General features: G+C 35.1%; 65 protein-coding genes and 1 other RNA gene (1 of these 66 running past the window's edge). 9 read left to right on the top strand and 57 right to left on the bottom strand.

Annotation, left to right across the window (positions count from 1 at the left end):
* The 13 genes from dnaB to rnpB form a co-directional block, all read right to left on the bottom strand.
* Positions 1-1,513 carry the 5' portion of a replicative DNA helicase gene (gene dnaB / locus NLM59_RS07945; protein WP_304417236.1) on the bottom strand. 59 nt of this gene lie to the left of the window's left edge, so the window shows 1,513 of its 1,572 coding nt (coding positions 1-1,513); the start codon lies at positions 1,511-1,513; the stop codon falls past the left edge of the window.
* Between the two features lie 231 nt (positions 1,514-1,744).
* Positions 1,745-2,698, bottom strand: a complete 954-nt coding sequence (locus NLM59_RS07940; RefSeq protein ID WP_304417235.1) for an acetyl-CoA carboxylase carboxyltransferase subunit alpha — start codon at positions 2,696-2,698, stop codon at positions 1,745-1,747.
* An 88-nt stretch (positions 2,699-2,786) separates the two neighbouring features.
* Positions 2,787-3,254 (bottom strand): nuclear transport factor 2 family protein, encoded by a 468-nt coding sequence (locus NLM59_RS07935; protein ID WP_304417234.1) that lies wholly within the window; start codon positions 3,252-3,254, stop codon positions 2,787-2,789.
* A 96-nt stretch (positions 3,255-3,350) separates the two neighbouring features.
* Positions 3,351-4,352, bottom strand: coding sequence for a M28 family peptidase (locus NLM59_RS07930; protein ID WP_304417233.1), 1,002 nt, complete (start codon positions 4,350-4,352; stop codon positions 3,351-3,353).
* 78 nt (positions 4,353-4,430) lie between these two features.
* Entirely contained in the window at positions 4,431-6,560 is a 2,130-nt protein-coding gene (locus tag NLM59_RS07925; protein WP_304417232.1) for a S46 family peptidase, read from the bottom strand.
* 165 nt (positions 6,561-6,725) lie between these two features.
* Positions 6,726-7,616, bottom strand: a complete 891-nt coding sequence (locus tag NLM59_RS07920; protein ID WP_304417231.1) for a 3-hydroxyacyl-CoA dehydrogenase family protein — start codon at positions 7,614-7,616, stop codon at positions 6,726-6,728.
* A 30-nt stretch (positions 7,617-7,646) separates the two neighbouring features.
* Positions 7,647-9,773, bottom strand: a complete 2,127-nt coding sequence (gene scpA / locus NLM59_RS07915; RefSeq protein ID WP_304417230.1) for a methylmalonyl-CoA mutase — start codon at positions 9,771-9,773, stop codon at positions 7,647-7,649.
* Positions 9,774-10,178: 405 nt separating this feature from the next.
* Positions 10,179-11,414 carry a 2-oxoglutarate dehydrogenase complex dihydrolipoyllysine-residue succinyltransferase gene (odhB, locus tag NLM59_RS07910; protein WP_304417229.1) on the bottom strand — a complete coding sequence of 412 codons (1,236 nt, stop codon included), beginning with the start codon at positions 11,412-11,414 and terminating at the stop codon, positions 10,179-10,181.
* Positions 11,415-11,430: 16 nt separating this feature from the next.
* Positions 11,431-14,187 (bottom strand): 2-oxoglutarate dehydrogenase E1 component, encoded by a 2,757-nt coding sequence (locus NLM59_RS07905; protein ID WP_304417228.1) that lies wholly within the window; start codon positions 14,185-14,187, stop codon positions 11,431-11,433.
* A gap of 175 nt (positions 14,188-14,362) precedes the next feature.
* A complete protein-coding gene (locus tag NLM59_RS07900; RefSeq protein ID WP_304417227.1) occupies positions 14,363-15,007 on the bottom strand; it encodes a porin family protein in 645 nt (214 codons plus the stop codon).
* 268 nt (positions 15,008-15,275) lie between these two features.
* Positions 15,276-15,785: an outer membrane beta-barrel protein gene (locus tag NLM59_RS07895; protein WP_304417226.1), complete on the bottom strand. Its 510-nt coding sequence runs from the start codon at positions 15,783-15,785 to the stop codon at positions 15,276-15,278.
* Between the two features lie 299 nt (positions 15,786-16,084).
* Positions 16,085-17,554 (bottom strand): IMP dehydrogenase, encoded by a 1,470-nt coding sequence (gene guaB / locus NLM59_RS07890; RefSeq protein ID WP_304417225.1) that lies wholly within the window; start codon positions 17,552-17,554, stop codon positions 16,085-16,087.
* 232 nt (positions 17,555-17,786) lie between these two features.
* An RNA gene (gene rnpB, locus NLM59_RS07885) (RNase P RNA component class A) lies at positions 17,787-18,108 on the bottom strand.
* 50 nt (positions 18,109-18,158) lie between these two features.
* Here rnpB and NLM59_RS07880 point away from each other — a divergent pair.
* Genes NLM59_RS07880 through NLM59_RS07870 form a run of 3 tightly spaced genes read left to right on the top strand, consistent with a single transcriptional unit; the run spans position 18,159 to position 19,772 of the window.
* Positions 18,159-18,584: a SufE family protein gene (locus tag NLM59_RS07880; protein ID WP_304417224.1), complete on the top strand. Its 426-nt coding sequence runs from the start codon at positions 18,159-18,161 to the stop codon at positions 18,582-18,584.
* A 4-nt stretch (positions 18,585-18,588) separates the two neighbouring features.
* A complete protein-coding gene (locus NLM59_RS07875; protein WP_304417223.1) occupies positions 18,589-19,578 on the top strand; it encodes a glycosyltransferase family 9 protein in 990 nt (329 codons plus the stop codon).
* 5 nt (positions 19,579-19,583) lie between these two features.
* The gene (locus NLM59_RS07870; RefSeq protein WP_304417222.1) at positions 19,584-19,772 is read left to right on the top strand and encodes a hypothetical protein; all 189 of its coding nucleotides are present in this window, start codon (positions 19,584-19,586) and stop codon (positions 19,770-19,772) included.
* 204 nt (positions 19,773-19,976) lie between these two features.
* On the opposite strand, the gene NLM59_RS07865 is transcribed toward NLM59_RS07870, so the two are convergent.
* Genes NLM59_RS07865 through NLM59_RS07855 form a run of 3 tightly spaced genes read right to left on the bottom strand, consistent with a single transcriptional unit; the run spans position 19,977 to position 21,912 of the window.
* The gene (locus NLM59_RS07865; RefSeq protein WP_304417221.1) at positions 19,977-20,210 is read right to left on the bottom strand and encodes a hypothetical protein; all 234 of its coding nucleotides are present in this window, start codon (positions 20,208-20,210) and stop codon (positions 19,977-19,979) included.
* Positions 20,207-20,884: a LysE family translocator gene (locus NLM59_RS07860; protein ID WP_304417220.1), complete on the bottom strand. Its 678-nt coding sequence runs from the start codon at positions 20,882-20,884 to the stop codon at positions 20,207-20,209. Before NLM59_RS07860 ends, NLM59_RS07865 begins: the two co-directional genes overlap by 4 nt.
* A 38-nt stretch (positions 20,885-20,922) precedes the next feature.
* Positions 20,923-21,912 (bottom strand): Gfo/Idh/MocA family protein, encoded by a 990-nt coding sequence (locus tag NLM59_RS07855; protein ID WP_304417219.1) that lies wholly within the window; start codon positions 21,910-21,912, stop codon positions 20,923-20,925.
* Between the two features lie 141 nt (positions 21,913-22,053).
* Here NLM59_RS07855 and NLM59_RS07850 point away from each other — a divergent pair, with 141 nt between their 5' ends.
* Both NLM59_RS07850 and NLM59_RS07845 read left to right on the top strand, forming a co-directional pair.
* Entirely contained in the window at positions 22,054-22,698 is a 645-nt protein-coding gene (locus tag NLM59_RS07850; RefSeq protein ID WP_304417218.1) for a protein-L-isoaspartate(D-aspartate) O-methyltransferase, read from the top strand.
* 116 nt (positions 22,699-22,814) lie between these two features.
* On the top strand, positions 22,815-23,660 hold the full coding sequence (locus NLM59_RS07845) for a M48 family metallopeptidase (RefSeq protein WP_304417217.1): 846 nt from the start codon (positions 22,815-22,817) through the stop codon (positions 23,658-23,660).
* Positions 23,661-23,742: 82 nt separating this feature from the next.
* Here the strand turns inward: NLM59_RS07845 and NLM59_RS07840 are convergent, their stop codons facing one another.
* The 7 genes from NLM59_RS07840 to NLM59_RS07810 form a co-directional block, all read right to left on the bottom strand.
* Positions 23,743-24,243, bottom strand: coding sequence for a hypothetical protein (locus tag NLM59_RS07840; protein WP_304417216.1), 501 nt, complete (start codon positions 24,241-24,243; stop codon positions 23,743-23,745).
* Positions 24,240-25,196 (bottom strand): SPFH domain-containing protein, encoded by a 957-nt coding sequence (locus tag NLM59_RS07835; protein ID WP_304417215.1) that lies wholly within the window; start codon positions 25,194-25,196, stop codon positions 24,240-24,242. The genes NLM59_RS07840 and NLM59_RS07835 overlap by 4 nt, the downstream gene beginning before the upstream one ends.
* A 76-nt stretch (positions 25,197-25,272) precedes the next feature.
* Positions 25,273-25,599 (bottom strand): iron-sulfur cluster assembly protein, encoded by a 327-nt coding sequence (locus NLM59_RS07830; protein ID WP_304417214.1) that lies wholly within the window; start codon positions 25,597-25,599, stop codon positions 25,273-25,275.
* Between the two features lie 149 nt (positions 25,600-25,748).
* On the bottom strand, positions 25,749-29,168 hold the full coding sequence (locus tag NLM59_RS07825) for a M16 family metallopeptidase (RefSeq protein ID WP_304417213.1): 3,420 nt from the start codon (positions 29,166-29,168) through the stop codon (positions 25,749-25,751).
* A 166-nt stretch (positions 29,169-29,334) separates the two neighbouring features.
* The gene (locus NLM59_RS07820) at positions 29,335-31,443 is read right to left on the bottom strand and encodes an insulinase family protein (protein WP_304417212.1); all 2,109 of its coding nucleotides are present in this window, start codon (positions 31,441-31,443) and stop codon (positions 29,335-29,337) included.
* 27 nt (positions 31,444-31,470) lie between these two features.
* Positions 31,471-32,778, bottom strand: a complete 1,308-nt coding sequence (locus NLM59_RS07815) for a M16 family metallopeptidase (protein WP_304417211.1) — start codon at positions 32,776-32,778, stop codon at positions 31,471-31,473.
* 230 nt (positions 32,779-33,008) lie between these two features.
* Positions 33,009-33,248 (bottom strand): hypothetical protein, encoded by a 240-nt coding sequence (locus tag NLM59_RS07810; protein ID WP_304417210.1) that lies wholly within the window; start codon positions 33,246-33,248, stop codon positions 33,009-33,011.
* A gap of 244 nt (positions 33,249-33,492) precedes the next feature.
* Here NLM59_RS07810 and rpsO point away from each other — a divergent pair, with 244 nt between their 5' ends.
* Together rpsO and NLM59_RS07800 are read left to right on the top strand one after the other, a co-directional pair.
* Positions 33,493-33,762 carry a 30S ribosomal protein S15 gene (rpsO, locus tag NLM59_RS07805; protein ID WP_304417209.1) on the top strand — a complete coding sequence of 90 codons (270 nt, stop codon included), beginning with the start codon at positions 33,493-33,495 and terminating at the stop codon, positions 33,760-33,762.
* 89 nt (positions 33,763-33,851) lie between these two features.
* Positions 33,852-35,999 (top strand): polyribonucleotide nucleotidyltransferase, encoded by a 2,148-nt coding sequence (locus tag NLM59_RS07800; RefSeq protein ID WP_304417208.1) that lies wholly within the window; start codon positions 33,852-33,854, stop codon positions 35,997-35,999.
* A gap of 76 nt (positions 36,000-36,075) precedes the next feature.
* Here NLM59_RS07800 and NLM59_RS07795 read toward each other — a convergent pair whose 3' ends face one another.
* Complete coding sequence (locus tag NLM59_RS07795) at positions 36,076-36,612, bottom strand: biotin transporter BioY (protein ID WP_304417207.1); 537 nt, start codon at positions 36,610-36,612, stop codon at positions 36,076-36,078.
* A gap of 68 nt (positions 36,613-36,680) precedes the next feature.
* Positions 36,681-37,277 (bottom strand): superoxide dismutase family protein, encoded by a 597-nt coding sequence (locus NLM59_RS07790; RefSeq protein ID WP_304417206.1) that lies wholly within the window; start codon positions 37,275-37,277, stop codon positions 36,681-36,683.
* Between the two features lie 97 nt (positions 37,278-37,374).
* Here NLM59_RS07790 and NLM59_RS07785 point away from each other — a divergent pair, with 97 nt between their 5' ends.
* Complete coding sequence (locus NLM59_RS07785) at positions 37,375-38,259, top strand: hypothetical protein (protein WP_304417205.1); 885 nt, start codon at positions 37,375-37,377, stop codon at positions 38,257-38,259.
* A gap of 136 nt (positions 38,260-38,395) precedes the next feature.
* Here NLM59_RS07785 and rplQ read toward each other — a convergent pair whose 3' ends face one another.
* From rplQ to rpsL, 32 genes are all read right to left on the bottom strand, one after another.
* Positions 38,396-38,857, bottom strand: coding sequence for a 50S ribosomal protein L17 (gene rplQ, locus NLM59_RS07780; protein ID WP_304417204.1), 462 nt, complete (start codon positions 38,855-38,857; stop codon positions 38,396-38,398).
* Between the two features lie 6 nt (positions 38,858-38,863).
* On the bottom strand, positions 38,864-39,856 hold the full coding sequence (locus NLM59_RS07775; protein WP_304417203.1) for a DNA-directed RNA polymerase subunit alpha: 993 nt from the start codon (positions 39,854-39,856) through the stop codon (positions 38,864-38,866).
* A 25-nt stretch (positions 39,857-39,881) separates the two neighbouring features.
* Complete coding sequence (gene rpsD / locus NLM59_RS07770) at positions 39,882-40,484, bottom strand: 30S ribosomal protein S4 (RefSeq protein ID WP_304417202.1); 603 nt, start codon at positions 40,482-40,484, stop codon at positions 39,882-39,884.
* Between the two features lie 42 nt (positions 40,485-40,526).
* Positions 40,527-40,931, bottom strand: a complete 405-nt coding sequence (rpsK, locus tag NLM59_RS07765; RefSeq protein WP_304417201.1) for a 30S ribosomal protein S11 — start codon at positions 40,929-40,931, stop codon at positions 40,527-40,529.
* Between the two features lie 11 nt (positions 40,932-40,942).
* Positions 40,943-41,320, bottom strand: a complete 378-nt coding sequence (gene rpsM / locus NLM59_RS07760; RefSeq protein ID WP_304417200.1) for a 30S ribosomal protein S13 — start codon at positions 41,318-41,320, stop codon at positions 40,943-40,945.
* A 12-nt stretch (positions 41,321-41,332) separates the two neighbouring features.
* Positions 41,333-41,449 (bottom strand): type B 50S ribosomal protein L36, encoded by a 117-nt coding sequence (gene ykgO / locus NLM59_RS07755; protein ID WP_304417199.1) that lies wholly within the window; start codon positions 41,447-41,449, stop codon positions 41,333-41,335.
* Between the two features lie 50 nt (positions 41,450-41,499).
* On the bottom strand, positions 41,500-41,715 hold the full coding sequence (gene infA, locus NLM59_RS07750; protein WP_304417198.1) for a translation initiation factor IF-1: 216 nt from the start codon (positions 41,713-41,715) through the stop codon (positions 41,500-41,502).
* A gap of 20 nt (positions 41,716-41,735) precedes the next feature.
* On the bottom strand, positions 41,736-43,106 hold the full coding sequence (gene secY, locus NLM59_RS07745) for a preprotein translocase subunit SecY (RefSeq protein WP_304417197.1): 1,371 nt from the start codon (positions 43,104-43,106) through the stop codon (positions 41,736-41,738).
* Positions 43,107-43,118: 12 nt separating this feature from the next.
* Positions 43,119-43,568, bottom strand: coding sequence for a 50S ribosomal protein L15 (gene rplO, locus NLM59_RS07740; protein WP_304417196.1), 450 nt, complete (start codon positions 43,566-43,568; stop codon positions 43,119-43,121).
* 18 nt (positions 43,569-43,586) lie between these two features.
* Positions 43,587-43,766 (bottom strand): 50S ribosomal protein L30, encoded by a 180-nt coding sequence (rpmD, locus tag NLM59_RS07735; protein ID WP_304417195.1) that lies wholly within the window; start codon positions 43,764-43,766, stop codon positions 43,587-43,589.
* Positions 43,767-43,776: 10 nt separating this feature from the next.
* Complete coding sequence (gene rpsE, locus NLM59_RS07730; RefSeq protein ID WP_304417194.1) at positions 43,777-44,298, bottom strand: 30S ribosomal protein S5; 522 nt, start codon at positions 44,296-44,298, stop codon at positions 43,777-43,779.
* A gap of 9 nt (positions 44,299-44,307) precedes the next feature.
* Complete coding sequence (rplR, locus tag NLM59_RS07725; protein WP_304417193.1) at positions 44,308-44,664, bottom strand: 50S ribosomal protein L18; 357 nt, start codon at positions 44,662-44,664, stop codon at positions 44,308-44,310.
* A gap of 14 nt (positions 44,665-44,678) precedes the next feature.
* The gene (gene rplF, locus NLM59_RS07720; RefSeq protein ID WP_304417192.1) at positions 44,679-45,224 is read right to left on the bottom strand and encodes a 50S ribosomal protein L6; all 546 of its coding nucleotides are present in this window, start codon (positions 45,222-45,224) and stop codon (positions 44,679-44,681) included.
* A 19-nt stretch (positions 45,225-45,243) separates the two neighbouring features.
* A complete protein-coding gene (gene rpsH / locus NLM59_RS07715) occupies positions 45,244-45,642 on the bottom strand; it encodes a 30S ribosomal protein S8 (protein WP_304417191.1) in 399 nt (132 codons plus the stop codon).
* Positions 45,643-45,666: 24 nt separating this feature from the next.
* On the bottom strand, positions 45,667-45,936 hold the full coding sequence (gene rpsN, locus NLM59_RS07710) for a 30S ribosomal protein S14 (protein ID WP_304417190.1): 270 nt from the start codon (positions 45,934-45,936) through the stop codon (positions 45,667-45,669).
* A gap of 2 nt (positions 45,937-45,938) precedes the next feature.
* Positions 45,939-46,502, bottom strand: a complete 564-nt coding sequence (rplE, locus tag NLM59_RS07705) for a 50S ribosomal protein L5 (protein ID WP_304417189.1) — start codon at positions 46,500-46,502, stop codon at positions 45,939-45,941.
* A 4-nt stretch (positions 46,503-46,506) separates the two neighbouring features.
* Positions 46,507-46,821, bottom strand: coding sequence for a 50S ribosomal protein L24 (rplX, locus tag NLM59_RS07700; protein WP_304417188.1), 315 nt, complete (start codon positions 46,819-46,821; stop codon positions 46,507-46,509).
* Positions 46,822-46,834: 13 nt separating this feature from the next.
* Positions 46,835-47,203, bottom strand: a complete 369-nt coding sequence (rplN, locus tag NLM59_RS07695; protein WP_304417187.1) for a 50S ribosomal protein L14 — start codon at positions 47,201-47,203, stop codon at positions 46,835-46,837.
* A gap of 7 nt (positions 47,204-47,210) precedes the next feature.
* Positions 47,211-47,465, bottom strand: coding sequence for a 30S ribosomal protein S17 (rpsQ, locus tag NLM59_RS07690; protein WP_304417186.1), 255 nt, complete (start codon positions 47,463-47,465; stop codon positions 47,211-47,213).
* A gap of 7 nt (positions 47,466-47,472) precedes the next feature.
* On the bottom strand, positions 47,473-47,670 hold the full coding sequence (gene rpmC / locus NLM59_RS07685; protein ID WP_304417185.1) for a 50S ribosomal protein L29: 198 nt from the start codon (positions 47,668-47,670) through the stop codon (positions 47,473-47,475).
* Between the two features lie 10 nt (positions 47,671-47,680).
* Complete coding sequence (rplP, locus tag NLM59_RS07680) at positions 47,681-48,103, bottom strand: 50S ribosomal protein L16 (RefSeq protein ID WP_304417184.1); 423 nt, start codon at positions 48,101-48,103, stop codon at positions 47,681-47,683.
* Between the two features lie 20 nt (positions 48,104-48,123).
* Positions 48,124-48,843, bottom strand: a complete 720-nt coding sequence (gene rpsC / locus NLM59_RS07675) for a 30S ribosomal protein S3 (protein WP_304417183.1) — start codon at positions 48,841-48,843, stop codon at positions 48,124-48,126.
* Positions 48,844-48,845: 2 nt separating this feature from the next.
* The gene (gene rplV, locus NLM59_RS07670) at positions 48,846-49,253 is read right to left on the bottom strand and encodes a 50S ribosomal protein L22 (RefSeq protein ID WP_304417182.1); all 408 of its coding nucleotides are present in this window, start codon (positions 49,251-49,253) and stop codon (positions 48,846-48,848) included.
* Between the two features lie 8 nt (positions 49,254-49,261).
* Positions 49,262-49,540, bottom strand: coding sequence for a 30S ribosomal protein S19 (gene rpsS / locus NLM59_RS07665; protein ID WP_304417181.1), 279 nt, complete (start codon positions 49,538-49,540; stop codon positions 49,262-49,264).
* Between the two features lie 3 nt (positions 49,541-49,543).
* Positions 49,544-50,365, bottom strand: a complete 822-nt coding sequence (rplB, locus tag NLM59_RS07660) for a 50S ribosomal protein L2 (protein ID WP_304417180.1) — start codon at positions 50,363-50,365, stop codon at positions 49,544-49,546.
* Positions 50,366-50,376: 11 nt separating this feature from the next.
* The gene (gene rplW, locus NLM59_RS07655) at positions 50,377-50,667 is read right to left on the bottom strand and encodes a 50S ribosomal protein L23 (protein ID WP_304417179.1); all 291 of its coding nucleotides are present in this window, start codon (positions 50,665-50,667) and stop codon (positions 50,377-50,379) included.
* 7 nt (positions 50,668-50,674) lie between these two features.
* Positions 50,675-51,304, bottom strand: coding sequence for a 50S ribosomal protein L4 (rplD, locus tag NLM59_RS07650; RefSeq protein WP_304417178.1), 630 nt, complete (start codon positions 51,302-51,304; stop codon positions 50,675-50,677).
* Positions 51,295-51,921, bottom strand: coding sequence for a 50S ribosomal protein L3 (gene rplC / locus NLM59_RS07645; RefSeq protein ID WP_304417177.1), 627 nt, complete (start codon positions 51,919-51,921; stop codon positions 51,295-51,297). Before rplC ends, rplD begins: the two co-directional genes overlap by 10 nt.
* Positions 51,922-51,996: 75 nt before the next feature.
* On the bottom strand, positions 51,997-52,302 hold the full coding sequence (gene rpsJ / locus NLM59_RS07640; protein WP_304417176.1) for a 30S ribosomal protein S10: 306 nt from the start codon (positions 52,300-52,302) through the stop codon (positions 51,997-51,999).
* A gap of 11 nt (positions 52,303-52,313) precedes the next feature.
* Positions 52,314-54,446 (bottom strand): elongation factor G, encoded by a 2,133-nt coding sequence (gene fusA, locus NLM59_RS07635; RefSeq protein WP_304417175.1) that lies wholly within the window; start codon positions 54,444-54,446, stop codon positions 52,314-52,316.
* Between the two features lie 8 nt (positions 54,447-54,454).
* Positions 54,455-54,931 carry a 30S ribosomal protein S7 gene (rpsG, locus tag NLM59_RS07630; RefSeq protein WP_304417174.1) on the bottom strand — a complete coding sequence of 159 codons (477 nt, stop codon included), beginning with the start codon at positions 54,929-54,931 and terminating at the stop codon, positions 54,455-54,457.
* A 19-nt stretch (positions 54,932-54,950) separates the two neighbouring features.
* Positions 54,951-55,325: a 30S ribosomal protein S12 gene (gene rpsL, locus NLM59_RS07625; protein ID WP_304417173.1), complete on the bottom strand. Its 375-nt coding sequence runs from the start codon at positions 55,323-55,325 to the stop codon at positions 54,951-54,953.
* 154 nt (positions 55,326-55,479) lie between these two features.
* Here rpsL and NLM59_RS07620 point away from each other — a divergent pair, with 154 nt between their 5' ends.
* Entirely contained in the window at positions 55,480-57,090 is a 1,611-nt protein-coding gene (locus NLM59_RS07620; RefSeq protein WP_304417172.1) for a BamA/TamA family outer membrane protein, read from the top strand.
* The last annotated feature ends 185 nt before the right edge of the window (positions 57,091-57,275 follow it).

Genomic DNA, 57,275 nt, shown 5'->3' with positions numbered 1-57,275 from the left:
CTGGTCCAAATCCACTACCAAATGCTTCTTCAGAAGATGCTGTAAATCCTAAATCATCACCATCATTCATACTACTTTGAAGCATTACAGGTTCACCAAAATCAAAAGATTCAGTTTCTAAATCGGTAAACTTAGCCTGATCACCGATAAATCGTAATCGAATATTTTCTAAGGCACCGTTTCTGTGCTTTGCAATAATAAACTCAGCCTGTCCAGCACAAGGTGTTGCCTCCTCGTCATCCCAATGGTCTAATTTATAATACTCTGGACGATAAATAAAGGTTACGATATCCGCATCCTGCTCAATCGCTCCAGACTCCCTAAGGTCGGATAATAATGGACGTTTATTTCCTCCACGCGTTTCAACCGCTCTCGATAGCTGAGAAAGTGCGATAACGGGTACATTTAACTCCTTTGCAATAGCTTTCAAACTTCGAGAAATCGTAGAAATTTCTTGCTCACGGTTACCAGAAGCACCCTTGTCTCGAGTGGTCATTAACTGCAAGTAGTCAATAATAATTAACTTAACTCCGTGCTGAGAAACTAGCCTTCTACATTTAGCTCTTAAGTCAAAAACGTTTAAGGCTGGCGTATCGTCAATATAAAGTGGTGCATTCTCTAAACCTTTAACTTTGGTATAAAGCTGCTTCCACTCGGCATCCGTTAAGGTACCTTTTTTAATTTTATCTGATTTAATCCCGGTTTCACCTACAATCAAACGGGTAATCAACTGCACACTACTCATCTCCAGAGAGAATACAGCAACCGGCATTTTACTATCTACAGCAATATTCTTTGCCATAGACAATACGAAAGCGGTTTTACCCATACCAGGACGAGCTGCTAAGATGACTAAATCCGAAGCCTGCCAACCTGAAGTAATTTTATCGATTTCTGTAAATCCAGAAGGAACTCCACTTAGACCTTCTTTCTCAGACATCGCTTTAATTTGTTCAATAGCTTGGAAAACTAATGATTTAGAATCCATATAACTCGATTTCAAACTACCATCGGTAATTTTGAAAATCTCGCTCTCGGCCTCATCTAATAACTCAAAAATATCAGATGTATCGTCGTAAGACTTGTCAATAATATTAGAAGAAATTTCAATCAACTTTCTTAAAACATATTTCTCTTGAATTACTCTTGCGTGGAATTCAATATGTGCAGAGGTTGATACTTTTTGGGTGAGTCCGATTAAATAAAAGTCACCACCCACACTCTCTAATTTACCATCTTTTCTCAACTGATTAGAAACCGTCAATAAATCGATTGGTTGTGATTCATTGAACAAAGTTGTGATGGCAGCAAAAATGTATTGATGCTCCGGACGATAGAAAAATTCTTCTTGAAGGATCTCGATCGTTTCGTTCAATCCTTTTTTGTCGATCATCATGGCTCCCAACACAGCTTCCTCTAAATCGACCGCTTGAGGAGGTAATTTACCTCGATTTACCGTGTTGATTTTCTGTGGTTTAAAGTTCGTTTTAATATTTGCGCTAGGGTTCTCCATGGACTGGTAAAAGTATAAAAAATGCTTATAGGTTTTAAAAAATTCACTTTGTTTTATTAACAAAGACGACAATCTCTTCGCAAGCTTACACTATAAAAGCGATTGCAAAGATGTTAAAATTTCAATGGGATAAATCCATCAAAATTTAAGGCAAATGTAGTCCGAAGAAACTCTAGTTTCTTCAGACTAATTTTAATTTGTAAACTTGAATTCTATATAATATACGAAAAATTAACCTTTAAACACACCCATTTTTAGGAATTTTTCCTGACGTGTTTTTGTTAATTCTTTTTCAGATAATTTACTTAATTCTTTGATGGACTTCGTAAGATGTTCACGAAGAATTTCAAACATTTGTTCCTCATCTGAATGTGCACCACCTAAAGGTTCTGGAATGATTCCGTCGATGATTTTTTGTTTTAACATATCATCTGGCGTCAATTTCAAGGCATCGGCTGCGGTTTCTTTATAATCCCAACTTCTCCATAAAATAGAAGAACAAGATTCAGGAGAAATCACAGAATACCAAGTGTTTTCTAACATATAAACTTTGTTTCCAACACCAATTCCTAAAGCTCCACCACTCGCTCCTTCACCAATCACTACACTGATCACAGGAACTTTCAATTGAAGCATTTCTGAGATATTTAAAGCAATTGCTTGACCTTGTCCTCTCTCTTCTGCCTCCAAACCTGGATAAGCACCTGGCGTATCTACAAACGTAACAATAGGTTTGTTGAATTTCTCAGCCAACTTCATTAAGCGAAGTGCTTTTCTATATCCATCTGGATTTGACATACCAAAACGACGATATTGTCTTTCTTTGGTGTTTTTTCCTTTTTGTTGACCGATAAACATAACGGTTTCACCATTTAATTTACCAAATCCACCAATCATAGCTTTATCATCTGCATAAGCTCTATCTCCATGCAACTCGATAAAATTGTTATTGGTCAAACCTTTAATGTAATCTAAAGTATAAGGTCTATTCGGGTGTCTCGAAACTTGGACTCTTTGCCAAGGTGTCAAGTTACTATATATTTCTTTTTTGACTTCTAATAGCTTAGCATCGATCTGCTTACAGCTTTCATTTACGTCAATACCGCTTTCTTCTCCTATCGAAATGCACTTATCATACTGCTCCATCAATTCCTTGATTGGCATTTCAAAATCTAAATAATCCATGGGTTGAATTTTAATGTAAAAACAAATATAAGAAATCGTAAACAACCAAAGTGTGAAAATTAATCTAAAACCTAAGATAGCTGTTTTCTTAGTCCTCTTTTAGTAAGTCTAAATAGTCATTAATTTTCTGATTGGGAACAGCCACCGCCAAGTGATAATGGGCTATTTTCCAATCACCATCAACTTTCTCTAAAACACCTGAACCTCTACAAGTCCCCATCCAAGTGTTTAACAATTCATCAAACCAAGCAGTTTTGCCATCTTTAGAAAAGAATATATGCCGATTATAAGATTCAAATGCCCAGGCTGATTCTTTAGCAAATGCTTTTACGGACCATTCTTGTAATTCTTTAGCTGTCCAATGTTCTGTTGCGTCTGTGCCGATATAAATTCCATCTTCAGCAAAAGCTCCAAAAAATGCATCTTCGTCTGCCACAGCGGCTGCATGATGCCATTCGTTTAGTACTTTATCGATTTGTTCTTTTTCTTGAGCTTGTGGAATACTGGCACATGAAGTTATTAAAACGCTTATTAATAGGATGTAAATCTTTTGCATGAAATATTATTTAAATTAAATGTACAAAAAAATGCTTCTTTTAATATCGTCAATAAAAGAAGCATTTTAAGTTTTAAATCTAACTCAACTAAAATTTTAATCTAAAGCTGGTTTGTTTTCTCTATTGGCTAAAGTCCAAGCTGTAGCAAAAATTAATTTTGTGCGTTTAGTCAACAATGGATAGTTAATTTTATCGGCAGTATCAGAATCCTTGTGATAGTCATCGTGTGTTCCATTAAAATAGAAAATTACAGGAATACCATTTTTAGCAAAATTATAATGATCTGATCTGTAGTAGAATCTATTAGGATCGTTTGGAGCATCGAATCTATAATCAAAATTCATTTGGAAGTGTTTGTTGTTCACCTCATCAGAAACTTGTTTTAATTCTTTGCTCAACATTTCTGAACCGATTAAATAAAGATAATCTTCATCATTTTTGTGCTCATCATCCACTCTACCAATCATATCTATGTTTAAATTCGTAATGGTATTTTCTAAAGGCAATAATGGGTTTTCGGCATAATAATGAGATCCGTATAAGCCTTTTTCCTCTCCTGTTACGTGTAAGAATACAATTGTTCTACGAGGCTTAATTCCTTTATCAGAAGCTTTCTTCATTGCCTTTGCAATATTCATTATAGCAATAGTTCCACTACCATCATCATCAGCACCGTTATAGGTTTTACCATTATGAACACCTAAGTGATCTAAATGAGCAGATAAAACTATTACTTCATCAGCTTTATCCGTTCCAGGTAAATATGCTACCACATTGTTAGCGTCACCTGACAATCTAGAATAAGTTCCTTGTGGAATTAATTGATAATAGTCTTGCGTTCCAGGGGCTGCAGCAATTCCTAAATCTTTATAAAAATCACGGATATATTCTGTTGCGATATACTCGAACTCTGAACCTGCCTCACGACCTTTGAATTCATCACTGGCGTAAGTGTACAGCATTTCCTTGATCTCGTTTTCCTCAATGTACTGACTCAATTCATAAGCCTGAACGCTGGTATCTTTTACCGCTACATTTTGTTGAGACTTGCAAGCAAATCCAAAAGCTAAAGCAGCTAAAATTATTAATTTATTCATATTGAAAGATTTTTGGCCTAAAACATAAATGAATTTCACCGGAATGAAATTCATTTATGTAAATAGTTGTTGTTATTATTACTTAACTAATGTCATCTCGTCGATTAAACGCTGAGCATTAGCATATTTATCGATGATGAACAAGATATAACGAGCATCAACCATGATGTTTCTACAGATTTCTGGATCATAGTTATAGTCACTCATAGTTCCTTCCCAAACTCTATCGAAGTTCAAACCGATTAAGTTACCATCAGCATCTAAAGCAGGACTTCCAGAGTTTCCTCCTGTCGTGTGGTTAGTTGCTAAGAAGTTAACTGGAATTTCACCATCTTGAGCATAATCTCCATAATCTTTGTTATTGTATAACTCAATTAATTTAGCTGGAGCGTCGAACTCGTAATCACCAGGAACATATTTCTCCATTACCCCTTTTAAAGTAGAAGTTGGCGCATAGTAAACTGCATCTGAAGGCTCATAACCATTTACTTTACCGTAAGTTACACGTAAAGTAGAGTTAGCATCTGGGAAGAATTTAGTGTCATCCATAAATTCTAACTGAGCTTTCATGTAAGTTCTCATTTTATTATTAATCTGAGCTTGAAGCTGTGATTGATTCTTAGTAACATTGTTTTCGTAAGCATCTTTCACTTTTCCAATCTTAGCAACTAAAGCATCAGATTTTAAAGCTTTTAAAAAGCTAGCCTTATTAGAGAAAGTTTTCTTAGTATCTTTTGCTAATGATTTTACAATTACAGAATTCTTAATGTCATCAGCAGTGATATTTACATCTTTAGGTTGAAATTCTTTAGGCATATTTTCTTTGTACATATCCCATAATGCTAAAGAAACTTCTTTGTCTACCATTGCATTATAGTCTTTAAATAAACCATCTAAATAACCTTCAATTCTATTGTAATACGCATCAAAACCTTCTTTTTTCTCTAATGCCAATACGTTATTTAATAAAAGGGCAACTCTAAAGGTTTCAGAATTTCTATAAATTGTCTCGTCGAAATAATCACTTGCAAAGTTATAAGGCTCGATCATTCCATTTAGCTTGTCTAAATCTGAAACTAAGCTTGGATACTCAACACATCTTTTGCTCTTTTCTGTCATACATGCCTTGCGTACTCTTTCATTAAAGTCAGCTTCATAAGCTTTCTTTTTAGCAATAGCATTAGATTTTGCTAAACCTTGATTCTCACCAATCCACTTTTTGTAGTAGTTAGCAACTCTTGCATATTTAGATGCATATTGGATTTTAATTTGAGGATCACTCTTCATGTAACCATCAATAATTTTCAATGCATTTTCTCTGATTTCAATTTTAGCTGGGTTTAATTTCGTAGTAATTTGCTCGATAGAAGAAGCTGGTAAATACTCATCTGTCATACCTGGGAAACCAAATACAAAAGTAAAGTCACCTTCGTTAATTCCACCTACATTAACTGGTAAGTAGTGTTTTGGAGTGTAAGGAACGTTATCTTTTGAATATTCAGCTGGCTTATTGTTCTTATCTGCATAAATTCTAAATACAGCAAAATCCCCAGTGTGTCTTGGCCACATCCAGTTATCTGTATCGCTTCCGAATTTCCCGATGCTACTTGGTGGGGCACCTACTAATCTCACATCTTTGTAAGTTTCAGTAATGAATAAATAGTATTTATTTCCTTTATAGAAAGGCTTAATCATTACATCTTGATATGATTCTTTTACTGTATTCGCTGTAATGATGTCGATATTATCTTTAATTCTACCGTTTCTAACAACTTCAGAATCCGTTGAACTAACACCTTGTAATACTTTATCAGTAACCTCGCGGATGTCTACAATAAAAGTAGCATCTAAACCTGGGTTTGGTAATTCTTTCTCAAAAGACTCAGCCCAAAAACCATCTTCTAAATAGTTATTTTCTACGGTTGAGTGTGATTGAATTTGACCAAAACCACAATGATGATTAGTTAATAATAAACCTTTTGGAGAAATCACCTCTGAGGTACAACCTCCACCAAAGTGAGCGATCGCATCTTTAATACTAGGTTGGGATGGGTCGAAAATATCTTTTGCAGAAATATTCATTCCCATTTCTTTCATTTCTTGTTCGTTTAATTCTGTTGGAATCCACATTCCACCACCTTGCTGGGCGAATGTAAATACACTCAAGAATAACGCAACAATGCTCAACTTCGAATACGTTGTCATCATAATTAATTCAATTTTGGTAAATATAATAAAGATTTTGTGATTGATTTTGGTGTAAAATGCTTCAAAATCAATTTTAACTTGCTTTAAAGATTTATTTTAAATAAAAAACCCACAAAGCTTAAATCCGAGGATTCAAAATTTGTGGGCTATTGGAATTATAAGCTTTTATTTAGCGAATTGTGCCGCTATTTTTTCTGCTTTTTTACTTTCAGAATAGTCGTAGAATCCTTCTCCAGACTTCACTCCTTTCTTACCTGCCATTACCATATTTACTAATAACGGACATGGAGCATATTTAGGATTTTTGAATCCGTCGTACAATACGTTTAAGATAGATAGACAAACATCTAATCCTATAAAGTCAGCCAACTGAAGTGGTCCCATTGGATGTGCCATACCTAATTTCATCACAGTGTCGATTTCCTCTACACCCGCTACATCTTCGTATAAGCAATAAATTGCTTCGTTAATCATTGGCATTAAAATTCTATTAGCAACGAAACCTGGATAATCGTTAACCTCAACTGGAACTTTTCCTAGGTTTTTAGACATTTCCATAATGCGGTTTGTCACCTCATCAGATGTATTATAACCTCTAATTACCTCAACCAATTTCATAATTGGAACTGGGTTCATAAAGTGCATTCCGATTACTTTATCAGCTCTTTTAGTTTGAGCAGCGATTTGTGTAATAGAAATTGAAGAAGTATTGGTTGCTAAAATTGCTTTCTCAGGAGCTTTTTCATCTAGCTCTCTAAAGATTTTCATTTTTAAATCAACATTTTCAGTAGCTGCTTCTACAATTAAATCAGCTTCTGTGATGGCATCATCAATAGAAGTGAAAGTAGTAATATTAGCTAAAGTCGACTTTTTATCATCTTCAGTGATTCTTTCTTTTGCAACCATTCTATCAAGGTTTTTCCCGATGGTTGCAACCGCTTTATCTAAAGCATCTTGTGAAATATCTACTAAATGTACGTTGAAATCTTTTTGAGCAAATACGTGAGCAATTCCATTACCCATGGTACCTGCACCAATAACTGTGATGTTCTTCATTTATATTTATTTTTTATTCTTTCGTTTAAATTATTTTGTCTTAGCTGATTGTAATTCCTCTAGAATTTTAATCGCACTATGTGTTAAATTAGTTCCTGGACCAAATATGGCATCCGCTCCATTTTTGTATAAGAAATCATAATCTTGCTGAGGAATTACTCCACCTACTACGATGTAAATATCCTTGTTTCCTAGTTTTTCTAATTCCTTAACAACTTCAGGAACTAAGGTTAAGTGTCCAGCTGCTAAAGATGAAATTCCTAGCACATGAACGTCGTTTTCTATGGCTTGTTTAGCCACTTCTTTTGGTGTTTGGAACAACGGTGCAATATCCACATCAAATCCCATATCTGCGAAACTAGTCGAAACCACTTTTGCTCCACGATCATGACCATCTTGTCCCATTTTAGCCACCATAATTCTTGGTCTACGCCCTTCATTCTGCTCAAATTCATCCGCCATTTTTCGAGCTTTTTTAAAGCTATCTACATCCGCTGCTGCCGATGCATAAACGCCTTGAATCGATTGAATTTTGGCTTTATGTCTTCCGAATGATTCTTCCATAGCATCTGAAATTTCTCCTAATGTTGCACGCTCTCTTGCTGCTGTAACGCTTAAAGCTAAAAGGTTTCCTTCGCCAGATTTAGCTGCTTTTTTAATAGCTTCTAAAGCTGCATCCACTTTTTCTTGATTACGAGTACTCTTGATTTGCTCTAATCTTTCGATTTGCTTTCTACGAACCTCCGTATTGTCAATAGATAGAATCTCGAATTGCTCTTGTTCTAAATTTGATTTAAATCCGTTGATTCCAACAATAATATCTTCTCCAGAATCGATGTTGGCTTGTTTTCTTGCAGCGGCTTCTTCAATTCTCATTTTTGGAATTCCAGCTTCGATAGCTTTGGTCATTCCACCTAATTCATTTACCTCTTGAATAAATTCCCAAGCTTTTTCTGCGATTTCTTGAGTTAAGTTTTCAATGATATGAGATCCACCCATTGGGTCTACGGTTCTCGTAATTTGGGTCTCATTTTGAATAATTAACTGTGTATTTCTTGCAATACGTGCCGAGAAATCTGTTGGTAATGCAATTGCCTCGTCTAGTGCGTTAGTATGCAGAGATTGAGTTCCACCTAAAGTCGCTGCTAATGCTTCAATGGCCGTTCTAGCTATATTATTGTAAGGTTCTTGCTCTGTTAAACTCCAACCACTCGTTTGGCAATGAGTTCTCAGCATTAATGATTTTTTATTCTTAGGCTTAAACTCAGAAATTAATTTAGCCCAAAGCATTCTTGCGGCTCTTAGTTTAGCCACTTCCTGGAAGAAGTTCATTCCGATAGCCCAGAAGAAAGATAATCTTGGCGCAAAATCATCAATATCTAATCCTGCTTCTAATCCTGTTTTCACGTACTCATATCCGTTGGCTAAGGTATACGCCATTTCTAACGCTGGCGTCGCGCCTGCTTCTTGCATATGGTAACCTGAGATGGAAATCGAGTTGAATCTTGGAATATGTTGGGTTGTATATTCAAAAATGTCTGAAATAATTTTCATGGAAGGCTTTGGCGGATAGATATACGTATTTCTAACCATAAATTCCTTCAAAATATCATTTTGAATGGTTCCACTAAGTTGGTCTTGTGAAACACCTTGCTCTTCACCAGCTACGATGTAAAATGCCAAAATTGGCAAAACTGCACCATTCATGGTCATAGAAACAGAAATTTTATCTAATGGAATTTGATCGAAAAGAATTTTCATATCCTCTACCGAGTCGATAGCAACTCCTGCTTTTCCTACGTCTCCACGCACACGCTCGTTATCTGAATCATATCCGCGGTGTGTTGCTAAGTCGAAAGCAACCGACAAACCTTTTTGTCCGGCAGCTAAGTTTCTTCTATAAAAAGCATTAGATTCTTCGGCGGTAGAAAAACCTGCATATTGACGAATAGTCCAAGGTCTTTTTACATACATTGTTGTATACGGACCTCTCAAGTAAGGTGAAAATCCAGAAACAAATCTTTCACTTAGATCTGGGATGTTTTCATAAGCATTCTGCACTTTTAAACCATCAAATTCCTGTGTTTGGACTTTGGGTTGTTCTTTAAGTATATTAAGATCAAGTGAAATGCCTGAAAAATCTTTACGTTCTGACATAATGTAGAATTTATAATGTAAAAATAAGGTTTTTATTAAACTTAGGCTATTTTTAGGTAGAGAAAGTCGGGAGAATAGCCATCAGTGAAGTTCGATTCTTTAAAAAATATAATAAGCTTTTGCTTGGTAGATATGTTAGACTCAGAGCGCGAAAGCGATTGTACAGAAATCCTTTGGTTTGTGTGCTTCTACAAAAAACGAAGTGGAAAAGTGGCGTGCTTGCACAAACTCTTTCCACGAGATTTTTTGTAAGCACACAGGCCAAATATTGGCGGGAAAGCGCGGTTTTCTGCCGTTTTTTTTCATCCATTGAAAAAAACCTGCTGAAAATTCGCCCAAAAAAAAACTTTCAAGATAAATACATACCTTGAAAGTTTAATTAATTTTATATTAAAAATATACTGTTTATAGCTCTAATGCACGTCTGATGCTAGCATCGTCTGTACCACCCATCAATAATTCTGCTGGGTTTTCTAATGCTTCTTTAACCGTTACTAAGAATCCAACAGACTCTCTACCGTCGATAATTCTGTGGTCATAAGAAAGTGCTACGAACATGATTGGCGCAATAGAGATTCCTCCGTTTTTAACCACTGGACGCTCAACAATGTTGTGCATTCCTAAGATTGCAGATTGAGGTGGGTTGATGATCGGTGTTGATAACATAGATCCGAAAACTCCTCCGTTGGTAATTGTAAAGGTTCCTCCAGTCATTTCATCGATAGAAATTTTCCCATCGCGTACTTTGATTGCTAAATCTTTAATGTTTTGCTCAACTCCTCTGAAAGTTAACATTTCAGCATTTCTAACAACTGGTACCATCAATCCTTTTGGACCTGATACGGCGATAGAAATATCCATGAAATCGTAAGAAACTTTGTAGTCTCCGTCGATCATAGCGTTAACTTCTGGGAAAGCTTGCAACGCACGTACAACAGCTTTTGTAAAGAAAGACATAAAGCCTAATCCTACACCATGCTTAGCTTTGAACTCTTCTTTGTATTTATTTCTCAATTCGAAGATAGCAGACATATCAACCTCGTTGAAGGTAGTTAACATCGCTGTTTCGTTCTTAACAGAAACTAATCTTTCTGATAAAGATCTTCTTAAACGAGATAATTTCTTGCGCTCCACTCCTCTATTAGCGTAGGCTGGTGCAGTTCCCATAGAAGGAACAAAGCTCTCAGCGTCTGCTTTAGTGATACGACCATCTTTGCCCGTACCTTTGATTTGAGAAGCGTCGATTTCTTTCTCTGCAATAATTTTCTTAGCCGCAGGAGATGCTGAACCCGTTGCATAAGATTTTGGCTCTTCTTTAGGCGCTGCAGGTTTTGCAGGCTCTTCCTTAGGAGCTTCTTCTTTAGCTTTAGGTGCTTCTTTGTCGGCATCAGCAGGTTTTTCTGCGCTCATGTCGATAAGACAAACCACGCCTCCTACTTTTACCACATCACCTTCCTCTGCTTTAAGGGTAATAATACCACTTTCTTCTGCAGGTAATTCTAGGGTAGCTTTATCTGAATCTACCTCAGCAATTGGTTGGTCTTTAGTTACATAATCTCCGTCTTCGACTAACCAAGTTGCAATTTCAACTTCTGTAATGGACTCTCCCGGTGAAGGGACTTTCATTTCTAGTACACTCATATTTTGATGTGGTTTTTTATTCGTTTAAGTTAAATACGTTATTGATCACTCTTTCTTGGTTTACGCTCCATCTTTTATATGAACCTGAAGCCGGAGCAGCACTCGCTTTTGGCGAAATAAGCTTCCAAGGTAGTTCTCTTAGGTGCATTAAAATAAATGACCACGCACCCATATTTTCTGGCTCTTCTTGTGCCCAAACTAAATCTGCGTTTGGATAAGAAGAAATAATTTCTTGCATTTTGTCTTTATGTAAAGGATATAGTTGTTCTAATCTAACTAAAGCAACTTTTTCATCTTTAATTTCCTCTTTCTTCTCTAGTAAATCATAATATAATTTACCAGTACAGAATACAACTCTTTCTACTTTCTTTTTGCTCTTAACCTCATCTTGAATAATCGGTTGGAATGCTCCTTCTGATAATTCTTCGATAGTTGCGTTCACTCTTGGATGACGCAATAAACTCTTAGGTGTAAATATCACCAATGGCTTACGGTAATCAGCTTTCATTTGTCTTCTCAACAAGTGGAAGAAGTTAGCTGGTGTAGTACAGTTAGCAATAATCATATTACCTTGTGCACACATTTGCAGGTATCTTTCTACACGAGCCGAAGAGTGCTCAGCACCTTGACCTTCGTAACCGTGAGGCAAGAATTGAACTAATCCATTTTGGATTTTCCATTTATCTTCTGCTGCAGAGATGTATTGGTCTGTAACAATTTGTGCTCCATTGGAGAAATCCCCAAACTGTGCTTCCCAAATCGTTAAAGTTTTTGGAGCTGCCATAGCGTACCCATAGTCAAATCCTAATACAGCGTACTCAGATAATAGTGAGTTATAAATCTGCATTCTTCCTTGATCGCCTTTCAGATTATTTAATAAAATAAACTCTTCTTCTGCGTCTTCGGTTTTAATAACTGCGTGGCGATGCGAGAATGTACCTCTTTCTACGTCTTCTCCAGATACTCTTACATCAAATCCTTCTGACAATAGCGAACCATAAGCCAATAGTTCTGCCATTCCCCAGTCGATTTGGTTGTCTTCGAACACCATTTTGTGGCGTTGATCATGTAAGCGAACTTCTTTTCTAATGAAGTTTTTACCTTCTGGAAGTGTCGTAATGCTCTTAGAGATTTCCTTGATCTTTTCTGCCGGGAAAGTAGTATCGATTTCAGCTAACATTTCCTCTTCGCGACGAATGGTATAATCTTCCCATAAGTCTGGCATAAATGGATCTAAAGCATTTTTCTCAATCTTTTTCGAAGCTTCAAAATGATTTTCTAGAATATTCTTGAAGTCCTCTTCCATCTCAGCAATGAAATCATCTCCAACAATACCTTCTTTCTCTAACTTCTCTTTATAGATTTCTCTTGTATTGCTATGTTTAGCAATAGCTTTATATAATTTTGGCTGGGTAAAACGAGGCTCATCACCTTCGTTGTGACCATATTTTCTATATCCTAATAAATCGATGAATACGTCTGATTGGAATTCATTTCTGAAATCAACCGCAAAACGTACAGCGTGAATTACAGCTTCTACGTCGTCTGCATTCACATGTAAAACTGGATTTAAGTTTACTTTTGCTAAATCTGTACAATATGTACTTGATCTACCATCTAAGTAATTGGTTGTAAATCCAATTTGGTTATTCAATACGATATGAACAGTACCTCCGGTTTTATATCCGTCTAGGTCTTCCATTTGAATCACCTCATATACAATACCTTGACCAGCAATCGCAGCGTCTCCATGAATTAGGATTGGCATTGCCTTTTTGTAGTCATTATTATATTTAAGGTCAATTTTAGCTCTTGTGATACCTTCAACAACCGCGTTCACAGTTTCTAAGTGAGAAGGGTTTGGAGCTAAGTTTATCTTAACTTCTTTCCCACTTGGGGTTTTAGTTAAGGTAGATGAACCTAAGTGATATTTAACGTCACCATCAAAGAACTCATCTTCAAAATCTTTCTTTTCGAACTCAGAGAAAATCTGAGAGTAAGATTTTCTAAACACATTGGCAAGAACGTTTAAGCGTCCACGGTGTGCCATACCTACTACAAACTCCTCTACTCCTTGTTCAGCTCCTCGGTGAATAATTTCATCTAAAGCTGGGATAATAGATTCGTTCCCTTCTACTGAGAATCTTTTTTGACCAACGAATTTGGTATGTAAAAAGCGTTCAAAAGCCACGGCTTCATTTAACTTATGAAGCGCCTGTCTTTTTTCTTCCTTAGAAAGAATAGGTTGCTTTAAGTTTTTATTCAACCAATTCTGAATCCAAGAAATAATTTCTGGGTCACGAATGTACATATATTCGATCCCGATAGAATCGCAGTACATATCTTCTAGGTGTTGAACAATCTCGCTCAAAGTAGCTTTTTCACCTATTCCTAGAATGTTTCCAGCTTCGAATTTTTTATCTAAATCGTCTTGACTTAGTCCAAAATTCTCTAGATCTAGGGTTGGTGTATAAGTTCTTCTGGTACGAACAGGGTTTGTTTTTGTAAACAAGTGACCTCTCTTTCGGTATCCGTTGATCAAGTCAATGACCTTGAATTCCTTTTGAATTTCTTCGGGAACTCCGGTTACACCAGATTGGTTGTCTACAAGTTCCTGGACCGAAAAACCATTATAGCTTTGTGAGCCAAAGTCGTATCCTTGAAAGAAGGTACGCCATGAAGCATCAACCGAATCAGGGAATTGTTTGTATTTTTCATAGAGGCTATCTATGTATTCTGCATGCACAGCATTTAGAAAAGAAAATCGATCCATATTTTAATTTAATCGAATTATAATATAAGTACAAAGTTACTATTTTAATTGAAAATAAAGAATAGAAAAACTTGAAAGGTTAAAGCTATTTTCTATTGCGTTATTTATAAAAAGTATAAAAATAAAAAAAACCCACCGAAGTGGGTTCATTTATTCTATTTTTCTCTAAATAATATTAGAATTGGTATCCAATACCTACTTGGAATACACCGTTTTTGAAATCGTTGTCAGTTCCTACGTTTTCGAACATTTCAGAATCTTCGTCATAAACGTTAGATAAACCTAAGTTATATCTAGCATCGATTGTAAGACCCATTGGTGATTTATAACCAGCACCTAACAATAGACCAAAGTCTGTTCCTTTCATACCATCTGTTGCATCATCAACTGTAGTACTAATTGATCCAACTTTACTTTCGTACTCAGCTCCTGTTAAGAATCCAATCTGAGGACCTGCCTGAATGTTAAATCCGTCTGCGATATAGAATTTCGCTAATACCGGAACGTTAAGGTATTGAGTTTTTAATTCAGTACTTCCATTAACTCCTAAAAATTCTCCTTCAGTTTTTGCACCTTGTGTAGAGTACATAACTTCTGGTTGAATAGAGAATCTCTCTGAAACTGGAACCTCCACAAATAAACCAGCGTGGAATCCACTTAAAGATTTAGTATCTAATCCTTCTGGTGTATCACCTCTTAGGTTCGACATATTGTAACCAGCTCTTGCTCCAATCTGTAATGCTTCCGTATTTACATTCTGTGCATTCATTCCAATCATTCCCATTACTGCAACTGCAGCTGATAAAACTAACTTTTTCATTGTATTTAATTTTTTAAGTTATGCTGTGGTATTATTCAACTGCTGTGCCAAAGCCAATTTATCACTTGTGTTAAATTTTACGATCGCCATCTTAAAAACAACCTTTACTATGCATAAATAATTAATTTACAACTGATTAAATGGAGAATATTTTTATTAAAAAAGTTTTCAAAACTTCAATAAAATGTAACTCATGTTACATGGTTGAATAATAAAAAAGCCGTTTTGACTAAATCAAAACGGCTTTTCAAAACTCAAAACAGTAAGTTTAGAACTTATATCCTACTCCAACGTTTAGAGTATTAATCTTATAAGAGAAATCGCTAGCGCTACCAGTATAATAATTGTTTAATTGTAGTCCATAGCGTAACTCAGCCAGCAAATTAGGTGTAATATCATAACCTGCACCCACTGCTAAAGCAAAATTAAAATTAGTAAAGTCGTCTCCTGCGTCCTCGAAGAACATCATTAGTTGTGGTCCTGCTTGAATATTAAAACCTTGAGCAACATAATACTTTGCTATAATAGGTAATTGTAATCCAAACTCACCATCTAAAACTGTGGCGTTCAATGCAGGTTGAAGTTCAAATCCTTCTCCCATAGGGAATTGCTTGAATACTCCCGCATAGAAACCGACTTCTGAATTAGACGAACTAAATCCGTCAAATTCTGCTTTTGCCATTCCAACTAGAAGTCCTCCGTTGACTCCTAATCCTGTTTGTGCATTCATGGCATTCATCATAAAAAATGCTGCAACTAATAGAAATAATTTTTTCATAATACATTAAGTTTTTGTTTATCAACCACTAACATATAAATAATTTTATTTAATTATGATAAATTACGACTACCTTAACATATTATTAACACTTTTAAGTACTTCTCTAATTTAACCTCAAGCCAAAATTCTAGAGACACTTTTAATTAACTAAGTGCTTTCTAAATATAATATTAAATAAAGGATTTGCAATTTATGGTAGCTTGTAGTTCTTAAGAATCACGCTAAAATTTTAATCAAAAAAAATCGGCCTATTTCTAAGCCGATTTAAATTCAATTATATTTATTACACCTATATATTATATAGAATAGTTTGGTGCTTCTTTGGTAATAGTGATGTCATGCGGATGACTTTCTTGTAAACCTGCATTTGTAATTCTCACCATTTTAGAATTCTCGATCAGATCTTGAATCGTTTCTGTTCCGCAGTAACCCATTCCCGAACGAAGCCCACCGCATAATTGGTAAACAACATCTTTAACAGGTCCTTTATAAGGAACTCTACCTTCAATTCCTTCTGGAACTAATTTTTTAGCTTCAACTCCTTTATTTTGGAAATATCTATCGCTACTTCCACGTTTCATTGCAGCCAAAGATCCCATACCTTGGTAAATCTTGAACTTTCTTCCTTGGAAAATAACCTCTTCACCTGGCGCTTCCTCTGTTCCAGCGAATAAACCACCTAACATAACACAGTTGGCACCTGAAGCAATAGCTTTTACGATATCTCCCGACAATTTAATTCCTCCATCTGCAATTACTGAAACATTGTGCTGTTTAGCATATTCATACACATCATAAATTGCTGAAAGTTGTGGAACTCCAACACCTGCTACAACGCGTGTAGTACAAATTGACCCTGGTCCAACTCCAACTTTTAAAGCGTTTGCCCCTGCATCAATCAACATTTTAGCAGCTTCAGCAGTTACAATATTTCCACCTACCAAATCTAAATCTGGAAAAGCATTTCTTACTTCTTTTAATTTGTTGATTACTCCTTGTGAGTGTCCGTGAGCCGAGTCAATAGCAATAATATCTACCCCTTTATCAACTAAAGCTTGTACACGCTCTAGCGTATCTGCACCTACTCCAACACCTGCTCCAACACGCAATCTACCTTGGCTGTCTTTACAAGAATTAGGGAATTCAGCTAAATTATCGATATCCTTAATGGTAATTAAACCTATAAGTTTATTGTTTTTATCTACAATAGGTAACTTCTCGATTCTATTTTTTAATAAAATTTCTTTAGCATCTTCCAGACTAGTATTGAAATCAGAAGTAACCAAATTTTCTTTGGTCATAACATCTACAACTCTTTGTTGCATGTCTGTTTGGTATCTGATATCGCGATTGGTTAAGATTCCAATCAAGCTGTTATCTTCTGTAATAACAGGTAAACCTGAAATTTTATATTTACGCATTAAGTCCTCTGCATCTTGTAGTACTTGATCAGGACGAAGTGTGATAGGATCTGATATCATTCCATTCTCCGAGCGTTTTACCAAGTCAATTTCTTGTGCTTGACGCTTAATAGACATGTTTTTATGAATGAAAGACAAACCACCTTCTCTTGCCAAAGCAATTGCTAGCTTTGATTCAGATACAGTATCCATAGCAGCACTCACAATTGGAATTTGCAGTTGGATTCTCTCGGTTAATTTCGTTTCTATATTTACTTCGGATGGAAGTGTTTGGGAGTAAGCTGGGACAAGTAAAAGATCATCGAATGTGTATCCTTCTTGTACAATTTTATCGGCTAAAGACATAGTGCATTTTTGCCGAACAAAATTAAGGATTTATTTTGATTTAATTTATATAGACTTCAAAAAATAAGAATAATTATGTGTTAAATTTTATATTAAATTCAATCAAAGCCTGAAGTAATCATTAAAAACATAACTTTTATCATATTTTTAAAGATTTTAGCTGAAAGGATTAGTTTCAATTAAATAAAAAAAACACCCATAGCTATGGAAAGTTATGAGTGTTAGATTTTAAAAAAAAATTCAGTCTATAAGCCGGATTCTGTTCTCGTCGAAACGATTGCTTGTCATTTATCTGGGCATTACATTACTGCAATGCTCTAGCTGCTTACCCCTCAGCATCGAGCGTGCAACTCTTAACAGCTGATATACATAGCATTGCACCACACAGAGTTTACCTGGTTTCACTACAGCCGAACTGTACATACTTTCTGTTGCACTGGTCCTCCCCAAAATCAGAGATTTAGAGTGATGGGTGTTACCCATTGCGTCGCACTATGGTGTCCGGACTTTCCTCTTAATTCTAAATCGAAATAAGCGACAAGCCGACTGAAATGCAAAGATAGTTGTTTATTCAATATCTTGACATATTTATTACCTTTGTGCCATGACAATTCAAGAAAGACAAGCAGAGATTGTAGACGAGTTTTCATTTTTTGATGACTGGCAACAACGATATGAATATTTGATCGATTTAGGTAGATCTTTAAAACCTATGTCTGAAGAGGCTAAATCTGCAGGAAAATTGGTAAAAGGATGCCAATCAAATGTGTGGTTAGACGCTAAAATAGAAGGTGATAACATTGTTTTCGAAGCAGATAGTGATGCTATTTTGCCAAAAGGAATTGCTGCGCTTTTAGTTCGTTTATATAGCGGACAAAAACCAGAGGATATTCTACAAAGCAATGAAGCATTTATTAGTGATATTGGTTTACAAGAATTCTTATCACCTACACGTGCCAATGGTTTATTGGCCATGGTTAAACAAATTAAGTTCTACGCCATTGCTTTTAAAGCAAAAATGAATTCTTAAATCCTTGAAAGAACAACAGCGCATACTTGTTTTTAGGCTTTCATCTTTGGGTGATGTAGCCTTGTGTGTTCCTGTTATAATGAATGTATTGGAACAAAATCCAGAGCTCAGCATTGATTTCGTTACGCCGAAATTTATGCATGATTTATTTCCTGTACATAATCGTCTAAAATTTATCGACTTTGATAAAAAAGGTAAGCATCAAGGAATTTTAGGTCTTTTAAGCCTTTTGAAAAGTATAGATTTAAAACAATACAATGCTATTGCCGACTTACATGAAGTACTAAGGACAAAGGTTTTAGCTACAGCTTCATTTTTAAAAGGAAAGAAAGTTGTTAGCATTAAAAAAGACCGAAAAGCAAGGAAAGCTTTGATTAATGGTGAAACTTCTCAACCATTAAAGCCAACTACCGAAAAATACGCTGATGTTTTTAGAAGATTAGGCTTTAAACTTGAATTAGATCATCATTTAAAGAATTATTTGTTTGATTCAATTCCTAGAACTAATAAAATCGGAATTGCTCCTTTTGCTCGTCATCAAGGCAAAATGTATCCTATTGATAAGCTAAAGGAAGTAGTTGTCGCGCTTTCCAAAACCAACCCAATTGAAATTTATGGGAATAAGTCTGAATTAGATGACTTGAAAGATTGGAAGAGCATTGGAAATATTGAGTTCTGTAAAGGTAACGGGCTAAAAGATGAGCTAAAACAAATGTCAGGGCTTCAGTTGATGATCAGCATGGACAGTGCTAATATGCATTTGGCAAGTTTAGTAGGAGTTCCAGTGGTTTCGATTTGGGGAGTAACCCATCCCAATGCAGGTTTTTTGGGTTATGGTCAATCTTGGGAAGGAATCATTCAAGATGAAAATTGCCAATGGCGACCTACATCTGTCTATGGAAATAAATTAGGACCAAGTGATAACCCTACTGGTTTTGGGGGAATTACACCTGAAATGATTATTAATAAAACTTATGAAATGCTGAATAAATAAATTGTATGAAAAAGCTACTTATTATATCAGGCATTCTGTTGACCGCATCATGTGAAAAACCAGCACCTCAACAACCCAAAGTTATTTGGAGTGATGTATATATGGATAGTATTCCTTCTGATACTATTAAGCCAACAACTCCAATAGTAGAGCAAGATTCAATTAAAATCGATTCAACCCAAGTAAGTCTTTAAGCAAGAAAATATTTTTCTTAGAAATTTTACATATCATAAAAGACTTATATACAACCCCCTAAGTGTAAACTTAAATTTAATTTTTACTAGAAACACCAAGGAATTTTTAAAAATCATTCTTTTGGCATATCCTTTGAATTATAACTATCAACTAACAAACTAAACCTATAGTCACTAACCTAAGACTATGAAAGCAACCGAAGATTATTCTTCGGTTTTTTTATTTTCTGGAGAATTTGGATTCTTCCAAAGAAACTTTTCCCTGGTCATTTTATTTCTTCTCCAATATAAAAACAATGGAAAGGTAACTAGAAACATAAAAATAGTTCCAAAGCCATACAATTTGTGTTTTATTGGGTCATCTTGATAATCAAAATAAATTCCGGCTACAATGAGTCCAAAGGAAATTACTGCACTAAGTATAACAACGTATTTCATTTTGATATAAGATTAAATGGAGTTGATGGCAAAACCTCTTCTATTTCGAGTCCATCAAATGAGAAAAAACCTTTTAGAATGATGATAAAACCAAAAATAAGTAAAGCAATACCAATGTACTTTCTAATTTTATAAACGAGTTTATCACTCATCCTTTCTTGGAACTTTTTAGCCAAAAAAATCTTGCTTAAATCAATGGAAAAGAAAGTGGCCAGTGCAATTCCCATAAACAGTAAAAACTCATAATCTTCTGGATACGTTATTGTTACCCAACCAACAATCACAAACCAAAACACGACAATTCCTATATTCAACATATTCATTAGGAATCCGTTAAAAAAGGTTTTGAAGTAATTATGACTCACTACGGCGGCATTATTTATGTGTAAAGCTGGTTTAGATTTAAACATAAAAGCTCCATAAATCATAATAATAAAACCTCCAATTTTGAATAAGGATGGATGCGTTTCGATATAGGTTGCTAAATCTTTAGCTCCATAATAAGCCACCGCAATGCATACAATATCAGAAGCAATCACACCTGCATCTAATGCAATAGCTGCCTTCCAACCTTTGGTAAGACTTGTTTCGATCAACAAAAAGAATGCTGGTCCAATCAACACCAAACTCAACATGAATCCTAGTGCAAATGCAGATAGTACAAATTCAATCATAGTTTAATGTTTGTTTGTTGTGCATCATGCTGTTGCGATTAACTAATACTTGACAATTTCGTCGCTTCGAAGTTGTCAATGATATCTAATGCAAGTTTTAAAGCTTGGATTCCGTCGTTGATAGTAACTCGAATCGGAGCATTATTTTCAATGCTATCTGCAAAAGATTCAAGCTCTTCTAAAATGGCATTATTATTTAAAACATCAGGGTATTCGAAATAGATTTTCTTTTTCTTTTTCTCTGCATTTTCTAAAATCATAGAAAAATCATCGACGTTATCCTCTGTCGCGTCTTCCATTCGAATAATTTCTGATTTCTTTTCTAAGAAATCCACCGAAATGTAGGCGTCTTTCTGGAAAAATCTGGTTTTACGCATATTTTTCATTGAAATTCTACTGGTCGTAATATTAGCCACACAACCACTTTCAAAAACTATTCTTGCATTGGCAATGTCTGGTGTTTCGCTAATAACACAGACTCCACTACTTCTAATTTCTTTTACAGGAGACTTAACCACCGATAAAATAACATCCAAATCGTGGATCATTAAGTCTAACACCACCGGAACATCTGTTCCTCTAGGATTAAATTCGGCTAACCTATGTGTTTCGATGAACAATGGTTCTTTAACCAAGTCTGCTACCGCTTTGAAAGCTGGATTAAATCTTTCTACGTGCCCAACCTGACCTTTTACGTTGTTTTCCTCTAAAAGTCTTTCTAATTCTTGAGCTTCCTCTAAGGTATTTGTAATAGGCTTCTCAATAAAAATATGCTTTTTATTCTCAATGGCCTTTTTAGCTAAATCAAAGTGAGACAATGTAGGTGTCACAATATCAAGCATTTCAACTTCTGCTAAAAGATCATCTAAATTCTCAAAAAATTTATATCCAAACTCAGCTTCCAGCCTCTTAGCATTCTCTACATCAAGGTCATAGAAACCTACAAGTTCGTATTTATCTGACTGTTGAAGTAACTTTAAGTGAATTTTTCCTAAATGTCCGGCTCCGGCAACTCCCGCTTTTATCATGCGATGATTTTTAATGGTATGAATTTCAAATTTACAACATAAATTATAAAGGCTCAATTTTAGAAAATATTTAAGCCGAGTATTAGACTCTTTTTAATTGAAAATTTCAAATATATGTTCCACTTTTGCAAAATGGATAAGATGGATAGCTTCAAGCATCGTGGTAATAGACGAAAGTTGATAGATTTATTGAGATCTAAAGGAATCTCTGATGAAAATGTTTTAACGGCCATGAATAAAGTGCCAAGACATTTATTTTTAACCTCAGCCTTTGAGGATCATGCTTATGAGGACAAAGCATTTCCGATTGCGGCAGATCAAACTATTTCTCATCCCTACACTGTTGCATTTCAGTCTTCATTATTAGATATAAGTCCAGGGGACAAAGTTTTGGAAGTAGGAACTGGGAGTGGTTACCAAACTGCGGTATTAGTAGCCATGCAAGCAGATGTTTATACCATTGAAAGACAAAAATCCTTGGTTGATTTTAGTCGAAGAATGCTTAGGAAAATAAATTTAGAACCAAGATATCAAACTTATGGTGATGGCTATAAAGGATTGCCATCCTTTGCTCCTTTTGATAAAATAATTGTAACAGCTGGTTCTCCTATTCTACCTTCTATTTTGTTGCAACAACTGAAAATTGGAGGAATTGGCGTGGTACCGATTGGAGAAACAAATCAAAAGATGTTTACTTTTCTACGTGTAGACGAAAGGCGATATGAGCAAATGGAATTTGGAGATTATCAATTCGTGCCTATGTTAGAGGACAAAGACATCTTATAATGAATAATTGGAATTATTATTGTAATGTATTTTATTAGAATTCATAAGCGCATTTAATTAAAAATCAATTATATGCTAATAATTCTTTACATTTATAATTAATAAATTCAAAAATTATGAGAAGTAGTAGTGGTTTTAAATTAAGGCTGATTATCGGCTTACTCATTGCAGCCTTTGCTTTATTCAATTTTTTTTCATCTACTTCAGTCAATGAAATCACTGGAAAGAAACAGCATATTAACATTTCACTAGAGCAAGAGATTAAGCTTGGATTAGATGGAAGAGATTATATGATACAAGAGTCTGGCGGACTATATCAAGATGCCGAAGTTCAACAATATATTGACCTTCTAGGACGAAAAATCGTAGAAAACAGTGAAGCCAGCAAAACATCTTATCAATATGAATTTCATGTATTAGCTGACCCTAATCAAGTGAATGCATTTGCTATGCCAGGTGGACAGATTTTTATTACATATGGCCTATATAAAAGATTAGAATCAGAGGATCAAGTGGCTGGTGTATTAGGTCATGAAATTGGTCACGTAGCTGGACGACACTCTGCAGAACAAATGGCCAAACAAGATTTAACTCAAGGATTGGCTGGTGCAGCAGGAGTTGTTGGTGGTGATATGAGTTCGGCTCAATATGCACAAATGATTGGTAACATGGTAAACATGAAATACGGTCGAGAAGATGAGTTAGAAGCGGATGAGCTTGGTGTTCATTTTATGGTACAGTCGGGTTATGATCCACATGCCTTGATTCGTGTGATGGAAATTTTGGATGAAGCAAGTGGCGGACAAGCTCCACCTGAGTTTCAATCTACACACCCAAGCCCAGAGAATAGAGTTCAAAGGATAAAAGAGGCGATAGAGAAATATGGAGGTTCAGCAACCCCAAATACCAACTCGAATAAATTACCGAGTAAAGTTCCATCTAATACTTCCGGTGATTATTAAAATTTAATAGAAAACCTTAGAACATAAAAAAAGCAGCTTATCAATTGATAAGCTGCTTTTTAATTTATATTAACGCTATATATTATTGCTTTTGTGCTCTTTTAAAAGCCTTCAGGTAACGAACGCCATAGAGCGTATTTACATCTCTATCATGAACTCTTCCAGGTGATACAAAAATCTTCTCATCGTTGATTTTCTTTCTAAATTTCTCAAAAGCATCGCGCGTAAATTCATCTAAATCTTGCTCACTTACTTTTACTCTTTCTGCGGCAGAGATACTTCCATCTTGATTGATAACAAATTCAATATACACTCTAACTCCATTTCCTTTAGACACCTTTTCTGCGCCCTCCATAAAAGGTGCAAAAATGAAGTTAATTTGGTCTTTCATGCATTTGGCTAGGTATCCTTTGTGTCCAGCTAAACTTTCGCAGCCTTTTACCATAGGTAATTCCTCTAAAACATTCAGTGGATAACCTTTGGCGCGCAACTCTTTAACTGTCTCTGTAACTTCAAACTTTTTCTCTTGAGCAAAGCTTGAAATACCTAAACTAAATAATATGATTAAAATTAAATTTCTCATTGATCTTTATTCCCCATTCTAGGGTTCTTTTCATTTGATTTTTTCATCTCCTCACCAATGATGTTTGCCGCAGAGAATGAAGTAACCATGTTGTTCAACATATCTCCAGCTGCCTGTGGTGAGTTAGGTAATAAAATTAAATTCGAATTATTTAAACTTCCAATCGCTTGTAGCGTATCATAATGCTGGGTAACTACAATTAGAGCCGAAGCTTCTTGTGAGTTAATTCCAACCTTATTCAAAACATTTACTGACTCTTCTAAACCTCTAGCAATCTCACGTCTTTGATCTGCGATACCTTGACCTTGTAATCTTTTACTTTCTGCCTCAGCTTTTGCTTTTTCTACGATAAGAATACGTTGTGCATCACCTTCATACTGAGCTGCAACTTTTTCACGTTCTGAAGCATTAATACGGTTCATGGCATGTTTCACTTGCTCGTCTGGATCGATATCAGTAACTAATGTTTTAATGATATCAAAACCATATTCGTTCATGGCGTCTTGAAGTTCTGATTTCACTGCAATGGCGATATCATCTTTTTTCTCAAAAACGTCATCTAATCTTAGCTTTGGAACCTCAGCACGAACCACATCAAATACATAAGATGTAATCTGAGCATATGGATTATCTAATTTATAGAATGCATCGTAAACCTTTTCTCTAATAACAACATATTGAACTGAGACTTTTAATTTAACGAATACATCGTCTTTAGTTTTAGTTTCAACGACAACGTCTAATTGCTGAATTTTTAATGAAATTTTACCTGCAATTTGGTCGACAAAAGGGATTTTAAGGTGAAAACCTGAGTTTCGGATCGAGTGAAATCGTCCTAATCTCTCTACAATTACTGCAGTTTGTTGTTTAACCGTAAACCATAATCCAAAAAAACTAAGGACTACCACACCTACAATTAATATAAGTGGTAATGAATTAAATAATATTTCCATAATAAGGGGTTTTAAATATAAGTCGCATTGAATTCTGTATAGTTACAGTAAAAGCGATTTTAAATGTACGGAAAAATTATAACATTCCTAGCTCAAACTTTGCTTCCTCACTCATCAACTCTTGTGACCAAGGTGGATCGAAAGTAATTTGAACTCTTGCTTTTTTAATTAACTCTAATTGCGCTACCTTCTCCTCTACTTCCATTGGCAAACTTTCTGCTACCGGACAATTAGGAGACGTAAGCGTCATCAGAATTTTTGCTTCTCCTTCGGTACTCACATGAGCATCGTAGATAAGACCTAATTCGTAAATATCAACAGGAATTTCTGGATCGTAAATGGATTTAAAAACCTTTACCATTTCTTCTCCTAATTCGTGTATTTGTTCGTTTGTTAATGACATATTTTTATTTTGTACAAAGGTATGAATATTTAATTTTCTAAATTAAAAGATAATTTAGTCTTATTTCTAATATTTAATTATACTTTAAATAAAAAACACCTCTACGACTTAACGTAAAGGTGTTGATTATAGTATTAAGTTTCATGTAATTATTGAAACTCAGTGGACGGAATATTTTTATTAAACTTTAATATTTTCACATTTTGAATTAAAGTTTGACCAGCTGTTATAATTTTGGTTTTGCTAGGATATAAAATTCCATCATAAGATTTCCAATCGGCATAATTTGATGATGTATTTGCCAAGCTGTCTACTCGTTCTGTTAGTAAACCAGTCGTAGCACCAAAGGTTAGCTTCTCCGTTGCACTTTCTAATACATAGTATAGTTTATCCCCCTTTTGATAAGCCTCTACTTTATTTTCAAGTTCTGGTAGCATCAACATTTTAGCAGGGAATTTCTTCTGATTTTGTTCTACTTCTGCAGGAGCCATATCCATCTTTTGTCCACCTTGAATTTTATAGGCATCATCACCATTGACCACAGCAATAATTTCCTGACCCATTACGCTCACTACAGATTTTAACTTGTCCTCTCCTGATTGCAACATTTTCACGTCCATGTTGAGACCATTGATTAATAAATCTAATTCCATTTGGGTTGATTTAATGTTTTGAAGAGTTTTTAAGCCACCAATTTTTTGATAATAGTTTTTAACCACTTCATCTTTAGTGATTTTAGCTTTCACCTTGGTTTTCTCTTCTACTTTAGGCATTTCTGCCATTTCTTCTGGATATAAAACCGCCTGAATATAATCTCTTGTTAAATATTTTTTCGCCACATTTTGAACATCTTTGGCGGTTAGCTTATCCAAGCGATCTAAAAAGCTCAAATATCTTTGTTTAGCTCCCGGATTCAAGTTTTCAGATGACAGAACGTTCATCCAAGTTCTATTTATTTTTTCTTTCTCTTTGTAATCATTGATTTCTGCTTCCTTGAACTTCTTCAAATCATTAGCGTCTGGTCCATTTTCAATAACGCGTGCGATTTCCTCTTTTGAAACTTGAATCAATCGTTCTACATTTTCTGGTCCACATGGGAAGAAAATTCTAAAACTATAACTTCCATATGGGATACTGCTCAAGCCACCGCTAACAGAAGAAGTATAAGTTCCGCTTTCGTCTTCTCTTAACTTTTCTACTAATTTAATTCCGATAACCTCTGCCAGCGCATCCATAGCTAAATCTTCATCTTCTGAGTATTCAGTTTCTCCTTCATAAGTGATTTCAACGAAACTCTTTGGGTCGGTTCCTTTTTTATACTCTTTTTTATGAGTTCCAGAAACTGAACGATAACCTAAGTCTTTGTACATTTCTTTTTTACCCTTTGCAGGCAATACAGCTAAATATTTCTCACTCAACTCCTTCAGCTTTGCTTCATCTACATTCCCAATGAAATAGAAATTAAAATCACCAGCGTTTTTTAGTTTGTCTGTAAACACTTGATATGCCAATTCATAATTGGTTTTTGCCCAATCTTCTTCAAGAGGAATAATATTACCCGAACGTGGATTGTTTTGCATTCTAAATTTAGCATGCTCAAGCATAAAATAAAATTGAGGCTGAGAACTTAGATTATTATAAAAACTACTTTGCTTACTTACATAGCCTTCATAAGCTTCTTTATCTTTGTTCAAGCCTGTGAAATTAGCGTAGATAAGTTCGAAAAGTGTTTCGATATCTTTAGGTGTAGATTGTCCGTTAAAACCTACTTGCGTAGACCCAAAGAATGGACTTATATATACTTGCTTTCCTGCCATATATTTATCTAAATCAGTCTTTGAGTATCCATTAAGTCCGGCTTCGGCTAAGGCGCTATAGGCCCATTGTGTTTCTAGAAAAACCTCATCAGAAATAGTTGAACTTCCGCCTAAGCGCATGGCTTTAAATAGTATTTCATCATTTTTAAAATCAGTTTTCTTGAAAGTAACTTTAGCACCATTACTCAAAACCCAAGTAGTCGTACCTAGTTTCTCATCTGAACTGGTTTGTACAATTTTTCCTTTAGCTGGAATATTTTCAACTAATTGAGTGATTTTTATTTTGTCATCATAAGGCTCTAGAGTTGCTAAATCCACAGAGTTTAAAGTAGCCAACACCTCTGCTTCTGTTGGTTGTTTAATAGTTTCCTTTTCAGGACCTGTAATTATCACTACTCTATTTTCATCTCTAATGAAATTTTGGATTAAACTATTTACTTCTTCTAAGCTAATCCCAGGTAGCATTTCTTGATACTTTGAAAACTCCCATTCTACACCAGGAGCTGGCGTGTGTTCTAAGAAATGATTGACATAAGCATTAATTTTTCTTCTGCTTTCTGTTTTGTCTCGGTTTTCATAAGCTTTTTCAATCCATGAAAGAACTTCTGTTTTGGATCTTTCTAATTCACTTTCATTGAATCCAAATTTCTTAACTCTCTCATTTTCTTCAATTAAAATCTTTAAAGCTTTTAATTGACTACCTTCTGGCGTCATGGCGTAAGACTGATAGGCTTCTTTAGATCTTGCCCAAGTTCCGCCATGATAAGATCCCGCCATGGTGAATGGAGGATTAGAGGAATTACTCAACTCTTTCAAGCGATTATTGAGCATATTAGCAAACAATGATTTTACCAACATTCTTCTGTAATCCGACTCCGTTTTAACCGCAGTTGGCTCACCTAAATCTTTGTAGTATAATTGAACTCTACTAAAAGAAGCTTCCGGATCTGACTCCACCGAAATCAGAGTTTCCTTATGATTTGGAACATCATAAAAGATTCGTTCTCTTGGTTGGGCTGGGTTTTTATATTTAGAAAATTGTGATTTAATTCGTTGCTCCATTTCTTTTGCATCGATATCACCTACCACAATAATCGCCATTAAATCAGGTCGATGCCAATCTCTGTGGTATCTTCTAATAACTTCGGGGTCGAAGTTTTCTAGAATTTCTTTTTTACCAATAGGTAGACGCTGAGCATAACGAGATTGGTATAAAACTTTAGGTAAGTATTCATCTAGCATTCTTTTGTCAGCGCCAAGGCCAAGCCTTAATTCTTCTAAGATAATTCCTCGCTCTTTGTTGATTTCCTCATCCGAAAGAATTGCATTAAAAGCCCAATCTTCCATGATTTTCATTCCAATGTCTAGATTTCCTGGCTTTTCTAGAGGAATGGGTAGAATATAAACTGTTTCATCAAAACTGGTATAAGCATTCAAGTGTTGACCAAATCTAACGCCAATCGACTGCAAACTATCTACAAGCTGATTGCCCGGGAATTTCTTTGTGCCATTGAAATTCATATGCTCCATAAAATGAGCAAGACCTAATTGATCATCATCTTCTACAATAGAACCAACATTTAGAGCTAGCCTTAGCTCAACTCTATTCTCTGGTTTCGTATTTTCTTCAATGTAATAAGTAAATCCATTGTCTAATTTACCATAAACTACATTAGGATTTAATGGGATATTTTGTGCTTGTAGCAAGAATATCCCCATCATACAACATAGAAGTAAAATGTGCTTTCTCATATCATATATTTAATTCCCCTAAATTAGTAAATCAAGTTAGATTATTGATTATTATTAGGTTTAAGTTTTTAAAGCATTCTATAAAATTCAAGTTTTATTTTAAATTTAATGCATAAAAAAAGCACCCGAATTGGGTGCTTTATATTGAATATGAAATTTAATCAAATTAGAAATCTGATTGACTAACGCCTTTGTTTAATTCGTAAGTTTTAATTTCCATAACTACTGTTTGTGGTCCTACTTCTTGAAACATTTTGAAAGGAACTTTAATCCCATCAACTGCTTTATAGTCTTCAAATCTGGTTACCATTTGCATATCTCCTTGAGGAGTTTCTTGTGTTGCAACACTTTGAACTAAAAGTCCAGAAGCTTTGTCATAAAATTCTTCGTGAGTTGTTTTACCAACTTTAACTTTTACCTTATAAGCATCTTTTCCATTCACTTTAGACATTCCAGCTAATTCTAACTGATCTGCTGTATAGAAAGCTTGGTCGATGATTCCTTTCTTAGCTACTTTATCAGCAACTTCATCTCCAGATAATTCTTGAGATCCTCCCATTCCAGCAACTTTTAAAGTTGTTCCATCAAATGATTGACTCATTACCGTCATACCATTCATTTTCATTTCTGTTTTTTCTCTGTTTGGAGCTAACTGCAATAATGTACCTTCAAGTGGTTGAGGCGCGCCTGCTTCCATAGAGAAAGTTGCTTTTACTGATTTTAAAGCTTTCACTTTATCTTTACCACCGATTTTATCTAAATAAGTATTAATAACACTCATTGGAGTAACATCCGCTGCAACTTTTTCAAATTTAGGAGCTTCTATTTCTTCTGCGTATCTATTGTAATACTTAATAGGTAAATTCATTTTTTGTAATGAAGGTAAAACATCCTCTGCTTTTCCAACAACTACAATTCTAGCATTGTCTTTACCGAAGTATTTTTTAGCAGCTGCCATAACATCTTCTCTAGTAACTGCATTAATATTTCTAATATAGTTTTCGTAGAAATCTGCTGGCAAATTTTGAGTTTCAATTTGTAGAGCTTGTCTAGCAATAACCTCTGGTTTCTCAACTTGCATTACGAAGTTACCAACGAATTTTGCTTTTGCATTTTTCAACTCTTCTTCAGAAACTAATTCAGTTCTAATTCTTCCTAATTCACCTAACATTTCAACGATAGCACTATCAGTAACTGCGTTTCTAACAGAAGCAGTTGTCATAAAACGATTTACATCCTTGTCTCCTCTAATTCTAGAATAAGAACCATAAGTCCAACCGTTTGCTTCTCTTAAGTTTAAGAACAAACGACCTTCTCCACCTCCTCCTAAGATTTGGTTAGCCATAAGTGCCGCGAAATAATCTGGGTCACTCATTTTTAAGTTCGTTACATTTAATGTAGAAACTTCTGACTGAACTGCATTTGGCATATCAACAAAGTTGATAGTTGCTGCAGCTAAGTTCTTAGGCTCTGGATAGTTTTGTGCTTTTACAGTTGCTTTTTTCCATGGGTTAAATTTCTTAGAAACTAAGTTTTTAACTTCATCAAAGCTAACATCACCAACAACTACCATATATGCATTACCTGGAACGAAGTTTTTAGCATAGTAATCTTTTACATCTTTAAATGTAATGTTTGGAGCTGTTTTATCATTTAAGAATTCTCCAAAAGGGTGTGATTTACCAAAAACTAAAGCGTCTTGAACATTAGATGCTACAGAAGTAACACTTTTTTCATCTGCTTTTAATCCTTCAATCATTTTAGCTTTTTCGCTCTCAAACTCTTCTTTAGTTAATAAAGGATCTAAAACTCCTTGAGAAACTAAATCTAAGATTTGTGGGAAATACTTAGATAATGTTGAAGCATAAGCTCCGCCTGCGTGGAAACTAACATTTGCACCATAGAAATCAACTTCTTCGTTGAATTTTTCTTTTGGTGTTTTAGAAGTTCCATTACCCATCATGCTACTTAGCATGCTTCTTACTCCTTTTTTGTCGCCTTCTGCAACTGGAGGATTATCCATTACTAAGTTAAAACTAACTCTTGGTAACTTATTGTTTTCAACTACCATCACTTTCAATCCATTATCTAATGTGAAAGTTTGTGGTTTACCAATATTAACTTTAGGTGCTGGACCAGGTGTTGGTCTAATACTTCTATCGATTCCTTGTGTAGTTGTTTCCATTTCTGGTTGACTCTCAGCATTCTGAACTTGTGTTGTAGTACAAGATCCAAGTATGAATGCAAAAAGAACGCTATATATTATTTTATTCATTTCTATTTTTTAAAATTCGTTGAAAAATTATTTTGCTCCAGTGTATTCGATGATCACTCGCTGATTCGGGTTCAAATATTTTTGAGCCACCTCTCTAATTTCTTCTCTAGTAATAGATCTGTAAATATCAATCTCTTTGTTAGTCAAACTAGTATCTCCATACAATAAGTAGTTCGTAGCTAATGTATGTGCAATACCTTCTACACTTGCATTACTAGAAACGAATCTATTTTCAAATTGATTTTGAAGTTTTTGATATTCTCTTTCAGAAATTAATTCAGTTTGTAATTTCTTGATTTCAGCATCGTATGCATTCAACATATCTTCTTTAGTGTTATCACCCATTGGCAAACCATAGATAATATATTGTCCGTAGTGCTCTTGGCTATAGTTGAAAGCTCCTACTTGTAAAGCAGTTTTATCCTGATCTACCATTTTCTTGTATAAACGAGAACTTTTTCCGTCGCTTAATACAGCAGAAATCAAATCTAAAACTCTAGCATCTCTAGTTTTCATAGAAGGAGTTCTAAACGCAGAAATAATCATTGGAATTTGAACGTTTGGATCTTCCCAAGTTGCCTCGATTGGTTTTGTAATAGGATCTTCTTTAGCAATCGTTCTTTGAATATCAGCACCTCTTGGAATTTCAGAAAAATAATCGTTGATCCAAGTCTTAGCTTGTGCCGTATCGAAATCACCAGCTACAACTAAAACAGCATTATTAGGAACATAGAATTTTTTATAAAAATCCATGAACTCGTCTAAAGTAGCAGCATCTAAATGCTCCATCTCACCAATTGTAGTCCAACGGTATGGGTGATTTTTGAACATTTGTTCTTTTAATGCTTTAAGCATATTACCATAAGGTTGGTTATCTACTCTCAAACGTTTTTCCTCTTTCACAACCTCGTTTTGTGTATCAACACCAACTTGGTTAATGATTGGGTGTAACATTCTTTCAGATTCCATCCATAAACCTAATTGTAGATTATTAGAAGGGAATACCTCGTAGTAATAAGTTCTATCGTCAGAAGTGTTAGCATTGTTCATACCTCCGTTAGCAGTAACAATTTTAAACCACTCTCCTCTTTCGATATTCTTAGTTCCTTCGAATAATAAGTGCTCGAAGAAGTGTGCGAAACCTGTTCTATCTGGTTGTTCATCTTTAGCTCCCACATGGTACATTACAGATGTAATTACCACTGGTGCAGTCTTGTCTTGATGAAGAATTACGTGTAATCCGTTGTCCAGATCGTACTCTTCATAATCAATGTGTTGTGCTTGGCTGCTTAGCATTGCTCCTGCAGCAAACACACTCAATAACAATTTTTTCATGAAAAAATTTTTGATATTAATTAATGTTTGGTCTATAAGACGTATATAAGTGTGGAAAGTTACAAATGATTTAAATTAATTTAAAATTATCTTCCTTCTAGTTTTAAGTTTAATTAAGAAATAAATAATCTTAAAGAAGCTTTTCAAAGTTTTATAAACTAAATACAGCTAATAAAATAGGTAAATAAAAAGTGAATACGATTTCCTGATTTAGTAATATTAAATATACTTTATAACCAACCAATTAAATATATTAAATACATAAAAGGTATTATGAGAACTGCAAAACTGATTAAGCCAACCAATGCATTCATAATATCATTGTATACAAATGTTCCATCAGCGTCTTCCCCTCTGATTTCTTCGATTGAAATTTCCTTATTAAAATTTGAAAGCACAAAAAATCGCACATTTGATCCTAAAAAGCGAGTGATAAATCGGATAACAATAATTTCAAAAATCAGTTCCATAAAGGCGTATTTATTAAAGAAGATAACTCGATTATAACATTGATTCTTTCACATTAATTATTAAAAATACTTAAAATTTAGCTTTAAAATCTTTCTCAAGAAATATAAATAAGAAGCAAAAAGGCTCATAAGCTTGATTTAAAGTTCATTAAATTAGGTAAATAATTTAAAAAAAACTTGCCAACTTATTTATAATCCGTACATTTGCGACTTCGTACATAATAATCATTAAACAAATATTTGAATGTATTTATCACCAGAGAAAAAAAGAGAGATTTTTGAAGAGCATGGCATCAACGCTAATGACACTGGATCTCCAGAGAGCCAAATTGCCTTATTCACTTACAGAATCAAGCATTTATCAGAACACTTAAAGCAAAATCGTAAGGATTATAACACCGAGCGTGCACTAGTAAATCTGGTAGGTAAAAGAAGAGATTTCCTTGACTACTTAATCAAAACAGATATCGAAAGATATCGTGCGATTATTGCCAAGTTAGGAATCCGTAAGTAATCAAAGAAAAATAACTCGAGGCAAGTCATTACTGACTTGCCTTTTTTGTTTTCTTTGGTTCACTCCAATTTAGACACATTAATTTATATATGAATAATCAAGTTTTTACAAAAGAAATCCGTTTAGAAGACGGACGTTCCATTACCTTAGAGACCGGTAAGTTAGCTAAACAAGCTGATGGTTCTGTGGTAGTGAAGATGGGTGGGACCATGCTGTTAGCTACTGTAGTATCAGCGAAAGATGCCCGAGATGGTGTAGATTTTATGCCATTAACTGTTGAGTACCGTGAGAAATTTACCGCAGCTGGTAAGATTCCAGGTGGTTTTTTCAAAAGAGAAGGACGCCCAACAGATGAAGAGATTTTGACCATGCGTTTGGTGGACCGCGTTTTGCGCCCAATGTTCCCAGACGATTATCACGCTGAAACGCAAGTTATTATCAGTGTATATTCTTATGACGGTACTACTATGCCAGATTCATTGGCAGGTTTAGCCGCTTCTACTGCAATTGCATTAACGGATATTCCGTTTAAAGCTCCGCTTTCAGAGGTTAGAGTTGCAAGAGTAGACGGAAAATATATTATTAACCCAGATTTCGAAACCTTAAAAACTGCTGACATGGATATCATGGTAGGTGCTACTGCAGATTCTGTAGTTATGGTTGAAGGTGAATTCGAAGAGGTTTCTGAACAAGAAATGCTTGATGCAATTAAACATGCACACGAAGCTATTAAGGTTCAAATTCAAGCTCAAATTGAATTAGCTGAAGCTGCTGGAGTTAGTAAAGAGAAAAGAGTTTACGAACATGAAACTCATGATCGTGATTTAGAAAAGAAAATCCATACAGACTTATTCCAGTCTTTATATGATATTGCTAAAGAACCAGCTGACAAACATGTTCGTGCTGAAAAGTTTGATGCAGTTTTAGAAGAGTTCTTATCTAGCTATAGCGAAGAAGAATTAGAAGAAGTTGCTCCTTTAGCAAAAGTTTATTTCTCAAACACAAAGAAAGAAGCTGTTAGACAATTACTATTGGAAGAAGGAATTCGCCTTGATGGTAGAAAACCAACTGAAATTAGACCTATTTGGAGTGAGGTAGATTATTTACCATCTACACACGGTTCTGCGGTATTTACTCGTGGAGAAACTCAATCTTTAACTTCAATCACATTAGGATCTTCTTTAGATGTTGATAGAGTTGATAGTTTATTAGGTGAATATTCTAAGAAATTCTACTTACACTATAATTTCCCTCCATTCTCTACAGGTGAAGCAAGACCTATTCGTGGAACTTCAAGAAGAGAAATTGGACACGGTAATTTAGCAGAAAGAGCTTTAAAGAAAATGATTCCTGAAGATAATCCATATACAGTACGTGTTGTATCTGATATTTTAGAATCAAATGGTTCGTCTTCTATGGCAACAGTTTGTGCGGGTACATTAGCTTTAATGGATGCCGGTATTAAATTGAAAAAACCAGTTTCTGGTATTGCAATGGGATTGATTACTGATACTGAATCAGGAAAATGGACTGTATTATCTGATATCTTAGGTGATGAGGATCATTTAGGAGATATGGACTTCAAAGTTACAGGAACTAAAGATGGTATCACGGCTTGTCAAATGGACATCAAAGTTGACGGTTTAGCGCATGAAATTCTTGAAAAAGCATTAATGCAAGCTAAAGAAGGTAGACTTCACATTTTAGGTGAAATGATGAAAACTATTTCTGAACCAAATGAGCAGTTGAAAGCAAACGCTCCTAAGATTGTTACCATGAGAATCCCTAGTGATTATATTGGTGCATTGATTGGACCTGGTGGAAAAATGATTCAAGCTATTCAAGCGGATACGGGAACAAACATTTCTATCGAGGAAGATGGTAACGAAGGTATCGTAGAGATTAGTGGAGTTGATCAAGCAGGTATGGACGAAGCAATTCAACGTGTAAAAGACATCACTTTTGAACCAGAAGTTGGTGCAGTTTATACTGGAAAAGTTGTTTCTACTAAACCATTCGGTGCTTTTGTTGAAATCAAAAAAGGTACAGAAGGATTGGTACACATTTCTGAGTTAGAATGGCATCGTGTGAACGACGTTGAAGACGTTGTTAAGGTAGGTGATGAAATTCAAGTTAAGTACTTAGAAAACGATCCAAAATCTGGAAAAATGAGACTTTCTCGAAAAGTTTTATTACCAAGACCAGATAAAAAGCAAAGAAACGATAAGGAAGATTAATCTTTCAATCGATTGAAAATAAGAAAGACTCCAATTAGGAGTCTTTTTTTATGCGTAAACTTTGAAACTTTAAGCTTTAATCAAAATTAAAATCTAATGTCATAATATATTTCTTTATCAACCAACCTCCGAATGCTCCGACTACAACTTTAATTACTCCACCTAAAACGAAAGGTGTAAATCCATATTCAATGGCTTTAGAAATTCCGATATCAAAACTTAACTTTAAAACTCCAAAGGTTAGAATAATCATGGTTCCTATAAACATAGCAAGGAAAGCATTTTTAAGATTGTTAACTTTATTATCTGATATAAAGCCACTAAATGCACCACCAAATATAAATCCAATCAAATATCCACCGCTATTGCTCAAAAAAGCATCGACACCATATCCACCCTGTGCCAATACAGGCACTCCGACTAAACCGAGCAACAAATAAAGTAATATAGAGGTAACACCTTCCTTCAAACCAAATATATAAGGAAGTAGTACGATCGCAAAACTCTGCCCCGTAATAGGAATTCCTATATCAAAAATAGGCACATGAAATTGAATCTGAGTAAACAGAAACAAAATGAGTAAGCTGAGTGAAATGCGAAGAGCGCTATACATTTTACAAATTTAAAAAAGCGACCTTAATAAGATCGCTTTTCTTTAAATCAAAATTATAAATATTTTAATTACTCAATAACTAGACATCCAATTCTTCCGCCTGCATCTCCTGTAGGTTGAGTCGTAAAGTCATCAACACTTTCGTGTACGATTAGAGATTTACCCATTAAGTTCTTGGTTTCGTCTTCACAATCTAAACACCATTTATCAGTTGTAAACGTTAAACTAGCTTTTCCATCAGCGTCTGCAGTAAGGTTTCCGATGTCACCCATGTGAAATGGATCCATATCGAATTTACCATGCTCCGCTCCAGTAGGATTCCAATGTCCACCCGCTGAAGTTGCATCAGGCGCAGAACAATCTCCCTTCTCATGTACGTGAATAGCATGCTCGCCTGGTGTAATACCTTCTAAATTTACCTCTAAAGTAACTTCATTGTTAACTTGCGTAAAAGTTGCGGTTCCAGATAAATTACTATCACTAGCAGAACTAAAATCGTATTTTAAAACTTTTTCAGTTTCAAGGTCCTGAGTGGCATTTAAATCATCTTCCATAACTGCAATCGAGTCCTCATTGGATTGAACGATAACTGTTTCATTTTTGTTATCGCAGGCGATATTTAATAATAATAAACCCATACCCAAAAATACATGTAATTTGTTCATAATAATTTGTTTGATCTATCTGCAACAATTTATATTCCACAATTGACTAAAATCAGTTTTATTTATTTAAATTAGTTCAAAATCAAATTTATACTCTATGAAAAAAGTATTTATTTTCTGTATTTGTATGAGCTACGCATTTGTTCAAGCTCAAAATTTCGATTATCATCCAGCTGATTGGCCACTATTAAACGATGTTGATTTTAAATTTAAAAGCACAGTTAAAGAAGTTGAATCCACTACTTATTCAATGAATGAAAAAGAAGAGAAGACAGAAGCATGGCAAAAGGATGTTTTAGTTTTTAAAAATAATTTAATTCATAAATGGACTCAAGAAGATCTACAATTCAAGCAAAACTTTACGCAAGTTTATACCTACATGGATGGGGATGTTCCAAAATTTAAATCTAGAGAAATATTTGATGCCAAAAATCAATTAATTGACCAAGCAAACTATATCTACGACAAAGAACACGAAGATTTAATTACAGAAATTCAAGTAAAGGAATTTGCGACACATTTAACAGATGCACCTCCGTTGGAATATAAGGTTGATGTTGTATTGGATAAAAATGGTCAAAGACAAAAAGATATATATTACAGCCCCACAGGTAAACTTAAAAACGAAATTAGACTAACATACTACCCAAATGGTTTAGTTGCTTCAAAACAGCGTTATGACAGAGAAAATAATTGGGTTATGACGGATTCTATAGTTTATGGACCTATGATGAGAAAAACTAAGGATATCATTGTATACCCAAATCAAAATCCAGAAGAAGAACCTGTACTAGTTTCAATGGAATACACCTATGCAAAAAATGGTCTCATTGAAGAGTTTAAATTACAAGAAACAGAAATGGAGTTTGTTTACAAACTAGATGAAAAAGGAAACTGGATAGAAAGACGTAGCTATATGTTAGAAAAAGGTGCGAGAAAACCTTATCAATTAATAGAAAGAAAAATTACTTATGCTAAGTAAAAATTAAGTTGTGCTGTGGAAATAATTAGGTTAGTTTTAATTAAAATAGTTAGTATCAATTGTACTAAAATTAGATATAAAAAAAAAGCGATTACTTATCAGTAATCGCTTTTTATATTTAAGCAAGAATAGATTTTTATTCTTCTTCGTTCTTAGCTGTTGTAGCGGCTGCAGCACTTTTGCTTCCACCTCTACGGCTACGACGAGTTTTCTTACCTGAATCGTTTGGATTGTATAACTCGTTAAAGTCTACCAATTCGATCATGGCCATTTCAGCTCCGTCACCTTTTCTGAATCCAGTTTTGATGATACGAGTATAACCACCTGGTCTATCAGCGATTTTAGGTGCTACTTCTCTGAATAATTCAGAAACTGCATGCTTGTCTTGTAGGTAACTAAATACCATACGACGAGATGCTGTAGTATCGTTTTTACCTTTCGTCAATAACGGTTCTATATAAACTCTCAACGCTTTAGCTTTTGCTACTGTAGTGTTGATTCTCTTATGCATTATAAGTGAGGTTCCCATATTCGCTAACATTGCGCGTCTATGACTCTTTTGTCTACTTAAATGATTGAATTTCTTTCCGTGTCTCATGATTTCTTATTCTACGTCTAATTTATATTTAGATATGTCCATACCAAAGCCTAAACCTTTGTTTCCGACTAATTCTTCTAATTCAGTTAATGACTTCTTACCGAAGTTTCTGAATTTCATTAGATCACCTTTGGAATAAGACACTAATTCTCCTAATGTTTCTACTTCTGCTGCTTTCAAACAGTTTAATGCTCTTACTGACAAGTCAAGGTCAACCAATTTGGTTTTCAATAACTGACGCATGTGTAATGCTTCTTCGTCGTAAGTTTCGCTTTGAGCAACTTCCTCAGCTTCTAGTGTAATTCTCTCATTAGAGAATAACATGAAGTGGTGGATTAAAATTTTAGCTGCTTCAGTAAGCGCTTGTTGTGGGTGGATTGAGCCATCAGTTTCGATATTGAAAATCAATTTTTCGTAATCTGTTTTTTGCTCAACACGATAGTTATCGATATTATACTTTACATTCTTGATAGGTGTAAAGATAGAGTCGATAGCAATAGTACCAACAGGTGCATTTGCTTGTTTGTTTTCGTCAGCTGGAACATAACCTCTACCTTTTTCGATAGTTAAGGTCATGTCTAGCTTAACAGATTTATCCATATTGGCTATTACCAAATCTGGGTTTAAAACCTGAAAGCCTGAAATAAATTTACCTAAATCTCCAGCTGTAAGTTGATTTTGTTTAGAAATGCTTACGTTAACTGTTTCGTTTTCGGTATCTTCTATTTGTCTTTTGAATCTTACTTTTTTAAGATTCAATATAATTTCTGTTACGTCTTCTACGACACCTGTAATAGTTGAGAATTCGTGATCAACGCCTTCTATCTTAACAGAAGAAAAAGCGAACCCCTCCAAAGAAGAAAGCAATACACGACGTAATGCATTCCCTACTGTCAAACCATATCCTGGTTCTAACGGGCGGAATTCAAACTCACCAGAAAACTGGTCAGCTTCTATTAAAACAACCTTATCAGGTTTTATAAAATTTAAAATAGCCATATATTGAAAAGATATTTTTGGGTTATTATTTAGAGTAAAGCTCGACGATCAATTGCTCTTTGATGTCTTCTGGAATCTGAATTCTCTCAGGAATAGCCTGAAATGTTCCAGATTTTGTTGCTTCGTTCCATGTTAACCACTCATAATCATTTCTATGTAATAAAGACTCTTCTATTGTATTTAACGATTTAGACTTTTCGCGAACAGCTACTACATCTCCTTCGTTTAATTGGTAAGAAGGAATATTTACTAACTCCCCGTTAACGGTTACGTGCTTGTGTGATACTAATTGACGTGCTGCAGGACGAGATGGAGCAATACCTAAACGGTATACTACGTTATCTAGTCTTCTTTCACATAATTGTAATAGTACTTCACCAGTAATTCCTTTAGCTCTTGTAGAAGCTTTATACATGTTAGAGAATTGACGCTCTAATATACCATAAGTATATTTTGCTTTTTGTTTCTCCATCAACTGCATAGAATACTCTGATTTCTTTCCACGACGACGGTTTGGACCGTGTTGTCCTGGAGGATACTTTCTTCTTTCGAAAGATTTGTCATCACCGTAAATTGCTTTACCGAATTTACGGGCTATTTTTGTTTTAGGTCCTGTATATCTTGCCATAATGTTTTATATTTTAAGGATTAGAATTTTAAGAATTTAAAATTAAACTCTTCTTCTTTTTGGAGGTCTACATCCGTTGTGTGGAAGTGGCGTAACATCTACGATCTCACTTACTTCGATCCCTGAATTATGGATAGCACGAATCGCTGATTCTCTACCTGTTCCAGGTCCTTTAACAAATACCTTCACTCTTCTTAATCCTGCTTCGAAAGCCACTTGAGCACAATCCTCTGCAGCAACTTGTGCAGCATATGGTGTGTTCTTCTTTGATCCTCTAAAGCCCATTTTACCGGCAGATGACCAAGAGATAACTTCTCCTTTTTTATTAGTTAGAGATATAATTACATTATTGAATGTCGCTTGAACGTGAGCTTCCCCGTTAGCTTCTACCTTAACGTTACGCTTTTTAGCTTTTGCCTTAGCACCTTTCTGTTGTTTCTTTGCCATAGCTAATTAAATTATTTAGTTGCTTTTTTCTTGTTAGCAACAGTTTTTCTTTTTCCTTTACGTGTACGTGAATTGTTTTTGGTTCTCTGACCTCTCAAAGGTAAACCTAAACGATGACGAATCCCTCTTTGACTACCAATGTCCATTAGACGTTTGATGTTCAATTGAGTTTCTGAACGCAATTCCCCTTCTACTTTGTAAGTTTCTGATAATGCTTTTCTGATACCGTTGATATCATCATCATTCCAATCATTAACTTTTTTACTTTCGTCAACGCCAGCTTTTTCAAGAATTTTCTCTGCTGTGCTTCTTCCGATACCATAGATGTAAGTTAAACCTATTACACCTCTCTTATTCTTTGGTAAATCTACTCCTGCTATACGTGCCATAATTTTCTTGAATTAACCTTGACGTTGTTTAAATTTCGGGTTTTTTTTGTTGATCACATATAAGCGACCATTTCTACGAACGATTTTGCAATCCGCACTACGTTTCTTAATAGATGCTCTAACTTTCATTTTAATGTTTTTTATATACTCCGATCTCCTTTCTGGAAACCTTCTAATTATTAATATCTGTAGGTAATTCTACCTTTTGTTAAATCGTATGGTGACATTTCCATTTTAACTTTGTCACCGGGCAATAACTTAATATAGTGCATTCTCATCTTACCAGAAATATGCGCTGTTACTACGTGATTGTTCTCTAATTCTACACGGAACATAGCATTTGACAATGCTTCTATAATTGTTCCGTCTTGTTCGATATGTTTTTGTTTAGCCATAGTCTTATTAGGTACAGATTTTATGCCATTTTTTTACTTACCCTATCTGTCTGCATCATACCATCATAATGGTGATTCAACAAGTAAGTATTGATTTGCTGCATCGTATCTAATGTTACACCTACCAAAATCAATAGTGATGTACCTCCAAAGAAGTACGAAAATCCAGCACCAACACCTAACTTATATACAATCGCCGGTAAAATTGCCAGCAAAGCTAAGAAAATTGCGCCAGGTAACGTAATTTTTGATAAAATGTCATCTAAAAAGTTTGCCGTATCTTTACCAGGTTTTACCCTAGGGATAATTCCGCCATTTCTTCTTAAATCTTCTGCCATCTGGTTAACTGGAATAGTTACAGCAGTATAGAAGAATGTAAATAATACAACTAAAATACCGAAAATAACTGAATACCAAAGACTAAATGGATCACCTAAACTTTGGAAAAATCCTGGAACTTTTCCTTCCTCATAAATTAAACCTGCTAAAACACCTGGTAAAAACATAATTGCTTGAGCAAAAATGATAGGCATTACACCAGCAGCGTTTACTTTTAAAGGAATATATTGTCTAACTGTATTTGTAAATGTTTTCATGAAGTTGCTACTTCCTCCTTGTGCTCTACCCACATATTGTACTGGTACTTGGCGAACTGCCATTACTAATACCACACATGCTAAAATACAAAGTAAGAATCCAACTACTTCGAATAAAACAAAAATACCAGGTTGTGTTGTAATCTCAGAGAAGAAAGCATTAGGCAAGTCAGCCATAATACCAATCATAATCAATAACGAAATACCATTTCCAATACCTTTATCTGTAATCTTCTCTCCTAACCACATAGCGAACATAGTACCCGTTACTAATAAAATAGTAGATGGGAACCAGAACCAGAAGCTAGCTGGATTAATTACGTAAGCTGCAGAAATTGCAGGATCTGAATAAGGTAAGAAATAGTTAGTTACTGAAGTTAAATACGCTGGTGCTTGAACCAAACAAATTGCAATCGTTAGATAACGTGTAATTTGCGTAACTTTCTTACGACCAGATTCTCCTTCTTTTTGTAGCTTTTGTAGATATGGCAAAGCCAATCCCATCAGCTGAATTACAATACTCGCGGAAATATAGGGCATAATACCCAAGGCTAGGATAGATGCTCTAGAAAAACCACCTCCGGTAAATGCATTCAGAAGCCCCAAAATCCCGGTTTCCTGACCCGAACCTCTAGCGCTTAAAACGTTATGATCTATTTCGCTCAAGTCGATTCCGGGTAAAGGTATATAAGAACCAAATCTGTATACTAATAGCATAGCTAAAGTAAACAGAATTTTGTTTCTCAACTCTTCGATTGCCCAGATGTTTTTTAGTGTATCAAAAAAGCCTTTCATCCAAATATAATATTAAATAGTTTGTGCCTTACCACCGGCTTTTTCGATAGCCTCTTGTGCCGTTTTGGTAAACTTGTCTGCAACTACGGTAACTGAAGCTGTTAACTCTCCTCTACCAAGAATTTTAACTAAATCCTTCTTAGAAGCTAATCCGTGTTGTACGAATGTATCCTTGTTAATCTCACCAGACAAACCTTTGTCTTCGATTAATGTTTGGATAGTATCTAAATTGATTCCAGTATATTCTTTTCTATTGATGTTCGTGAAACCGAATTTAGGTACACGTCTCTGTAATGGCATTTGACCACCTTCGAAACCAATTTTTCTTGAATAACCTGAACGAGACTTCGCTCCTTTGTGTCCACGACCAGATGTACCAGCGTTTCCTGAAGCTTCACCTCTACCTTTACGGTATTTCCCTTTTACTGAACCTTTCGCAGGTCTTAAATTACTTAATTTCATTCCTTACTATTTTTTAGGTTAAGCTTTTTCAACTTTAACCATATGGCTAACTTTCTCAATCATCCCCATTATCTCAGGAGTGTCGTTATGTTCAACCGTTTGATTTAACTTTCTAAAACCTAAAGCTTCTAATGTAGCCTTTTGTCTTTTATTGCGGTTGATCGAACTTTTAACCTGTGTTACTTTTATCTTTGCCATGTCTCTTTTATTAACCTTTTAAAACTTTACTTACAGGTATACCTCTTAATCTAGAGATTTCATTCACACTTCTCATGTTCAATAAAGCTTTCATTGTTGCCTTAACAACATTGTGTGGGTTAGAAGATCCTTTAGACTTAGATAGTACGTCTTGAATACCTACTGACTCTAATACCGCACGAACCGCACCTCCAGCAATCAATCCAGTACCTTCTGAAGCTGGTCTCATAAAGATTTGAGCTCCTGAATATCTAGATTCTTGTGTATGTGGAATTGTATGTCCGTCTAATGGAATTCTTACTAAATTCTTTTTACCGTCTTCGATGGCTTTTTGAATTGCAGTAGCTACGTCTTTAGATTTACCTAATCCGTATCCTACTACTCCCTTTTCGTCTCCTACCACTACAATAGCAGAGAATCCAAAAGTTCTACCTCCTTTTGTTACCTTAGTAACACGTTGAACACCTACTAGTCTATCAACTAATTCTAAACCTCCTGGTTTAACTTTTTCTATATTATTGAATCCTAACATAATCTGTTTTTAGAACTTTAATCCTCCTTCTCTAGCGCCTTTAGCTAACGCTTCTATTCTACCATGATAAATAAACCCGTTTCTGTCGAAAATTACATTCTCGATTCCAGCTGCTTTTGCTTTTTCGGCAACCTTCTTACCTACGATTGTAGATATTTCAGATTTGGTACCTTTAGTTTCAGCAATATCATTCTCTCTAGAAGAAGCTGATGCTAAAGTAACACCATTAATATCGTCTATAATTTGAGCATATATCTCTTTGTTAGATCTATATACAGATAAACGTGGACGTTCTGGTGTTCCTTGAATGTTCTTACGAACACGACGTTTAATTTTTAATCTCTTTTCCGTTTTATCTAGTGCCATAATTGTAATTTTTATTATGCAGACTTACCTGCTTTACGTCTTAAGATTTCTCCAACAAACTTAACTCCTTTTCCTTTGTATGGTTCTGGCTTACGGAAACTTCTAATTTTCGCAGCGATATTACCGATCAATTGTTTGTCGTAAGAAGACAATTTGATGATTGGATTTTTACCTTTTTCAGAAACAGTTTCAACTGTTACTTCTTCTGGTAATTGCATAACGATGTTATGTGAGAAACCTAAGGATAAATCTAATCTTTGACCTTGATTAGAGGCACGATAACCTACTCCTACAAGCTCTAACTCCTTAGTCCATCCTTTATCTAGACCTTCAATCATGTTATTGATAAGTGCTCTATATAAACCATGTAAAGCTTTATCTTCTTTACTATCTGATGGTCTTTCTACGGATAAAACTCCATCATCGATGGTTACGTTAAATCCTTCTCTTAATTCTTGTTTTAATTCTGCTTTACTACCCTTAACTGTAACTACATTGTCTTTAACATCGACATTAATGTTAGCAGGTATGGTAATAGTTGCTAGCCCTATTCTTGACATTGGTTCTTACTTTTGTTGATTAATAAACGTAACATAATACTTCTCCACCTATGTTGTTCTGGCGAGCTTGCTTATCTGTCATCACGCCATGAGATGTAGAAATTATTGCGATACCTAAGCCATTCAACACTCTTGGAAGATCCTGTGCACCAGAATATTTTCTTAAACCTGGTTTAGAAGCTCTTTCTATTTTGCGAATAGCTGGAGTTTTAGTAGCTCTATCGTACTTCAAAGCGATTTTGATAGTACCTTGGTAGCCCTCATCTACAAATTTGTAGTTTAAGATATAACCTTGATCGTATAAAATTTTTGTTATATCTTTTTTTAAGTTAGATGCAGGGATTTCCACTAATTTGTGTCCTGCCATCATTGCATTTCTTAATCGTGTTAAAAAATCGGATATTGGATCTGTATGCATTTTCTTTGTTTTAAAATTGATAAATTACCAGCTTGCTTTTTTCACACCTGGGATTAAACCGTTTAGTGCAAGTTCACGAAAAGTAACACGTGATACTCCAAACTGACGCATATATCCTCTTGGTCTACCAGTTAATTTACATCTGTTATGTAATCTAACAGGTGATGCATTTTTTGGTAATCTTTGCAATGCTTCGTAATCTCCAGCTTCTTTTAAAGCTTTACGCTTATCCGCATACTTTGCTACCATTCTTTGTCTCTTACGCTCGCGCGCTTTCATGCTTTCTTTAGCCATAATTATTGATTCTTTTTAAATGGTAAACCGAATTTTTCTAACAATGATTTTGCTTCTTTATCTGTTTGTGCAGAAGTAACAAAAGTAATATTCAATCCTTGGATTTTCTTTACTTTGTCAATGTTTATTTCTGGGAAAATAATCTGTTCTGTTATCCCTAAATTGAAGTTTCCTCTACCATCGAATCCATTAGCGCTAATTCCGTTAAAATCACGTACACGAGGTAATGCAGAAGAGATCAAACGATCTAAGAATTCATACATTTTCTCTTTACGTAATGTAACTTTAACACCAATAGGCATTCCTTTTCTAAGTTTGAAGTTTGCAACGTCTTTCTTAGAGTTGGTAGGTACAGCTTTTTGACCTGTGATCATTGCCATTTCTTCTAAGGCATAATCGATAATCTTCTTATCAGCTACAGCGTCACCTAAACCTTGGCTTACTACAATTTTTTCTAGAACAGGAACCTGCATAACAGATGAATAGCCAAATTCTTCTTTCAAAGCCGGAACAATCTTATCTTTATAATCCTGTGCCGGACGTGGTATATAATTTTGTGTACTCATTTCTTTAAACGGTTTTACCTGATTTCTTAGCAAATCTTACTTTTTTATCATCTTCCATTCTGTATCCAACTTTGGTAGCTTTACCAGTTTCTGGGTCAACTAACGCCAAGTTAGAAATATGGATGGGAGCTTCCATTTCTACAATTCCACCTTGTGGGCTTGTTGCAGACGGTTTTGTGTGTTTTTTGATCATATTCAAACTCTGAACAACTGCACGGTTCTTAGAAGGAATAACTCTCACCACTTCTCCTGTCTTGCCTTTATCTCCACCGGCAAGCACTATTACCTGATCTCCTTTTTTAATTTTAATTTTCGTCATGATTTGCTTCTTTTTAAAGTACTTCTGGTGCTAATGAAATAATCTTCATATACTGATTGTCACGTAATTCACGTGCAACAGGACCAAAAACACGTGTTCCTTTCATCTCTCCGTTATTATCTAATAACACAACTGCGTTATCATCAAATCGGATATAGGAACCATCTTTACGACGTATTTCTTTTTTAGTTCTTACGACTACAGCTTTAGAAACCTGTCCTTTTTTAGCACTTCCGTTTGGAGTTGCTTCTTTGACAGAAACTACAACCTTGTCTCCGATTGAGGCATATCTTTTTCCTGTACCTCCTAGTACTCTAATAACTAAAGCTTCTCTAGCTCCAGTATTATCTGCTACTCTTAGTCTTGATTCTTGTTGTACCATGTTTCTATTACTTAGCTCTTTCTATAATTTCTACAACTCTCCATCTTTTTCTCTTACTCAATGGACGAGTTTCCATAATTCTTACTGTATCGCCTTCGTTACATTCATTTTGTTCGTCGTGAGCTGTATACTTCTTCGTTTTCAAAATGAACTTCCCATACATTGGGTGTTTGTGGCGTTTTGTAGCTTCTACAACAATGGTTTTATCCATTTTGTTGCTCTTTACCAAACCTATACGTTCTTTTCTTAGATTTCTTTCCATTGTTGTCTTATTTAGCTTCAGTTAATTTTCTACTCAACTCAGTATTTAGCCTTGCAATGGTTTTACGCATGTATCTCAACTGGATTGGATTCTCAATTTGCGCCATTTTGTGGCTAATTCTCAATTTCTCGTAGTTGGCTTTTTCTTCCTCCAACTTCGCTTGGATATCCTCTACCGTTAATTCTTTTATGTCTGATGCCTTCATCTCTTATCTTTTAATCTTGTTGATAATCTCTAGCTACAACAAACTTGGTTTTAACCGGTAGTTTTTGAGCTGCTAAACGCAATGCTTCTTTAGCCAATTCCTCCGAAACTCCACCTACTTCGAACAAAACTCGTCCTGGTAAAACTGGAGCTACAAAGTATTCTGGAGCACCTTTACCTTTACCCATACGTACCTCTTGAGGTTTCTTCGTTACAGGTTTGTCTGGAAATATCTTAATCCAGATACTACCTTCACGTTTCAAATAACGTGTTGCGGCAATACGAGCTGCTTCTATTTGTCTAGCAGTAATCCACTTAGACTCTAGTGATTTGATCCCGAACTGACCGAACGCTAACTGATTCCCTCTTTGTGAGATACCTCTCTTAACGTTCTTTTGCGCCTTTCTATATTTTGTTCTTCTTGGTTGTAACATGATTCAAAATTCTTTAAAATTTATGATCTTTTACGATCACGACGACGATCTGTTCTTCTTCCGCCACCTCCTTTTTGTTTTTTCTGTAGGCCTACTAATGGTGATAGCTCACGTTTTCCATAAACTTCACCTTTCATAATCCATACTTTCACTCCTAATCTACCGTAAGTAGTATGAGCTTCTACTAAAGCATAGTCAATATCTGCTCTGAATGTTGATAATGGAATTCTTCCTTCTTTGTAAGTCTCTGTACGTGCCATCTCAGCACCATTCAATCTACCAGAGATTTGGATTTTGATTCCTTCAGCATTCATTCTCATAGCTGCAGCGATTGCCATCTTAATTGCACGACGGTAAGAGATACGATTCTCAATTTGTCTAGCAATACTGTCTCCTACAAGTTTAGCGTCGATTTCAGGTCTTTTAATTTCAAAAATATTAATTTGAACGTCTTTACCTGTAAGTTGTTTTAACTCTTCTTTCAACTTATCAACTTCGCTACCACCTTTACCAATAATGATACCCGGACGGGCAGTTGTAATTGTAATTGTGATTAACTTTAATGTTCTTTCTATATAAATATTAGAAACACTAGCTTTTTGTAAACGAGCTCCTAAGTATTTTCTGATCTTAGCATCCTCTGCTAATTTATCTCCATAGTCTTTACCACCATACCAGTTAGAATCCCAACCGCGGATAATTCCTAATCTATTTCCTATTGGATTTGTCTTCTGACCCATAATTATTGATTCTCTTTGGTTTTACTACCTAATATTATTGTTACGTGATTAGAACGCTTACGGATTCTATGTGCTCTACCTTGAGGCGCTGGACGCAATCTCTTTAATTGACGTGCACTATCTACATTAATTTCCTTAACATATAATTGTGCATCTTCGATGTCCATATCCTCGTTCTTAGCTTGCCAGTTAGCAATGGCAGATAAAACTAATTTCTCTAGTCTCTCTGATGCTTCTTTCTTAGAATATTTAAGAATATACAATGCCTTAGTCACATCTTCTCCTCTAATAATATCGGCTACTAATCTCATTTTACGCGGAGAGGTTGGGCAGTTATTTAATTTAGCAAAAGCTAAATCTTTCTTTGCCTCTTTCAACAATTCAGCGCTATTTCTTTTTCTACTTCCCATAGCTTATATTATTTTTTACCTTTATTTTTTGCTCCTGCGTGTCCTCTAAAAGTACGTGTTGGAGAAAATTCGCCTAATTTGTGACCCACCATATTTTCTGTTACATAAACAGGAATAAATTGCTTTCCATTATGTACAGCGATGGTTTGTCCAACAAAGTCAGGAGAGATCATTGATGCTCTCGACCAGGTTTTAATGACAGTCTTCTTACCGCTCTCAACGTTATCGTTAACTTTCTTTTCTAGCTTATAATGGATATAAGGTCCCTTTTTTAATGAACGTGCCATAAATTATTTCTTTCTTCTTTCTATGATATACTTATTAGACGCCTTCTTCTTGTAACGAGTCTTGTAACCTTTAGCAGGAACGCCATTCTTGTTTCTAGGGATTCCACCAGTCGCACGACCTTCACCACCACCCATTGGGTGATCTACAGGGTTCATTACCATCGAACGAGTTCTAGGTCTAGTCCCTTTCCATCTTGTTCTACCAGCTTTACCACTTACTTCTGTTTGGTGATCTGAATTAGATACAGCACCAATTGTAGCTCTACACTCTACCAATACCAATCTAATCTCGCTAGATGGCATTTTAATAGTTGCATACTTTCCTTCTCTAGCGATTAATTGACCGTATGATCCAGCACTACGAGCCATGATAGCTCCTTGTCCAGGTCTCAATTCGATACAAGAAACAACAGTACCTAAAGGCATGTTTTTAAGCTTCATGCAGTTACCTGCATCTGGAGCTGTTTCATCACCGTTGTGGATAGTTTGTCCAACCTTTAAACCGTTAGTTGCTACGATATATCTTTTCTCACCATCTTGATATTGCACTAATGCAATAAAAGCGGTTCTGTTTGGATCGTATTCAATGCTTAGCACTTCTGCACTACCAGCTTTGTCTCTCTTGAAATCAATTATACGATATTTCTTCTTGTGTCCTCCACCAATGAAACGCATCGTCATTTTTCCGGTATTGTTACGACCACCAGACTTAGAGATACCTTTAGTCAAAGACTTCTCTGGTTTTGAGGTTGTAACTTGATCGAAATTATTAACGATTCTAAATCGTTGTCCAGGTGTTGTTGGTTTTAATTTTCTTACTGACATGATTCTACTTCTTAAATGTTACCGTATAAATCAATTTCCTGACCTTCTTCAATCTGCACAACAGCCTTCTTCAACTTATTAGTTTTTCCGATTTGGAAACCAGTCTTAGTGTTGCGCGTCTTTATCTTTGGTGCGTAAATCATAGTACGAACGTCTAGAACATCTACACCATACAAATCTTGAATTGCTTTCTTGATTTGGATCTTATTTGCTTCGGTATGTACATAAAAAGCATAACGATTATTCATCTCTGAATCTCGGGTTGCTTTTTCTGTTATTACAGGTCTTAAAATGATACTCATATTCGTTCTACTTTCTTAAATTTTCCTGAAGCTTGTCAATCGAACTCTCGAATAAGACAAGATCGGACGCATTCATAATATCGTAACTTGTTAACTCTGAGAAATTTACAACTTTAACTCCTTGTAAATTTCGGGACGACAAATATACGTTTTTATTTGAATCCCCCAATACAAATAAGGATTTTTTATTTGTCAAACTTAAATTCTCTAAAATTTGACCAAAATCCTTCGTTCTTGGTGCATCAAAAGTGATGTCTTCCATTACACGAATTGCATTGTCTAAAGCTTTCTGACTTAGGGCAGATTTTTTGGCTGCTCTCTTTTGTGCTTTGTTCAATTTGAAACTGTAGTTTCTTGGTCTTGGACCGAATACTCTACCTCCACCTTTGAACAATGGGTTTTTGATATCACCTGCACGAGCCGTACCTGTACCTTTCTGCTTCTTAATTTTCTTTGTACTACCTGTAATCTCAGCTCTCTCTTTAGCTTTGTGCGTACCTTGACGCAAATTTGCTAAGTGTTGCTTAACTTCTAGGTAAACTGTATGTTGACTTGGTTCGATTCCGAAGATGCTTGCATCTAAAGTAACCTTCTTACCAGTCTCCTTACCTGTTTTATCTAATACTGTTAATTCCATTTTCTTATAATTACGTATGAATTTTTAGGACCAGGAACTGCACCCTTTACAATCAAAAGATTCTTATCCTCATCAACTTTAATAACTTGCAAGTTTTGGATTGTAACTTTTTTGTTACCCATCTGACCAGCCATTCTCATTCCTTTGAATACTCTAGATGGATCCGAACCTGCACCAATAGAACCTGGTGCTCTCAATCTGTTGTGCTGACCATGCGTAGCTTGACCAACCCCACCAAAACCGTGACGTTTTACAACACCTTGAAAACCTTTACCCTTAGAAGTACCAGTAACATCAACATATTCACCTTCTTTGAAAAGGTCTACATTGATCTCTTGCCCTAATGATAAATCATTAACAAACTCTCCCTGAAATTCCACCAATTTGTATTTTGGCGTAGTGCCGGCTTTTTTGAAGTGACCAGTCATGGCCTTGCCAACATTCTTTTCTTTCTTGTCATCGAAACCTAACTGAACGGCTGTGTAACCGTCTTTGTCTTGGGTTCTGACCTGCGTAACGACACAAGGACCTGCTTGAATAATAGTACAAGGAATGTTTTTACCATTCTCGTCATACAAGCTTGTCATTGCAATCTTTTTTCCTATAATTCCTGACATTCTTTATTTGATATAAGATGAAAATGCAGCACCCAGAAATTCTGAGCGCTACACTGCCATAATTTTATTTTTTAACTAAACTTTGATTTCTACTTCAACTCCACTAGGTAACTCAAGCTTCATTAATGCATCTACTGTTTTAGATGAAGAGCTATAGATATCCAACAATCTCTTGTGAGCATTTAATTGGAATTGTTCACGAGCTTTTTTGTTTACGTGTGGTGAACGCAAAACTGTGAAAATTCTTTTGTTTGTTGGTAATGGAATTGGTCCATTAACTACCGCTCCTGTAGATTTTACAGTTTTAACGATTTTCTCAGCTGATTTATCAACCAAATTGTAATCGTACGATTTTAATTTTATTCTAATTTTTTGACTCATTTCTCAACTAATTAATCTTCGCTAGTTCCTTTTGCTTTTGCAATTACCTCTTCAGCTACACTTGTTGGAGCTGGTTCGTATCTTTCAAATTCCATTGTTGAAGTTGCACGCCCAGAAGATAAAGTTCTTAGGGAAGTTACATATCCAAACATCTCAGATAATGGCACAGTTGCCTTAATTACCTTAGCGTTATTTCTATCGCTCATTCCTGAAGGCATACCTCTACGTCTGTTTAAGTCACCTACGATATCACCCATATTTTCTTCTGGAGTTAATACTTCCAGTTTCATGATAGGCTCCATAATAGTTGGCTTAGCTTTCTTAGCAGCATTTCTAAATCCTAGTTTAGCAGCTAATTCGAAAGATAATTGATCTGAATCCACTGGGTGGAAAGATCCATCTTTAAGAGTAATCTTCATAGATTCTACTTCGTATCCAGCTAATGGACCATTTTTCATAGCTTCTTTGAATCCTTTCTCTACAGATGGGATAAATTCTTTTGGAATGTTACCACCTTTAATCTCGTTAACGAACTGTAAACCTACTACTCCTTCGTCTGCTGGTCCTAATGTAAATACGATATCAGCGAATTTACCACGACCACCTGATTGTTTCTTATAAGTTTCTCTGTGATCTGTTTCTCCTAAGATAGCCTCTTTGTACTCTACTTGAGGTTGTCCTTGGTTAACATCTACTTTGAACTCTCTCTTTAAACGATCAACAATAATATCAAGGTGTAACTCACCCATTCCAGAAATAATTGTTTGACCTGAAGCCTCATCTGTTTTAGTAACGAAAGTTGGATCTTCTTCAGAAAGTTTAGCCAAAGCCATACCTAACTTGTCCATATCCGCTTTAGATTTAGGCTCAACCGCGATACCAATAACTGGATCTGGGAAGTCCATACTTTCTAAAACAATTGGATTTTTCTCGTCAGATAATGTATCACCTGTTTTAATATCCTTAAATCCTACAGCAGCTCCAATATCACCAGCCTCGATGAAATCGATTGGCTCTTGTTTAGAAGAGTGCATTTGGTAAATACGAGAAATTCTTTCTTTGTTTCCTGAACGGTTGTTCAATACATAAGATCCTGCATCTAATCTACCTGAATACGCACGGAAGAATGCTAAACGTCCTACGAAAGGATCTGTTGCAATCTTAAATGCTAAAGCCGCAAATGGCTCATCTACTGAAGGTTTTCTCTTCTCTGGTGCATCTGTATTTGGGTTAGTTCCCTCAACAGCATCAATATCTAAAGGAGAAGGTAAATAACGACATACAGCGTCCAACATAAATTGAACCCCTTTGTTCTTGAATGAAGAACCACATGTCATTGGAATAATTGCCATATCTAATGTAGCAGCTCTCAATGCTCTGTGAATTTCTTCTTCAGTGATTGAATCTGTATCGTCTAAATATTTTTCTAATATTGCCTCGTCATACTCAGCAACATTTTCTAACAAGTTCATGCGTAATTCAGCAGCTTGTTCTTTTAATTCTTCTGGAATATCAATCTCATCGTAAGTTGATCCATAGTTTTCATCATGCCAAACAATAGCACGGTTTTTAACTAAGTCAACAACTCCTCTGAAATCTTCTTCGTCACCAATGTTAATAACGATAGGCACTGCATTAGAACCTAACATTTCTTTAACCTGATTACAAACTCCTAAGAAGTCTGCACCTTGGCGGTCCATTTTATTTACGAATCCTAAACGAGGTACTTTATAGTTATCAGCTAATCTCCAGTTAGTTTCTGATTGTGGCTCAACACCATCAACAGCACTAAATAAGAAAACTAATCCGTCTAAAACTCTTAATGATCTGTTTACCTCTACTGTAAAGTCAACGTGACCCGGAGTATCGATAATATTGAAGTGGTATCCTTTAGCATCTGCAGTTGGCTGACCGTTTTCTTTTGGAAAAGTCCAAGTACAAGTTGTAGCAGCAGAAGTAATTGTAATACCTCTTTCAGCCTCTTGGTCCATCCAGTCCATAGTAGAAGTACCCTCATGAGTTTCACCCATTTTGTGGTTCTTACCAGTATAGAACAGAATTCTTTCCGTAGTTGTTGTCTTACCCGCATCAATATGCGCAGCGATACCTATGTTTCTTGTGTATTTTAAATCTCTTGTTCCCATCGTCTGTTTTAGAATCTAAAGTGTGAAAATGCTTTGTTTGCTTCTGCCATCTTGTGCGTGTCCATTCTTTTCTTAACAGCTGAACCTTCCTCTTTAGCAGCAGCCAAAACTTCCGCAGCTAATTTCTGTGCCATTGATTTTTCGTTTCTAGCTCTAGAATATTTGATCAACCATTTCATAGCCATTGAAATCTTTCTATCCGGACGAATTTGCATTGGAATTTGGAATGTAGCACCCCCGACTCTTCTTGATCTTACTTCTACGTGTGGCATAACATTAGTTAATGCATCTTTCCAAACTTCAATAGCTGGCTTTTCTGCATCTTCCTTTCTCTGCTCTACAATTTCCATTGCGTCATAAAACACTTTGAAAGCAACACTTTTCTTACCGTCTAGCATTAAATTATTCACAAATCTCGTAACTAACTGATCGTTAAATTTCGGATCTGGAAGTAATATGCGCTTTTTAGCTTTTGTTTTTCTCATTTCTTTCTAAGGTTTTAAGTTATTTTTTAGGACGTTTAGCTCCATACTTACTTCTACGTTGCAAACGACCACTCACTCCAGCAGTGTCTAAAGCACCGCGTACGATGTGATAACGCACACCTGGTAAATCTTTTACCCTTCCTCCTCTCACCAATACTATCGAGTGCTCTTGAAGATTGTGTCCTTCTCCTCCAATGTAAGCGTTTACTTCCTTACCATTGGTCAAACGAACCCTTGCAACTTTTCTCATTGCTGAATTCGGTTTCTTAGGTGTCGTTGTATATACACGTGTACATACACCACGACGTTGTGGACATCCCTCCAAAGCAGCCGATTTGCTCTTCTTAGTGAGTGTTTTTCTACCTTTTCTAACTAATTGTTGTATTGTTGGCATATAATTAATATTCAATTTAAAAACAGGATTCTACCTGATTTTAGGGGTGCAAAGTTAAGAATAATTTAGTTTTACACAAGTGTTTGAATATTAATTTTTAATGACTTACCTATCTTTTATACTTATTTTCGTTTAAATTCGTTGTTTTAAACCCATGATGAAGGTTAAATTATTTGCAACAATCTTACTAATAGCTTTCTCTGCGCTCTACTTAAAAGGGCAAGATTGTAATATCCTTCAAAAATCTACTTATCAAAATAAATTTGAAACATTATATACCGGACCTAATAGTAAAGCCTATTTAGATTCATTAAATCAAATTGGATATTATACATTAAATGTTGATAGCACTAGCACATCGCCTTGTCGTTTATATATTTCAAAAGGCAAACAGTTTAAGAAAATATTTATTAACTCAACAGATAGATTAATTCTAAATCAAAGTCAATTCGATTCTATTCAGCATCTTTATTACACCAAGGATATTGAGCATCTAATTCAAAGCGTAAAAGACAGTTTACTTAATCAAGGACATGTTTTCGATCAAATCAAAATTAAGCCCCATGGATTTATTGGAGATTTTGCTCAAGCAGATATTAATATTATTAAATCTACAAAACGAAAGATTGATAAAATCAAATTTATCGGATACAAAAGAGTTCCAAAGTTTGTTAAACAAGAATTATTAAAAGAAAATAAAGTTTACAACGATCAAAGCATCAACAATATTCGTAATAAACTCGATGAATACACTTTTTTAACTCAAACCGAAGCACCCAGAATTTCCTTTACTAAAGACTCTACTATATTATATGTATATACAAAAAAGCTGCGTCAGAATTTCATCAATGGAATTTTAGGATTCGAAACTGATGAGGATAACAAATTAAATCTTCAAGGAAATGTTCAATTGAATTTAGTTAATACTTTTAATTCCAATGAACGCATTAATGTAGACTGGAAAAGTGGATTAAATAAATCGCAAAAATTAAGACTGGAAAGTTTTATACCTAATATATTTAAAAATAAAATTGCTTACGAGACCAACTTAAACTTAACCAAACAAGATTCTACTTATTTTAAACTTGAATGTAAAAATGGTTTATTATATCAACTCAACCAAGGTCATCATATCGGCGCCAACTATAGCCTAGCAAATTCTAATTACATTAAGAATGATAATTCAGACTTTAACAAAAGTGGTTTTGGCTTTAATTATATTTATGAGGACTTTTCATTTAACAAATTACAAGAAAATAAAACTTGGATTAAACTCTCCTCTACACTGTGGAAGAGGAATCTTAAAAATAGAGATGCTGAAAAAGACAACCAAACCGAGATTTCTTATTGGATCGAACGACAACAAAGACTATACAAAAATCACTTTTTAAACTCCGTTATTCAAGGAAATAACCTAATCCAGCAAGGCGAAGTTTTAGAAAATGATTTATATCAAATCGGCGGCTTCAATAGCATCAGAGGATTCAATCAGAACTCTATATTAACACCAAGCTTTAACACAATATCATTAGCATATCGCTACATCCCCAACAACAATATATTCTTCGAGGCTTTTTCGGACTTAGGCTTAATCGAAGATAAGCTAGGTAAGAATACCAACTTTTTTAAATCATATGGCCTTGGGATGCAATTCTCAACCAATTTTGGTTGGTTTCAACTGAATTATGCTCTAGGTTCGAGTGAAGGTAACTCGACAGGCTTATCTGAAGGTAAAATTCATATCGGTATTAAAAGCTATTTCTGAAGTTCATAAAATTCACCTAATTCCTTTATTTAGTCTGCATTTAATTTAATAGAATATTTGCAAATTAGCTAAATAAGGTTAAATTTGTTAAGAACAATTATGAAATAATACTTTTAAAAACTTTATAAACATGAAGAACTTTTACTTCTGGATGCTCACCCTGCTCTGCAGTACCATAGCATTCG

The organism is Profundicola chukchiensis, assembly GCF_029664245.1.
In the GTDB taxonomy this organism is placed as follows: domain Bacteria; phylum Bacteroidota; class Bacteroidia; order Flavobacteriales; family Weeksellaceae; genus Profundicola; species Profundicola chukchiensis.
This window is presented reverse-complemented; position numbering and strand designations above follow the sequence as displayed.

Bases quoted from the DNA above. Each gene is read 5' to 3' on its own strand.
- NLM59_RS07930 (WP_304417233.1), bottom strand. From the start codon at position 4,352: ATGAATAAATTAATAATTTTAGCTGCTTTAGCTTTTGGATTTGCTTGC.
- NLM59_RS07905 (WP_304417228.1), bottom strand. From the start codon at position 14,187: ATGGATCGATTTTCTTTTCTAAATGCTGTGCATGCAGAATACATAGAT.
- NLM59_RS07870 (WP_304417222.1), top strand. From the start codon at position 19,584: ATGAAAAAGCTACTTATTATATCAGGCATTCTGTTGACCGCATCATGT.
- rplR (WP_304417193.1), bottom strand. From the start codon at position 44,664: ATGGCACTAGATAAAACGGAAAAGAGATTAAAAATTAAACGTCGTGTT.
- rplO (WP_304417196.1), bottom strand. From the start codon at position 43,568: ATGAAATTAAGTAATTTAAGACCTGCGAAAGGTTCAGTAAAAGGGAAA.
- NLM59_RS07850 (WP_304417218.1), top strand. From the start codon at position 22,054: ATGGATAGCTTCAAGCATCGTGGTAATAGACGAAAGTTGATAGATTTA.
- NLM59_RS07785 (WP_304417205.1), top strand. From the start codon at position 37,375: ATGAAAAAAGTATTTATTTTCTGTATTTGTATGAGCTACGCATTTGTT.
- rpsN (WP_304417190.1), bottom strand. From the start codon at position 45,936: ATGGCTAAAGAAAGCATGAAAGCGCGCGAGCGTAAGAGACAAAGAATG.
- NLM59_RS07900 (WP_304417227.1), bottom strand. From the start codon at position 15,007: ATGAAAAAGTTAGTTTTATCAGCTGCAGTTGCAGTAATGGGAATGATT.
- NLM59_RS07925 (WP_304417232.1), bottom strand. From the start codon at position 6,560: ATGATGACAACGTATTCGAAGTTGAGCATTGTTGCGTTATTCTTGAGT.
- NLM59_RS07845 (WP_304417217.1), top strand. From the start codon at position 22,815: ATGAGAAGTAGTAGTGGTTTTAAATTAAGGCTGATTATCGGCTTACTC.
- NLM59_RS07830 (WP_304417214.1), bottom strand. From the start codon at position 25,599: ATGTCATTAACAAACGAACAAATACACGAATTAGGAGAAGAAATGGTA.
- scpA (WP_304417230.1), bottom strand. From the start codon at position 9,773: ATGTCAGAACGTAAAGATTTTTCAGGCATTTCACTTGATCTTAATATA.
- fusA (WP_304417175.1), bottom strand. From the start codon at position 54,446: ATGGGAACAAGAGATTTAAAATACACAAGAAACATAGGTATCGCTGCG.
- rplC (WP_304417177.1), bottom strand. From the start codon at position 51,921: ATGTCAGGAATTATAGGAAAAAAGATTGCAATGACAAGCTTGTATGAC.
- rpmC (WP_304417185.1), bottom strand. From the start codon at position 47,670: ATGAAGGCATCAGACATAAAAGAATTAACGGTAGAGGATATCCAAGCG.
- rplX (WP_304417188.1), bottom strand. From the start codon at position 46,821: ATGACGAAAATTAAAATTAAAAAAGGAGATCAGGTAATAGTGCTTGCC.
- rpsL (WP_304417173.1), bottom strand. From the start codon at position 55,325: ATGCCAACAATACAACAATTAGTTAGAAAAGGTAGAAAAACACTCACT.
- rpsS (WP_304417181.1), bottom strand. From the start codon at position 49,540: ATGGCACGTTCATTAAAAAAGGGACCTTATATCCATTATAAGCTAGAA.
- NLM59_RS07820 (WP_304417212.1), bottom strand. From the start codon at position 31,443: ATGAATAAAATAATATATAGCGTTCTTTTTGCATTCATACTTGGATCT.
- rplN (WP_304417187.1), bottom strand. From the start codon at position 47,203: ATGGTACAACAAGAATCAAGACTAAGAGTAGCAGATAATACTGGAGCT.
- rpsE (WP_304417194.1), bottom strand. From the start codon at position 44,298: ATGTTAGGATTCAATAATATAGAAAAAGTTAAACCAGGAGGTTTAGAA.
- rpmD (WP_304417195.1), bottom strand. From the start codon at position 43,766: ATGGCAAAGATAAAAGTAACACAGGTTAAAAGTTCGATCAACCGCAAT.
- NLM59_RS07855 (WP_304417219.1), bottom strand. From the start codon at position 21,912: ATGATAAAAGCGGGAGTTGCCGGAGCCGGACATTTAGGAAAAATTCAC.
- rpsM (WP_304417200.1), bottom strand. From the start codon at position 41,320: ATGGCACGTATAGCAGGAGTAGATTTACCAAAGAATAAGAGAGGTGTA.
- NLM59_RS07840 (WP_304417216.1), bottom strand. From the start codon at position 24,243: ATGAGAAATTTAATTTTAATCATATTATTTAGTTTAGGTATTTCAAGC.
- rplB (WP_304417180.1), bottom strand. From the start codon at position 50,365: ATGTCAGTAAGAAAATTAAAACCAACAACACCTGGACAACGATTTAGA.
- rpsH (WP_304417191.1), bottom strand. From the start codon at position 45,642: ATGCATACAGATCCAATATCCGATTTTTTAACACGATTAAGAAATGCA.
- NLM59_RS07790 (WP_304417206.1), bottom strand. From the start codon at position 37,277: ATGAACAAATTACATGTATTTTTGGGTATGGGTTTATTATTATTAAAT.
- infA (WP_304417198.1), bottom strand. From the start codon at position 41,715: ATGGCTAAACAAAAACATATCGAACAAGACGGAACAATTATAGAAGCA.
- guaB (WP_304417225.1), bottom strand. From the start codon at position 17,554: ATGTCTTTAGCCGATAAAATTGTACAAGAAGGATACACATTCGATGAT.
- NLM59_RS07775 (WP_304417203.1), bottom strand. From the start codon at position 39,856: ATGGCTATTTTAAATTTTATAAAACCTGATAAGGTTGTTTTAATAGAA.
- rpsK (WP_304417201.1), bottom strand. From the start codon at position 40,931: ATGGCAAAGAAACAACAGAAAGGTGCTAAGGCAAAAGCTAAAAAGCGT.
- rpsC (WP_304417183.1), bottom strand. From the start codon at position 48,843: ATGGGTCAGAAGACAAATCCAATAGGAAATAGATTAGGAATTATCCGC.
- rpsD (WP_304417202.1), bottom strand. From the start codon at position 40,484: ATGGCAAGATATACAGGACCTAAAACAAAAATAGCCCGTAAATTCGGT.
- NLM59_RS07880 (WP_304417224.1), top strand. From the start codon at position 18,159: ATGACAATTCAAGAAAGACAAGCAGAGATTGTAGACGAGTTTTCATTT.
- NLM59_RS07935 (WP_304417234.1), bottom strand. From the start codon at position 3,254: ATGCAAAAGATTTACATCCTATTAATAAGCGTTTTAATAACTTCATGT.
- NLM59_RS07815 (WP_304417211.1), bottom strand. From the start codon at position 32,778: ATGAAAAAATTGTTATTGAGTGTGTTTGCTGCAGGAGCAATGCTAAGC.
- NLM59_RS07940 (WP_304417235.1), bottom strand. From the start codon at position 2,698: ATGGATTATTTAGATTTTGAAATGCCAATCAAGGAATTGATGGAGCAG.
- rplV (WP_304417182.1), bottom strand. From the start codon at position 49,253: ATGGGAAGTAGAAAAAGAAATAGCGCTGAATTGTTGAAAGAGGCAAAG.
- rpsG (WP_304417174.1), bottom strand. From the start codon at position 54,931: ATGAGAAAAACAAAAGCTAAAAAGCGCATATTACTTCCAGATCCGAAA.
- rplP (WP_304417184.1), bottom strand. From the start codon at position 48,103: ATGTTACAACCAAGAAGAACAAAATATAGAAAGGCGCAAAAGAACGTT.
- rplW (WP_304417179.1), bottom strand. From the start codon at position 50,667: ATGAGTATCATTTTAAGACCTGTAATAACAGAAAAAGCAACCCGAGAT.
- rplE (WP_304417189.1), bottom strand. From the start codon at position 46,502: ATGAGTACACAAAATTATATACCACGTCCGGCACAGGATTATAAAGAT.
- rplF (WP_304417192.1), bottom strand. From the start codon at position 45,224: ATGTCAAGAATAGGGCTAGCAACTATTACCATACCTGCTAACATTAAT.
- rpsO (WP_304417209.1), top strand. From the start codon at position 33,493: ATGTATTTATCACCAGAGAAAAAAAGAGAGATTTTTGAAGAGCATGGC.
- odhB (WP_304417229.1), bottom strand. From the start codon at position 11,414: ATGAGTGTACTAGAAATGAAAGTCCCTTCACCGGGAGAGTCCATTACA.
- NLM59_RS07920 (WP_304417231.1), bottom strand. From the start codon at position 7,616: ATGAAGAACATCACAGTTATTGGTGCAGGTACCATGGGTAATGGAATT.
- NLM59_RS07810 (WP_304417210.1), bottom strand. From the start codon at position 33,248: ATGGAACTGATTTTTGAAATTATTGTTATCCGATTTATCACTCGCTTT.
- ykgO (WP_304417199.1), bottom strand. From the start codon at position 41,449: ATGAAAGTTAGAGCATCTATTAAGAAACGTAGTGCGGATTGCAAAATC.
- NLM59_RS07865 (WP_304417221.1), bottom strand. From the start codon at position 20,210: ATGAAATACGTTGTTATACTTAGTGCAGTAATTTCCTTTGGACTCATT.
- NLM59_RS07835 (WP_304417215.1), bottom strand. From the start codon at position 25,196: ATGGAAATATTATTTAATTCATTACCACTTATATTAATTGTAGGTGTG.
- rpsQ (WP_304417186.1), bottom strand. From the start codon at position 47,465: ATGGAAAGAAATCTAAGAAAAGAACGTATAGGTTTGGTAAAGAGCAAC.
- rplQ (WP_304417204.1), bottom strand. From the start codon at position 38,857: ATGAGACACGGAAAGAAATTCAATCATTTAAGTAGACAAAAGAGTCAT.
- rplD (WP_304417178.1), bottom strand. From the start codon at position 51,304: ATGGAATTAACAGTATTAGATAAAACAGGTAAGGAGACTGGTAAGAAG.
- NLM59_RS07620 (WP_304417172.1), top strand. From the start codon at position 55,480: ATGATGAAGGTTAAATTATTTGCAACAATCTTACTAATAGCTTTCTCT.
- rpsJ (WP_304417176.1), bottom strand. From the start codon at position 52,302: ATGAGTCAAAAAATTAGAATAAAATTAAAATCGTACGATTACAATTTG.
- NLM59_RS07795 (WP_304417207.1), bottom strand. From the start codon at position 36,612: ATGTATAGCGCTCTTCGCATTTCACTCAGCTTACTCATTTTGTTTCTG.
- NLM59_RS07895 (WP_304417226.1), bottom strand. From the start codon at position 15,785: ATGAAAAAATTATTTCTATTAGTTGCAGCATTTTTTATGATGAATGCC.
- NLM59_RS07825 (WP_304417213.1), bottom strand. From the start codon at position 29,168: ATGAGAAAGCACATTTTACTTCTATGTTGTATGATGGGGATATTCTTG.
- NLM59_RS07860 (WP_304417220.1), bottom strand. From the start codon at position 20,884: ATGATTGAATTTGTACTATCTGCATTTGCACTAGGATTCATGTTGAGT.
- NLM59_RS07800 (WP_304417208.1), top strand. From the start codon at position 33,852: ATGAATAATCAAGTTTTTACAAAAGAAATCCGTTTAGAAGACGGACGT.
- secY (WP_304417197.1), bottom strand. From the start codon at position 43,106: ATGAAAGGCTTTTTTGATACACTAAAAAACATCTGGGCAATCGAAGAG.